This window comes from Micromonospora sp. NPDC007220 (genome assembly GCF_040634035.1).
GTDB lineage: Bacteria > Actinomycetota > Actinomycetes > Mycobacteriales > Micromonosporaceae > Micromonospora > Micromonospora reichwaldensis.
Genome location: NZ_JBEYEU010000008.1, coordinates 113,790 through 171,460, shown reverse-complemented (window position 1 = coordinate 171,460; position 57,671 = coordinate 113,790). Strand labels below are relative to the sequence as shown.

The following is a 57,671-nucleotide window of genomic DNA, read 5'->3' as shown; positions in this document are numbered from 1 at the left end:
GGTACCGGCCCCGAATGCCCGTCACCGGGGCGGTCATGCCTCGCCGGCGCCCCGGGGCCGCGGTGCCGGCGGGTGGGGACGCGCGCAGCGGCGCCCCGCCGCCGAGGAGTCGGCGGGACGCCGTCCGGCGGCACGTCGGTCAGCAGCGGCCGGACTTCGCCATCCGCTTCTGCCTGGCCCCGCCCATCGCCATGAGCGCGCCCATCCCCTTCGGGGCGTTCCGCATGCCGCCGACGCGCCCGAACATCCCCCGGAACACCTCGCCGGGCTTCTGCTGCTCGCCCATGTACGCGGTCATCACGATGAGCGCCCCGGTCATCGCCGGGACAGCCCACTGGAGCATCCGCATCTGCCGCTGGCACGACGCCACGTTCGACGGCGTGTGCGAGTTCGGCTCGGTGACCCCCTCGACCGCCGGCCCGCCCGCCTTCTCCAGCTTCATGCCGAGCAGTCGGCTGTAGCCGGTCACCGCCAGCGCGCCGACCGTCAACGCCGTCTTCAGCGTGCTGGCCCGGGCCACCCCCGACTGGGCGGCCACCCGGGGGCTCTCCGTCACCAGTTCCCCGACGGCCCCCGCCAGGTGGGCGCCGATCGCCGCGGCGTTCACCGGGGTCCACCGGGCCCAGCCGGCCGAGGCCATCGGCAACCGCTGGGTCGAGTCGTTCATCTGTGCCGCCGCGCCGTTGACGCCGAACGCTCCCATCAGGGAGCCCCCGAACCAGGCCGCCAGGCCCAGGTCGTGCATCGAGCGCAGTGCGGTGTGCCGTTCGGACATCTGATCCCCTTCCACCGTGTCGGGCGGTGCGGCATACCCGCCGCCCGGCCGGCTAATCCCGCCCGTGACCTGCCGATATGCCGCGGCGGCACAGATACCGGACCCGGGGCGTCGTCGCCGGGGACGGGCCGGGAGGAGTCGTCGGGGCCGGCGCGGGTAGTTCGTCGGACGACCCGAGCGAGAGGGGAAGCGGATGTCGCAGCCCGAGGAGAGCCGGGAGAAGACCGCGTCGACCGACGCGGTGCTGATGCACCCGGACAACGATCCGCGCAGGACCACGGCGCAGGTGCCGCCGCCCGCCGAGCGCGGCGAGACCCGCGTGGAGCGGGACGGCGAGATGGTGCCCGTCGACACCGACGAGTGAGCGTCTCCGTCCCGGGCGGTGGTCGCGCCGCCCGGGACGCGTGCCGCAGCAGCCCGGCGCCGGTGTCACGTGACCGGGGGAGCGGCCCCGACGGGTCGCCCCGCTCGGTGCCGCGTCCCGCCCCGGGTCAGCGGGCCGGCAGGTCGGCGGCGAAGCGGGCCACCCGGGCCGCCAGCGGGCCGCTCGCGCGTACCCAGGTGAAGTGGTCCATCGGGGCGCCGGCCTGCGCCGGCGTGTAGCGCTCGCGCGCGACGGGCGCCGCGGCCAGCTTCGCGCACAGGTGGTCGACGGTCTCGTGCGGGGTGTACTGGTCGTCGTCGACGCTGACCGCGAGGACGGGGGTCCGCAGCGCCCGCACGGCCGCCTCGGCGTCCACCCCGTCCAGCTGCGGGAAGCGCCCGGTCCGCGCGGTGTACGCCCAGTCCCGGATGACCCCGCGCGCCTGCCGGCCGCCGAAGCCCCAGCCCGGCCAGACGCCGAGCAGCCGGGCGGTCGCCGCGATCCCCTGGGTGTACGGCAGGACGCCGTACCCGCGCAGGCCCGGGTAGCTGCGCCACCACGGTACGCCGACGGCGACCAGCGCCAGCCCGTCGACGTCGTGCTCGCCGTGCAGGGCGAGGTGCAGCAGCGCCGCCTGCCCGCCGAGGGAGTGCCCGAGCAGCAGCGTCCTGCGCCCGTCCCGCCGGGACTTGAGCGCCGCCAGCGCGGCGCCCACGTCGGCGGCCAGTTCCGGGTAGCCGTACCGGCAGGCGCGGCTCGGCTTCGGGGTGCTCTCCCCGGTGCCGCGCAGGTCGGCCACCGCCACGGCCAGGCCGGCGGCGCGCAGCGCGGCGGCGAACGGCCGGTAGTAGCGCGCCCGGACGCCCATCGCGGGCGTGATCAGCACCAGCGGGGCGTCGGCGACGCCCTCCGGATCCGGATACACCTGTAGCCCGATGCGGGCCCCGTCGACCTCGACGAACTCCTGCCGGTATTCCCCCGTCGCGTTCACCGGCCCAGGCTACGGCCCGAGGCTACCGACGGGTAACCGTGGGGTGGTGGGCGTCACGTCCCGGGCGACGACCGGGGGCCGCCCACCACCACCCTGCGCTACGCCACCGCCGGAGCGGGCCGGGCGACCGTGCTGACCGTGGCGTAGACCGTGCTCAGCTGCTCGGCGCAGCGCTTCCACGAGTACCGGTTGCGGATCCGGTCCAGCGCCGCCGTCGCGTACGCGAAGCGACGGACCTTGTCGGCGAGCAGCCGGCGGACCGCGGTGCCGAGGGCCCGGGGGTCCCGCGGCGGCACGAGGTCGCCGGTCAGGCCGTCTACCACGGTGTCGGCGATCCCGCCGACGTTCGTGCCGACGACCGGTACGCCGCACGCCATGCCCTCCAGCGGGGTGAGCCCGAACGGCTCGTACCAGGGGGCGGCCACCAGCAGGTCCGCCGAGCGGTACCACGGGGCCAGCTCCTCCCGGGGCAGCCCGCCCAGCAGCTTCACCCGGTCGGCGACCCCGCAGGACTCGGCGAGCGCGCGGAGCCGGCGGGCGAAGCCGTCCGCGGGGAGCAACTCCGCCGGCGGGCCGCCGACCACCACGCACTCGGCGTCCGGCACGGCCGGCAGCGCCCGGATGACGTCCTGGATGCCCTTGCGCTCCACCAGCCGGCCGACGGTGATGATCCGGGGGCGGGCCGGGTCGCGCGGGGCGACGGGCCCGTCGGGACGGAACAGCTCCTGGTCGACCCCGGCGGGGACCAGCGTCATCCGGGACCGGGGCACGCCGAGGCGGACCAGCTCGCCGACCTCGTCCTGGCACTGCACGATGATCCGGTCGGCGGCCCGGCCCAGGGCCCGCTCGTAGCCCACCCGGCCCGGTGGGCTGGTGTCCCGGGCGCCCTGCAACCGCCGCTTCACCGAGCCGAGGCTGTGGTACGTCAGCACCACCGGCACCCCGGTGCGCCGGCCAGCGTGCAGGGTGGCCAGCCCGCTCGTCCAGAAGTGGGCGTGCGCCACGTCCGGCGCCCAGCCGCCGTCGCGCCACTGACCCGCCAGCCAGCGCCCGAACTCGCCCAGGTGCGGCAGCAGCTCGTCCCTCGGCACCCGCAGCGCCGGGCCGGCCGGCACCTGGCACACCCGGTAGCCGTCCGGGGTGACGACGGAGTCGGGCGGGACGGTGGAGTCCCGGCGGGTGTAGACGCGCACGTCGTGCCCCTCGCCGGCCAGCGCGGCGGCGAGCTCCGCCACGTGCGTGTGCTGACCGCCGGATTCCTCCACCCCTCCGACGGCGAGCGGACTGGCGTGCTCCGAGATCATCGCGATACGCATGTGCTTCCTCCATCGGCCGGCCCGTCGGCGGGGACCCGGTCGAGCCCCGGGGCGTCTCCTCGCCGCCTGGCGGACCCCGCCGCAGGAGTCCCTACCCCCGACCTTCCCTCCTAACCGCCGCCTGCCCGGCTCGTCCTGACGGAGTGTCCGTCGGGTGTGGAGCGGCCGGCGGGCGGCGGGGCGAACCACCCCACCGCCCGTGACCGCCCGGTCGCAGCCGGTCAGGACCGTTCGTCGTGGAGCATGCCCGGCCCGAAGACCTCGTAGGCGATGCGCTCCACCGGCACTCCCCGGCGCAGCAGGCCGCCCCGGACGGTGTTCATGAACGGCAGCGGCCCGCAGAGGTGCACGTGGGCGTCGGGGGAGAGGGGGATCAGCGCCGGGTCGACCCGGCCCGCGATGACCTCGGCGGTCACCCCGGCCAGTTCGCCGTCGGTGAGGTCCTCGTACCAGAGGGCGGTGCGCAGGTTGGGCAGCGCGGCGTGCAGGCGCGGCAGTTCACCGCGGAACGCGTGGGCCGCGCCGGCCCGGTCGGCGTGCACCAGCACCACCGGACGCTCCGGTTCGGTGGCGGCCAGGTGCTCCAGGGCGGCCATCGCCGGGGTCAGGCCGATGCCCGCGCTGACCAGCAGCAGCGGGCCCTCCCCGGCCACCGCGCTGACCTCGCCGAACGCGGGGCTGAGCCGGAGGACGTCGTCGACACCCACGCGCTCGTGCAGGAAGGTGGAGACCATGCCGTCGGGGGCGTCACCGCCACCACGTACGCGCTTGACGGTGATCCGCCAGTGGTCGGCGCCGGGACGGCCGGAGAGGCTGTACTGGCGGATCTGCTGACCGCGCCCGCCGTCCAGGTCGACGGCGACCGAGGTGTACTGGCCCGGGACGAAGCCGGGCACCGGCCCGCCGTCGGCCGGGACCAGGGTGAACGACACGACATCCAGCGCCTCGGTGGTCCGGGCGACGACCCGCCAGTCCCGCCACACGGGCTCGCCCTCGGCCAGCCCGGCCACGGTGTAGAGGCGGGCCTCCCGGGCGATCAGCTCGCAGGCGAGCAGCCAGTAGACCTCGTCCCAGGCCGCCGCGACCTCGTCGGTGACGGCGTCGCCGAGCACCTCGCCGACGGCGGCGAGCAGGTGCCGGCCGACGATCGTGTACTGGGTGGCGGTGATGCCGAGCGAGGCGTGCTTGTGCGCGATGCGGTCCAGGATCGGCCCCCACGGTGCATGGCTGCCGCCGGTCAGGTGCTCCGCGTACGCGACCACGGCGGCGGCGAGGGCGGCCTTCTGGGTGCCGGTGGCCTGGTTGCTGCGGTTGAAGATGTTCAGCAGTTCAGGGTGCGCGTCGAACATCCGCTGGTAGAACCGGCCGGTGATCGCCTCGCCGTGCGCCTGCACGGCGGGCAGGGTCGCCGTCACCACTGCTGCTGAGGACTCCGAGAGCACGACTGTCTCCTTCTGGGCTGAACCGCTCGGGCCCCGACAGCAAAACAGGTATTCGAAATACCTCTTCAGGGCCGAAGGTCCCGGGTCGAGGGTCGTCCGGATCACACCCGGGGCCGGTCGGCCGTGGTGGGCGGTCGACCGCGCTGGCTAGGGTCGAGGCGTGAAGCTCAACCGGTCCACCGACATGGCGCTGCGCATCGCCATGCTCGCCGCCGCGAACCCGCGACGGATGACCGTGGACGAGCTGTCCGACCAGCTCGACCTGCCCCGCAACCACGTCGCCAAGGTGGTGCAGCGGTTGCAGCGGCTCGGGGTGCTGGTCACCATCCGGGGCCGTTCCGGCGGGGTGGCCTTCGCCGAGGACGGCGGGAGGACCACCGTCGGGCACGTGGTCCGGGCCTTCGAGGGCGACGACGAGGTGGTGTCCTGCGACGAGCCGGCCTGCTCGCTGCGCGCGGCCTGCCGGCTGCGGGGCGAACTGCGCCGTGCCCGGGACGCCTTCCTCGCCGTGCTGGACGACGTGACCCTCGGCGAGCTCGTCGCCGGGCCGACCGGCCCGGCGCTGCTCGCCCTCGGCCTGCCCCGCCCCCGGCCGGCGCCGTCCGGGGGGTCGCCGGCGCCCGACGCGCCGCCGTCCGGGGGGCCGCCGGGGCGCGACGTGTCGCCCTCAGCGACCGTGCCGCGTCCGCCGGAGCCCCACGCGCCGCCGTCGCCTGTCGGGCCCTCCGGAGCCCGGCCGGCCGTACCCGGTCCGGTCTGAGGAGTGACGATGCCCGCCAACAAGGTCTCCCACCCGGTCTTCGCCCGGGCGTTCCAGCGGGCGAGCGTGGCGATGGACCGCGCCGGCGCGGCCGCTCACCGGCGGCGCCTCGTCGCCGGCCTCGCGGGCCGGGTGGTCGAGGTCGGCGCCGGCAACGGCCGCACCTTCGCGCACTACCCGGGCACCGTCGAGCGGGTGCTGGCGGTGGAGCCGGAGCCCCGGCTCCGGGCGGCGGCGCGGGAGGCGGCGGGCACCGCTCCCGTACCCGTCGAGGTGGCCGACGGCCTCGCCGAGGCGCTGCCGGCGCCCGACGGCGACGCCGACGCGGTGGTGTTCTCCCTGGTCCTCTGCTCGGTGGCCGACCAGGCCGCCGCGCTGCGCGAGGCCCGCCGGGTGCTGCGGCCCGGTGGGCAGGTGCGCTTCTTCGAGCACGTACGCGCGCAGAGCCCCGGCCTGCGCCGCGTGCAGCGGTTGGCCGACGCGACCGTCTGGCCGTTGCTCTGCGGCGGCTGCCACACGGGCCGCGACACGGTGGCCGCGATCCGGGCGGCGGGCTTCACCGTCACCGAGCTGGACGCGTTCCGCTTCCCCGACAGTCGACTCCCGGCCCCCGCCACCCCGCACGTGCTCGGCGTGGCCACCCGCGACTGATCCACCCTCGCCCGTGGCCGCGCCGGTGGTCGGTGGCCGCGCCGGTCGTCCGTGACCGCGCCGGTCGTCCATGACCGAGCCGGCTGTCCGTGGCCGTCGGACCGGTGCCACTCACCGTTGCCGCGCCGGTCCGTTCCGGGCCCGGACGTGGCGGAACCCCGCGCCAGGCGGCACGGGGTTCCGGGACGCGGTCGCGGTCAGGAGACCGTGATCGAGCCGTCCCCGGCGCGGACGCAGGCCACGGAACGCGCACCGGTGGTGGCTGCGCCCGTCAGGCACTGCCCGAGCACCTGGTGGCCGGCGGCGTTCGGGTGCCACGACTCCTGGCAGGTCTGGAAGTAGCTCACGCAGGTGTTCGCGATCCGCTGGATGGCGATCTTGTCCTTGCCCGAGAGGCTGGTGACGAAGACGCCGTTGGGCGGGCTGTCCTGCAGCCGGATCGGGGTGGCCAGGGTGCCGGCCGGGCTGGTTCCCGACTCGCAGAGCCGGGCGCCGTCGAAGGCCCGCTGCACGTTGAGGTAGACCAGGTCCGCGCTGGGGAACTCGGCGGCCAGGGTGTCCCGGGTGGACTTCACCAGGGTGCCCAGCCCCTGCGAGAAGCGGTGCCCCGGCAGCAGGCTGGCCCGGTGGATCGGGCAGCCGGCCGCGTACCGCTCGGCGCCGAGCGCGCGGAACTTGTCCCGGGTGTCGTCCCGGCTGTCCTCCTCGTGGAACCCGGGGGCGAGGTCGAGCGGCAGCGGGTTGGTGTAGTCCTGGAAGACGATCCGGTGCTGGCCGTCGGCGTCGATCTCGCGCAGCGTGGCGAGGAGCTGGCGTACGGCCGAGGTGGTCTCCGCGGTCGCGGCGCTCCACTGGGCGGCGGTGGCCAGGTCGGCGTCGGAGCAGGGCTTCTGCTCGACGGGGCCGTTCAGGTAGGCCCAGAACTCCCACCAGCCGGTCCAGGCGTCGGCGATGAACCGGTTGGCGCACTTCTCCGCGACGTTGCCGAAGGTGAACGAGCTGTTGTTGGAGCCGAGCCCGAGCAGCACCAGGTCGATGTCGTGGGTCCGGCCGACCGCCCGGAGCTGGTCGAGCTGGGCGGCCACCTGGCGGCCGTTGGCCCGGGCCGAGGAGGCGGCGGCGATGTCGTGCGGCTGCCCGCCGGAGCAGGCGAGGTTGAACCGGTCCTGGATGCCCGGCAGATTGGCCCGGTGCAGTGAGGCGTTCGCCGAGCGGTGGCAGAAGAACGCGTTGTTGTTCGCTGCGGTCCAGCCCGGGAAGCCCTGGGCGACCCCGTTGGCGTCGGCCACCGGGGTGTACGCCCCGGCGCCCTCGCCGCTGATGAAGCTGTCGCCGAGCGCCACCGCGGCGGTGGGCGGGGCTGCCGAGGCCGGGGCGCTCAGCCCGACGGCGGTCGACAGGGTGGCGGTGGCGACGGCGAGCGCCGCCGCGAGTGCGGTACGACGGAACCTGGACATGCGTCCCCTAACTGTCCATCGAAACGTGAAAGATCCTCCGAGGGCGCGATCAGATCACTCCGGCACGACGGGCGTCAATGGCCTGTAACAAGATCTTTCCGAGAGGGACACAGTCGCCCCGGCCGCGACCCCGGGGGCGTCGGCGGTCGGAGCGCAGGTCCGGGGCGTCGGCGGTGGAGTGTCGGCGGCCGGTGACGCCGGCCACCCGGCCCCCGGGGGTCCGGCGTCCCGGCGACCGGAGAACCCGGCGTTGCGGTGCCCGGGGACCCTGCGTCAGTGGCGGCGTCAGCCGCGTGGGGGAAGGCTGGCCACGGCATCGTTGTTGTCCGGGTGGAACCGCCCGCCGGCCGGCGCCATCGCAAACCGGTCACGGTGGCTTCGATGCGCCGGAACCGGACGGAACGCGCTACCCTGCCGCCCGGGCCCGACCCACGACGAGGCGCGTGCCTCGCTGCGGGGCGCCGTCGTCCTGTCGCATCTCCCGGTTAGGCTCGCTGCGGCGCGCGGGCCGGCCGGCGACGTCGGACGCGGCACCACATCGCCGAGACCTGGGAGTACGACCAGTTGACCGCAGAGCCTGAGACCCTGTACGGGGCCGACGACCTCACGCACCTCGAGGGGCTGGACGCCGTCCGCAAGCGGCCCGGCATGTACATCGGCTCCACCGACAGCCGTGGCGTGGGTCACCTCGTCAACGAGATCCTCGACAACTCGACGGACGAGGGCGTCGCCGGCCACGCCACGAAGGTGGAGGTGACGCTGCACGCCGACGGCTCGGTCCAGGTCGACGACGACGGTCGGGGCATCCCCACCGACGTGCACGCCAAGTCCGGCATCTCCGGCGTCGAGCTGGTGCTCACCCGGCTGCACGCGGGCGGCAAGTTCGGCGGCTCCGGCTACAAGACCTCCGGCGGTCTGCACGGCGTGGGCGCCTCGGCGGTCAACGCGCTGTCCCGCCGGTTCGACGTCACCGTCCGCCGGGGCGGCAAGGTCCACGCGATGTCGTTCCGGCACGGCGTGCCGGGGGTCTTCGACGATGCCGGCCCCGACGCGGCGTTCACCCCGGGTCCCGGCCTCCAGATCGTCGGCGCGATGAAGCGCGGCCAGCGCACCGGCACCTCGATCCGCTGGTGGCACGACGCGCGCTACTTCGAGACCGGCGCCCGCCTGGACGCCGAGGCCGTGCGGATGAAGCTGCGCAACACGGCGTTCCTGGTGCCGGGCGTGAGCTACACGCTGCGCGACCACACCGGCGAGGAGCCGACCGAGGAGAGCTTCCACTACCCCAACGGCCTGACGGACATGGTGGAGTTCCTCGCCCCGGCCGGCGACCGGCCCGTCTCCGGCATGCTGATGGTCACCGGCGAGGGCACCTACCGGGAGAACGCCGCCGACGCCAACGGGGTCATGCAGTCCAACGTGCAGCGTCGGGCCGAGGTCGAGGTGGCCTTCCGCTGGGGCACGGGCTACGAGCGCACCGTCGAGTGCTTCACCAACACCATCCGCAACGCGCACGGCGGCACCCACCGCAAGGGCTTCGAGCGGGGCCTGGCGCGTACCCTTGCCGACGCCGTCCGCAACACCCGTGGCCTGCTCAAGGCCAAGGAGGACCCGCCCACCCTGGACGACGTCCTGGAGGGCATGACAGCGGTCGTGCACGTCCGGATCCCGGAGCCCCAGTTCACCTCGCAGACCAAGGACGAGCTCTCCACCGCCGGCATCACCAAGGTGATCCAGGGGCTGGTCGAGCAGCACCTGAAGGCGTGGCTGGAGGATCGCCGGACCAAGGCCGAGGCGCGTACGGTCCTCCAGAAGATCGTCGACGCGGCGCGCGTACGGCTGACGCAGAAGCAGCAGAAGGACGCCGCCCGGCGCAAGACCGCCCTGGAGGGCGCGTCGATGCCGCCGAAGCTGGTCGACTGCCGCGCGGCGGGCATCGACCGTAGTGAGCTGTTCATCGTGGAAGGGGACAGCGCACTCGGGACAGGGCGACTTGCCCGATCTGCCGAATATCAGGCACTTCTTCCGATTCGAGGCAAGATCCTCAACGTGCAGAAGGCCAACCTCCAGCAGGTGCTGGACAACGCCGAGTGCGCCGCGATCGTGCAGGTGCTCGGCGCCGGCTCCGGCCGCACGTTCGACCTGTCCGCCATGCGCTACGGCCGAGTGCTGATCATGGCGGACGCCGATGTGGACGGCGCGCACATCCGCACCCTGCTGATCACGCTCTTCGCCCGCTACATGCGACCGCTGATCGAGGCCGGCCGGCTCTACGCGGCGATGCCGCCCCTGCACAAGATCACCACCAGGGGGCGCAACCCGCAGACGATCTACACCTACACCCAGGCGGAGATGGAGGCCACGGTCCGCAAGCTGGAGAAGGCCGGCAAGCAGATCGTCACCCCGATCCCGCGATTCAAGGGTCTCGGCGAGATGGACGCCGACGAGCTGTGGGAGACCACGATGAACCCGGCTACCCGGGCCGTCCGCCGGATCACCCTCGACGACGTCGACGCCGCCGAGCGGATCCTCGAACTGCTGATGGGGGAGAAGGTCGAGCCGCGCCGCAACTGGCTGATCGACTCCGCCGACCGGGTCGACCGCGAGGCGATCGACGCATGAGCACCACCCGCCGAGAGGGAAGCTGAACGATGGCACGCCGCAAGGACGACCGCGCCAAGGTGGACCTGTCCGCCTTCGACCAGGCCGGCGCGCGGGTCTTCGACAACCCGCTGGTCACCGAGGTCTCCGACTCCTACCTGGAGTACGCCTTCTCGGTGATCCACTCCCGGGCCCTGCCCGACGCCCGCGACGGCCTCAAGCCGGTGCACCGGCGCATCCTCTGGTCCATGTACGAGCAGGGCCACCGCCCCGACCGGGGGCACGTGAAGTCCGCCCGCATCGTCGGGGACGTGATGGGCAAGTACCATCCGCACGGCGACACGGCCATCTACGACGCGATGGTGCGCCTGGCGCAGGACTTCTCGCTGAACGCGCCACTCATCGACGGGCACGGGAACTTCGGCAGCCCGGACGACGGGCCGGCGGCCTCGAGATACACCGAGGCCCGGATGTCGCGGGAGGCGATGCTGCTCGTCGGCGAGTTGGGCGAGGACACGGTCGACGTCGAGCCCAACTACGACGGCTCGCTGACCCAGCCCACCGTGCTGCCCGCCGCGTTCCCCAACCTGCTGGTCAACGGCGCCTCGGGGATCGCGGTCGGCATGGCGACCAACATGATCCCGCACAACCTCGGCGAGGTGGTCTCCGCCGCCCGCTGGCTGATCAACCACCCGGACGCCACGCTGGACCGGCTCATGGAGTTCGTGCCCGGTCCCGACCTGCCCACCGGCGGCCTGCTGCTCGGGCTCGACGAGGTGCGCCGGGCCTACGAGACCGGGCGCGGGGTGGTCCGGATGCGGGGCAAGGTCGAGATCGGCCCGCTGGAGGGCAGCCGGGGCCGGCAGGCGATCACTGTCGTGGAGCTGCCCTACGGCGTCGGTGCCGAGAAGGTCATCGCGGCCATCACCAACGAGGTCAACAAGACCAAGCGGCTCACCGGCATCGCCGACGTCAAGGACCTCACCGACCGGGAGAGCGGCACCCGCCTGGTCGTCGAGTGCAAGGTGGGGGTCAACCCGCAGGCGCTGCTCGCCGACCTCTACCGGCTCACCCCGCTGGAACAGTCGTTCGGCGTCAACAACCTGGTGCTGGTCGACGGGCAACCGCAGACCCTCGGGCTGAAGGCGCTGCTGGAGGTCTTCCTGGCCCACCGCTACGAGGTGGTGACCCGGCGCAGCTCGTACCGCCGGCGCAAGCGCCAGGAGCGGCTGCACCTGGTCGACGGCCTGCTGATCGCCCTGCTCGACATCGACAAGGTGGTCAAGCTCATCCGGGCCAGCGAGGACGCGCAGGCCGCCAAGGACGGCCTGATGCAGAAGTTCAGACTCTCCGAGATCCAGGCCACCTACATCCTGGACACCCCGCTGCGCCGGTTGACCAAGTACGACCGGATCGAGCTGGAGGCCGAGCAGGAGAAGCTCCGCAAGGAGATCGCCGAGCTCTCCACGATCCTCGACGACCCGAAGGTGCTGAAGAAGGTCGTCTCCGACGAGCTGGCGGCGGTGGTGAAGCAGTTCGGGGCGCCGCGTCGCACCACGCTCGTCGACGGGGACCTCAAGGAGGTGCTGGCCGCGTCCGCGCCGGCCGGCCCGCTGGAGGTCGCCGACGACCCCTGCCAGGTGATCCTCTCCGCGACCGGGCTGGTCGCCAGGACGGCGGCGGAGTCGGAGGAGGCGTCCGAGGGCCGCCGGCGGCACGGCCGGACCAAGCACGATGCCGTACGCGCCGTCGTGCACTCCACCGCCCGGGGGAAGGTGCTGCTGGTGACCAGCGCCGGCCGGGCGTTCAAGGTCGACGTGCTGCCGCTGCCGGTCCTGCCCGAGCAGGCGGGGACGGTGTCGCTGCGCGGCGGGATGGCCGCCGCCGAGCTGGTGCCGCTGGAATCGGGGGAGACCGTGGTCGGGCTGGCACCGCTCGGGCCGACGGCCGAGGGCTCCCCGGGCCTCGCCCTGGGCACCCGGCAGGGCGTGGTCAAGGTCTGCGCACCGGAGTGGCCCGTCCGCTCGGACGAGTTCGAGGTGATCGGCCTGCGGGAGGGCGACGAGGTGGTCGGGGCGACCTGGCTCACCGACGGCGCGGAGACGCTCACCTTCGTCACCTCGGAGGCGTCGCTGCTGCGGTTCGCCGCCGGACTGGTCCGGCCGCAGGGGACCAAGGGCGGCGGCATGTCGGGCATCAACCTGCCCGCCGGCGCCCGGGTGGTGTTCTTCGGGGCGATCCGCACCGACGACCCGGGCCACGGTGAGCCGATGGTGGTCACCTCCACGGGCGCCACGGTGAAGGTCACGCCGTTCCAGGCGTACCCGGCGAAGGGGCGGGCGACCGGCGGTGTGCGCGCCCACCGCTTCCTCAAGGGTGAGACCGACGTGGCCGTCGCCTGGGTCGGGTCGCGTCCGGCGGCCGCCACCGCCACCGGCGAGCCGGTGGAGCTGCCGGCGGCGGACCCGCGCCGCGACGGCTCCGGCTTCGCCGTGATGCTGGGCCCCACCGTGGTCGGCCACCAGATCGAACGCGACTGACCCTACCGGCCGGGGGCCGGCCGCTGACCCAACCGGCCCCCGCACGCCCACCCACCCACCCCCACTCCCACCCCCACCCCTGCTCCCCGCGCCCGGCTCAGCGCGTTGATCATGAAGTTGTTGTCACCCCGCCCGGCGTGTCACGACAACAACTTCATGATCAACGGGGCGGAGCGGGGGGCTGGGTGGGGGTGGGATCCGGGGTGGGGGTTCGTAGGTGGGTTACCAGGCGCATGCCGTGGTAGACGGTCAGGGCGGCGGCGGTGCCCAGGGCGATGCCGTTGAACGAGAGGTCGCCGGCGGTGAGGGTGTAGTTGGCCGCGCCGACGATCACCGCGACGGCGGCGGTCATCAGGTTCACCGGGTCGTGGAAGTCCACCCGGCTCTCGATCCAGATCCGCGCGCCGAGGATGGCGATCAGGCCGTACAGGGCGGTGGTGGCGCCGCCGAGGACACCGGCCGGCACGGTGAGGATCAGCGCGCCGAACTTCGGGCTGAGCCCGAGCAGCACCGCCGTCAGGCCGGCCACCCAGTACGCGGCGGTGGAGTAGACCCGGGTCGCCGCCATCACGCCGATGTTCTCCGCGTAGGTGGTCGTGCCGGAGCCGCCGCCGGAGCCGGCGAGCATCGTGGCCAACCCGTCGCCCATGAACGCCCGGCCCATGTCCCGGTCCAGGTTCCGGCCGGTCATCGCGGCGACCGCCTTGACGTGCCCGGCGTTCTCGGCGATCAGCACCAGGATCACCGGGATGACCAGCACGACCGCCCGCAGGCTGAAGCTCGGCGCGTGGAACTCGGGCAGGCCGACCCAGGCGGCGTCCCGCAGGCCGTCGACCGCCTTCGGGTCCAGGTCGCCGAGCACGGCGGCGAGGACCCAGCCGACCACCACCCCCAGCAGGATGGACAGGCGGGCCAGGAAGCCCCGGAAGGCCACCGTGGCGAGCAGGATGGCGGCCAGCGTCACCACCGCGATCAGCGGCTGCGCCTTCACGCCGGTGCCGCTCCCGTCGCCGTCCCAGGCGACCGGGGCGAGGTTCAGGCCGATCAGCGCGACGATCGCCCCGGTGACCACGGGCGGCATCAGCGCGTCGATCCAGCGCGACCCGGCGAGCTGGACGACCAGCCCGACGGCGGCCAGCGCCACGCCGGCGACGACGATGCCGCCGAGCGCCGGGCCGATGTCGCCGCCGGCCTTGGCAGCCAGCACCGGCGCGATGAAGGCGAAGGACGAGCCGAGGTACGAGGGCAGCCGGTTGCCGGTGATCAGCAGGAACAGCAGCGTGCCGAGCCCGGAGAAGAAGAGCGTGGTGGCGGGCGGGAAGCCGGTGATGAGCGGCACCGTGAAGGTGGCGCCGAACATCGCGACGACGTGCTGCACGCCGACGCCGAGGGTGCGCGGCCAGGAGAGGCGTTCGTCGGGGTGGACCACGTCGCCGGGGCGGATGGACCGGCCGTCGCCGTGGACCGCCCACGCGGACCAACGGGAGCGCGGCTCGGTGGAGGACTGGGTCATGGAACGCCCTTCGCGTCTGGAGAGGTGACGGGGGCGCAGGTGAAACCCAGGAGTCGTTTCTAGCAGAGGCCCGGCTCGGCCCGGCCGGTGGCCCGGCAGGGGTTCGGCTGGTGGCATGGGCGGGCCGTCCGGGCCCGCGAACCGTTGCCGCCCGTCGGGCGGGTCAGGCGACGCCGGCGGGGCGGAACTGGACGCTGACGCGGGGCCCGACGGGGCGGGTGGTCTTGGGCACGGCGTGCTCCCAGGTGCGCTGGCAGGAGCCGCCCATCACCACGAGGTCGCCGTGGCCGAGTGGGAAGCGCAGGCTGTCGCCGCCACCACGGGGCCGCAGCAGCAGTGCGCGCGGCGAGCCGAACGAGACGATGGCGACCATGGTGTCGGTGTGCGCGGAGCGGCCCTGGGTGTCGCCGTGCCAGGCGACGCTGTCCCGGCCGGAGCGGTAGAGGCACATGCCGGCGGTGACGAAGGGCTCGCCGAGCTCGGGGGCGTAGTGCCGGGTGAGGGCGGCGCGCGCCTCGGTGAGCAGCGGGTGCGGCAGCGGGCGGTGCCCGGCGTACCAGCAGAGCAGCCGGGGCACGTCGACCTCGGCGTCGTACATCGTGCGGCGCTCGGCCCGCCAGGGGACGTCCCGCAGCAGGACGTCGAAGACCTGGTCGGAGCCGGTGACCCAGCCGGGGAGATGGTCGACCCACGCGCCGTGGGTGAGCGGGTGCCGGCGCAGCCGGTCGGCCAGCGGGCTCAGCGACGGTCCGGCGGCGGTGAGGTCGAACATCGACGGCTGGTAGGCGGCCCCGGTCATCCGCCCAGCGTACCCGCCATGTTGGTACAGGTGTACGGACGCGTCGCCCGCCCGCCGGTCGCCGGTGAGGGGCGGCCGGACGGGCGGTGCGAACCCCGCCTCAGCGGCTCAGCATCCGGCGCACCCGGCCACCGATCACCTGCTTGACCCGGGCCTGCAGGCGCTGCCCGCGCAGCGTCTCCGTCTCCTTGCGCAGCTCGACGTTGCGGTCGCGCAGCCACTGGATCCGCTCCAGCAGCGCGTCGGGGGCGGTCGCGGCGGCCGGGCGTACGGCGGGCGGGAAGGCGGTGGAGCGCACCTGCGCGTCGAACCGGGCCGCGCTGTCGCCGTCGGCGAAGGCGTGGCCCAGGTCGTGCTTGGCGAGGAAGGCCAGCATCGTCTCGTAGCGCGACCTGTGGCCGGCGTTGAGCGCCGTGTAGTCCGCCTCCGCGTAGAGCTGGGCGGCGTCGACGTCGACCGGCACGTCCTTCATGACCCGGTGCGGGATCTCGAAGTACCGGGCGAGTTCCAGGGTGCGCGAGTCGTGCGCGAAGAGGTAGCCGGGCGTGCCGGCGATCAGCGCGGTGATGGTGCCGTGGATGCGGGTGCCGAACGCGAACTCGAACCCGGAGAGGTAGTCCATCCAGGTCCAGGGGTCGACGAACATCCGCACCTTGTCCTCGGTGAACAGCGGGTGCGAGGTGTGGATCGGGATCTTGCTGGTCCTGCCCCGGTCCCCGGGGGCGTCGCCGTAGAGGAGCGTGCCGAGCGTCTTGAGGTCCTGCGGCAGGTAGCGCAGGTTCGGGTACCGCTCGTGGTGCCGGGCGATGATCTCCGCCATCGACGTGACGTACGGGGAGACGGTGAGCGCGAGCCTGTCGTCGGGCGACAGGGACGCCTTCCTCTTCTCCACCCGCAGGCTGTCGCCGTGCAGGAACATCGACGGGCAGCCGATCACGTCGACGGCCGAGAAGCCCAGGGTGCGCAGGTAGTCACGGGTGATCTCGCCGCGCACGCCGATGCTGTGCGAGCGGTCGAGGACCGCCCGTACGAACCGGGTCACGACGTCGTCGATCGGGCGGAGGTACTCCCGGTCGCCGTTGATGTCGGTCTGTACGCCCACCCCGAGCACCACCACCGGGATCTTCAGCTGCTCGATGAGCTTCGTCATGGCCTCGACGCGGTGGGCGTAGCTGCGGCGGAAGGCGTTGGCGAGCGGTACGACGTAGACGTCGTACCGCTCGTTGATCATGTCGGCGTCGCGCGGGTCGATCCTGAACTCGGTCGAGGTGATCTCGGCGGTGGCGGTGCGCAGGAGCTTGTGGGCGGCGTGGCTGAAGACGAGGTTGCCGTTGTTGTCGCCGATCCAGTTCCGCTCGTGCGTCTCCTCCGGCGAGTAGACGTCGAACGGGCCCTTCTTCGCCCGCATCAGGATTCGCTGGTGCATTCGCCCGCCTCTCGTCACCTCCGGGTCTGGGAATACTAGCCACCCGATCGGCCGGAACCCGGATGCCCGCCACCGCCGTCACGGATGGGGACGCAACGGTCACGGAGGGACGGGAGGAACGGGACTCCCCCACGGGACAGAACGGGCACTCGCGGACGGGACGGAACAGAGCCTCAGGCCCGGCGGGTAGGGTGCCCGGCGGGGCGGCGCCGACCGGCGGACCGCCACGGGCCCCTCGGGGGCGCCTGAGGACGGGGTCGAGGAGGAGACGTACGTGCTGGTGACCCTGCGGATCGTCGGGATGCCGGCATGAACGACGCCGCGACCGTCGCGCCCGCCGCCCGGCCCGCGTCCCCGGCCAGCCGCCTGCCGTCGCTGACCGGGCTGCGCTGGGTCGCCGCCCTGCTCGTCTTCGGGTTCCACGTCGCGACGATGGGCATCATCGCCGAGCCCGGCCAGAAGGCCGTCGTGGACTGGGCCTTCGCACTCGGGCTGTCGGGCGTGCAGTTCTTCTTCATCCTCAGCGGCTTCGTGCTGGTCTGGTCGGCCCGACCCACCGACACCCGTCGGGCGTTCTGGCGGCGCCGGGTGGCCAAGATCTGGCCGAGCCACGTGGTGCTGTGGGTGGCGGCCCTGGCGGTCGCGGCCTGGTTCGCCGACCCCGTGGACCGGTTCGTCGCGGTGGAGAACCTGTTCCTCCTCCAGGCGTGGGACCCGCGGCCGGGCCACTTCTACAGCATCAACACGGTCAGCTGGTCGCTGTCCTGCGAGTTCTTCTTCTACCTCTGCCTGCCGTTGGCGCTGCCGCTGATCCGCCGGGCCCGACCGTGGGCCCTGTGGGCCGTCGTGGTCGCGGTGCCGCTGCTCATCCTGGCGCTCTGGCCGGCCCAGGCGCTGGTGCCCGAGGAGAGCCGCTGGTGGTTCACCCAGATCTTCCCGCCGGTGCGGTCGCTGGAGTTCTGGATGGGCGTCGCCGCCGCCGAGCTGATGCGGCGTGGCCGGTGGCGCGGGCCGGGCCTGCCGCTGGCCAGCCTGCTCTTCGTGGCGACCTGGGTGGTCGCCGCGCAGTGGGTCCGCGCCGAACTGTGGGCGGCGCTGCTCTCGGTGGCGTACATCCTGGTCATCGCCGCGGCGGCGGACGCGGACGTGCGCGGGCGGCGCTCGCCGTGGCGGTCCCGGCCGATGATCTGGCTGGGCGAGGTCTCCTTCGCCTTCTATCTGGTGCACGTCCTCGTGATGATCACCGTCCTGCGGCTCACCGGCGACTGGGGCGTCGGCTTCACCGGCTGGTGGGGGCTGGCGGTGGTGCTCGGCTTCCTGCTGGTCAACCTGGCCCTGGCCGGCCTGTTGCACCGTCTCGTCGAGACGCCGATGATGCGGCTGCTCACCCCGCGCAGGCCGGTCCGGGCGCCGCGGGACGGGGACGGCGCCGGGAAGGACCCCGGCGGCCCCGGGGCGACGCCGGGGGATCGGGGCAACGCCGTGCCGCGCCCCCGGGCCGCCGACCCGCAGGACGACCACCGACCGACGTACGCCGACTCGCGCTGAGCGCCCCGGCGGCCGGAGTGTCCGCCGAGGAAGTCCCGACCGTTTCGGTGACGCCGGTCACCACTTCGGCGAACCGGTCATCGGGCGCGTACCGGTCGAATCCTGCCGGGGTTTCGGCGCCGATGTCCGCCACTTGTCCCGTTGTCGCCCGGAGGTGCGCGCAGAAACGGTCGTCCCATTGAGTCGCGTCAGTGGCGAAGTGCCCGCAAAAATTGTCTGCCGATCAAGGTTTAGGCAGGTGGGACGGGGTTGGCAGGGCGCGGACCGGCCAGTAATGTCGGCGCGTCCGGTGCGGTACCCGATCGCCAGAGGCGACGCCGCGCCGACCCGCCTAATCGTGAACGACGAACCGGGGACCCAGTGCTCGTTGGGGTGAATCCGTGGGCCGTGGGCCCGTGGTAGGGCGTTCTTCCCGCCCGAATCCGTCAGCTAACCCGGTCGGCGGTGTCGGAAGGAGTTCCATCTTCATGCCACACCCGTACACCCCTCGGCTGTGCCGCCGTCTCCACGGCGCCGCGGTGACCGCGCTCGTCCGCCCGCAGGTCATGAGCTGACCCACCGGTCACCGTCCGTCGCCCGGCGTCCCGGGCGCACCCCTGAGTGGCCCACCACCCGCCCGGACGCCCGTCCGCGCGGTCGGTCCGCCCTGCCCTCGGCGCGGACCGACGGCCGCTCACCCCGAGCCCGTGGAGGAAACCGTGAAGCACCACCTCAAGCGACAGCTGCGTCGCCTCACGTCCGAGCGTCCGTACCAGTTGGCCGCCGCGTCCGCCGCGGCGCTCGTGCTGGCGTCGGGCACGGGCGCGCTGCTGGCCGGAGCCGACGAGGCCCCCGCCGCCGCGCAGGCCCCGGTGGCCGCGACCGAACTGCGGGACGACGCGTCGGCCTCGCGCAGCCAGGCCCGGGTCGCGCCCGCCCCGTCCAGCGCCGCCCCGGCCGCGTCCAGCGCCGCCCCGTCGGCCAGCGCGTCCAGCGCCGCCCCGGACCCGGACCTGACCCGCAAGCCGGAGCCGCCGAAGCCTCCGGCCGCCAAGAGCCTGGACTACGACTACCAGGCCCAGACCACCTTCTACAACTGTGGTCCGGCGGCCGTCCGGCACGCCCTCAGCGCCGCCGGCATCGCGCGCAGCCAGGACGCCCTCGGTGCCCAGTTGGGCACCGACCAGATGGGCACCGACTCGGCCCAGGACACCACCCGCGTGCTGAACGCGACGGTGAAGGGCGACCCGTACCGGACCCGGATGATCCCCGGTGGCGCCGCCACCCCGGCCCAGATGGACCGGCTCCAGGCCGACGTCGTCGCGGCCATCACCGACGGGCGGGGCGTCGTGGTCAACGTCGCCGGCAGCGCCACGGACACCGACGGCGGCTGGCACTCCTTCCCCGGCGGCCACTACATCGCGGTGGTCGGCTACCAGGACGAGGGGCGGCTGGTGAAGATCGCCGACTCGGCGAACCCGGCGACCGCGTCGTACTGGATCAGCACCATCGCCCTGGCGAACTGGGCCGCCACCCGCGGCTACTCCGCCTGAGCGACGCCGTCGGGCGTCGGCTCCCCACCCGGGGGGTCGGCGCCCGATGTCGTGTCCGGGTCACGGCCCTCGCCCGCGGCGTCCGACGGGTGGCACACTGCGCCCATGGTCGATGAGTCGGGTGAGCGGGACGGCCGGCGGGTGCTTCTGCTGCTGCACGGCATGGGCGCGACCGGCGACGTGTGGCTGCCCTGGGCGCCGCTGCTGGAGCGTCGGTGGGTGGGGCGGTGGCTGGCGCCCGACCTCGCCGGCCACGGCTGGTCGCCGCCGTTGCCGGAGTACTCCTTCCCGGGGCTGGCCGCGCGGATCGGCGCGGGGCTCGCGGCGGGGGACCGGCTCGTCGTGCTGGGGCACTCCCTCGGCGGGGTGGTCGGGCTGGCGCTGGCCGCCCGGGGCGCCGGGCTGCCCGTCGACGCCGTCGTCGGGCTCGGCATCAAGGCCGTCTGGTCGCCGGCGGAGCTGGCCAAGGCGGGTGAGCTGGCGGCCCGGCCGGTGACCTGGTTCGCCAGCCGGGACGAGGCGGCCCGCCGCTACCTGCGGGTGGCCGGCCTGACCGGGCTCTTCGCCCCGGAGCACCCCGTCGTGGAGGCGGGGCTGCGGCAGGTCGACGGCCGCTGGCGGCTGGCGATGGACCCGGCCGCGTTCGGCGTGGGCGCGCCGGACCTGCCCGCCCTGCTGGCGGCGACCGACGTGCCCGTGCTGCTGGCCCGCGGCGAGCACGACCCCATGGTCACCGACGCCCAGCTCACGGAGCTGGGGGTGCCGGTCGCCACCCTGCCCGGCCTCGGGCACAACGCCCACGTCGAGGCCCCCGAAGCGGTCCTGGACCTCGTCGAGCCGTACCGCTGACGGTGCCCCGCGAACGGCCCGACCCGGAGATCCGCCGTCGCGACCGGTGTGCCTCCCGAACGGTGCGTCAGGTGGCGGGGGAGAGGGTCGCCTCGTCCGGGTCGAGCGGCAGGCCGGTCGCGCCGCCCGTGCGCGGGGCGGGCGTCTTCCAGCCCTCGTCGAGCTGGCGCCGTGCGGCCTCCAGGAACGCCTCGGCGTACGACTCGGCGGGGAAGTCGCCCAGGTAGCGGCTCCGGGTGACCCACCGCGCCGAGGCCAGCGGATCGGTGTCCAGCAGCGCGGTCAGCACCTCGTCCACGTTCGCCATGTCGCGCCGCAGCACGTAGCCCGACCCGGCGAGCGGGAACTGCTCGGGGAACCGGTCGCCGGAGTCCACCATGTCGGTCACCGCGTACGGCTTGCCGGAGTAGAGGTAGTCGGAGATCACCCCGGACACGTCGGAGACCAGCGCGTCCGAGCGGTTCACGCACTCGGTCAGGGTCAGCTCCCGGCTGGCGGCGGCCCCGAAGACGTGCTGCCGGCCGCTGCGGGCCCGGTCCGCGGCCAGCAGTTCGGTGAGCCGGCCCAGCTGCCGGGCGGAGGCCGGGTTCTGCGAGGTGTACGGGTGGGCCCGCAGGATCACCGTCGCGCCCCGGTCGAGCAGCCGGCGCAGCAGCGTCTCGGCCACCGGCAGGGAGCAGTAGTTCGCGTCCGCGTTGTGCCCCGTCCAGGTCGGCGTGTAGAGCACGGTCGGGTTGGCCCGCCCGTGCGCCGGCTCCGGGCGTACCTCGATCGACTCGACCTGCGGGCGGCCGACGACGACGAACTTCTCCGCCGGGATGTCCACCCCGGCGCGGGCGTACCGGTCGATGGCGGCCTGGCCGGCGACGAAGATCCGGTCGAAGATCGCCGAGACCGGGTTGGCGCTGGGGGCCTTGTCGCTGTCGCCGTGGTGCAGCTGGACGTGGGTCAGCTGGGTGTAGCGGATGCAGTGGCTGTTCTTCGCGCCGTGGTTGACGTAGAACGCCACCCGCAGACTCGGCACCAGCGCCTCGTCCATGGCCCTGGTGGTGGGGCAGTAGACCACGGGCGCGCTGGTGGCCGCGGCGACCAGGGGCAGGAACTCCGGCTCGCGCACCATCACCAGGAACGGCCGGCCGATCCGCTCCAGGTACGGCAGCCACATGGTGACCTGGTACTCCGAGCCGGGCGGCGCGGAGAAGTGGAGCAGGAACTCGGGCTGGTGCCGGCGCAGCGCGCGGGACACCGCCGAGCCGCCGGCCCCCGGCCGGAACTTGCGCCGGGCGAGGTCCAGCCCGACCGCCGCGGCACCGGCGGCGACCAGGGCGACGGCCGTCAGCGCGACACCGGCGGGCAGGCCCGCGACGGCCGCCAGCGCCAGCAGGGCGAGCAGCACCGCCAGCGCGTCGCCGAGGCGGGCGGCGACCAGCGGCGTCCACGAGCGCACCGGCAGGTTCGCGGCGCGCACCTCCAGGCCGCCGGCGTCGCGGAGCGGGTTGACCAGCAGCACCAGCCCCAGCAGGGCCAGCGCGGTCACGGCCAGCGCGGGGTCGAAACCGGCGTCGAGGCGGCGGGCGTAGCCGACCAGGATCGCCGCCGCGACCAGCGTGGTCTCGGCGGCGTTGTCGGCGCCCGGGCGCACCCGCCGCTCCCAGGTGGCCGCCGCGAGGGCGGCCACCGCCAGCCCCAGCCCCCAGCCGGTCGCGCCGGTCAGCGCGACGACGAGGAACGCCAGCACCGCCAGGCCGGTGGCCAGCGCGCGGGCGAGCAGCTTCCGAACCAGGTCACCACGCATGTCGGCTCCGTTTCCCGCCGTGGCCCGAAATCCGCGTCAGCCGGCGTCGGCCGGGCTGGCGTCCCGCTCGGCCCGCGCCGGCCCCGGCTGGGCCGGCACCTCGCCGGGCGCGCGACGCACGTCGATGACCTGGCCGGTCAGGTCCGAGATCAGCACGTCCAGCGACGCCTGGGCCACGGTCTCGGCGGCGAGCAGGGTGTGCTCCGGCTCCTCGCCGAACGCCTTGGTGCGCATCGGCGTCGCGGTCCGCTCGGGGTTGACGCAGTTGACCCGTACGCCGAACTCCGCCCACTCGTCGGAGAGCGCCTGGGTGAGGTTGACCAGGGCCGCCTTGGTGGAGGAGTAGAGCGCGTAGTCGGCGCGGCCCCGGGTGTAGGAGCTGGAGGTGTAGAGCAGCAGCTGGCCCTTGGTCTGCTGGAGGTAGGGCAGCGACTGACGGGCCACGATGACCGGCCCCACGAAGTTGACCTGGAGCACCCGGTCCATGGTCTCCTGGTCCATCTCGGACAGGGGACCCTTCTCCAGGATGCCGGCGGTGACCACCACGTGGTCGATCCGGCCGGTGGCCTCGAAGGCGGTCTTCAGCGCCGCCTCGACGTCCTCGGCGCGCTCGACGTGGGTGCCGGTGCTGGAGCGGCTGAACGGGAAGACCTGCGCGCCGTAGCGGCGGGCCAGCACGGCGAGGTCGTGGCCGATGCCGTAGCTGCCGCCGAAGATGACGATGGTCCGGCCGGTCAGCTCCTCGGTGTAGCTGCGCTCGTCGGTCACCCGGGGTGCCTGCGCGGCGGCGAGCTGGAACAGCTTGTCCGCCAGGTGCACGTCGACCGGGTGGGTGACTTTGATGTTCTCGTCGGAGCCGTCGATGACCTTGATCGGCGTGCCGGGCAGGTAGCGCAGCACCACCCCGCAGTCGTCGGTGGCGGCGAAGTGCGGGTCGTCCTCGGCGAGCCGGTAGGCCGCGCGGATGGTGCCCGAGCGGAACGCCTGCGGGGTCTGGCCCCGGCGCAGCGAGGAGCGCACGGGGATGTCGGTGATGCAGTCGTCCTCGTCGACCTGGACGATCGTGTCGGCCGACGGGATGGCCACGTCGACCGCCGAGTACGTCCAGAGCGCGTTCACGCACTCCCGCACGATCCGGCCGCTGACCAGGGGCCGCACCGCGTCGTGGAAGAGGATGTTGCAGTCGCCCTCGCCGACGGCGTCGAGCGCGATGCGGGTGGTGGCGTTGCGGGTGTCGCCGCCCTCGATCACCTTGGTGACCTTGCGGAAGCCGGCCTTGTCGACGATCTGCTGCGCGTCGGCGACGTGGCCGGTGGCCATCAGCACGACGATCTCGTCGATCTCGGGCGCCGCCTCGAAGACCGCCAAGGTGTGCTCGATGATCGGCTTACCGGCGATCTTCAGCAGCTGCTTCGGGATGCCGAGGCCCAGCCGGGTCCCGGTGCCGCCGGCCAGCACCACCGCCACCGTCCGCGAGGGCCGCCATGGCGCCGGGTCCTCCGGTGCGGCGTCCGGGCCGGTGGTGTGGTCCTGCGTCATTGCCGAAGCCTCACTCTCAGGGTGCGTGAACAGAAGGTTCCGCCCGCGCGGCGACCGGATGAACCTTAACGCGCGGACCGCGCCGCCCCCACGGGGCGACGCGGTCGGCCGGCACCGGGCGGATGCCGTACGTGCGCCGGGGCGCTACTTGCCGCTGAACGCCTCGTACTCCCGGACGACCTCGTCGGTCGGGCCGTCCATGCGCAGGACGCCCGATTCCAGCCAGATCGTCCGTTCGCAGGTGTCCCGGATCGAGGAGAGCTGGTGGCTGACGAGGAACACCGTGCCGGCGCCCTCCCGCAGCTCCCGCACCCGCCGCTCGCTGCGCTTGCGGAAGATCTTGTCGCCGGTGGCGAGGGCCTCGTCGATGAGCAGCACGTCGTGCTTCTTGGCCGCGGCGATGGAGAAGCGCAGCCGGGCCCCCATGCCGGAGGAGTAGGTGCGCATCGGCAGCGAGGCGAAGTCGCCCCGCTGGTTGATGCCGGAGAAGTCGATGATCTCCGGGGTCTGCCGCTGCACCTCCTCGGGCGACATGCCCATGGCCAGGCAACCCAGCACGACGTTGCGCTCGCCGGAGAGGTCGTTGAGCAGGGCCGCGTTGACCCCGAGCAACGACGGCTGCCCCTGCGTGTAGACCGCGCCGCGGTTGACCGGCAGCAGGCCGGCGATGGCGCGCAGCATGGTCGACTTGCCGGAGCCGTTGCTGCCGATCAGCCCGACCGCCTCGCCCCGGTACGCGGTGAAGCTGACCCCCTTGACCGCGTGCACCTCCTGGATGTTCGGCGCCGAGGTGCGGCTCATGATCCGCTTGAGCGCGCCGACCGGGCCGCCGCCCCCACCGGCGCCCTTGTGGATCCGGTAGATGACGTGGGCGTCGTCCACCACCACGGTGGGGATGCGCTCCTGCACCTTGGGCAGCGTCACCGTCACGTCGTTGGACGACTCGAAGTGATCAACCACGGCCGTACTCCTGTTCGCCTCGCCAGAAGTAGATGAAACCTCCGACGCCCATCACGATCGCCCAGCCCAGCGCCGTCACCCAGAGCTGGGGCAGGGAGGAGCTGAGCGTCGGCGTGTTCTCCAGCAGCGAGACCCGGGCCAGCTCGATGTAGACGAGCGCGGGGTTGAGCTCGACCAGCCTGGAGGCCCAGGAGGGCAGCTGCTCCTCGAAGAGCGCCACGCTGTAGAGCACCCCGGAGCCGTACATCCAGGCGCGCATGACGAAGGGCATGACCTGCTTGAGGTCCGCCAGCTTCGAGCCCATCCGGGCCATCGCCATGGTCAGCCCGGCGTTGAAGATCGTCTGGAGCAGGATCGCCGGCGGCAGCATCAGCCAGGCCAGGGTGATCGGCTCACCGGTCACCAGCACGATGAGGACGAGCACCACCATCGAGCCGAGCAGCTGCTGGAACTGGGTGATCGTCACGGCCAGCGGCAGGCAGGCCCGGGGGAAGTGCAGGGCCCGGATCAGGCCCAGGTTGCTGGTGATCGACTGCGTGCCGTTCTGCACCGCGGTCTGGGTGAAGTTGAAGATGAACAGGCCGGTGCAGAGGTAGGCGATGAAGTTCGGGGTCCTGTTCTGCTCCAGCACCACACCGAAGATCAGGTAGTAGACCGCCGCGTTGGTCAGCGGGGTGAGCACCTGCCAGAGCTGCCCCAGCCGGGCGTTGCTGAACGACGCCACCAGCTTGGCGTTGGCGTACGCGGCGATGAAGTGCCGGTAGCGCCAGAGCTGCCCCGCGTATTCGCCCAGGGACGGCCGTTCGCCGGCGAACCGGAGACCGTAGCGCTGGGCGAGCTGGGCCCCGGTGAGCCCGGAATCCGGGTCTGCCACCGTGGTGTTGGCCATGGTTAGGCGCTCCGATCTCTTTCGTGCCAACGGGTTGCGCGCGACGACGGGAGAGCGTGGCCAGTGCGGAGCGCCGCCTCGTCGCCGGGCGAACCGTAGTGGAAAACACGTCGGGACGCAACCGTACCGTCGCTGCGCTACATTGTTGCACGTGAAGACCGATAAGAGGCGGGTGCCGGCCGGTGCGGCGGTGCTCCGTGACGACATCACCACGGCCATCCGCCGCGCGGTCACGCAGGAGCTGGCGGAGGTCGGCTACGGACGGTTGTCGATAGAGGCGGTGGCCCGGCGGGCCGGGGTCAGCAAGACGGCGATCTACCGCCGGTGGCGCTCCAAGCTCGAGCTGGTGCTGGACATGGTCTCCGCGGTCGCCGGGCGCAAGCTGCCGATGGTGGACGCCGGCAGCCTGCACGGGGACGTGGAGCTGCTGCTGCTCGTGGCCGCCGGTGCGCTACGTCACCCGCTGGCCTCGCAGATCATTCCGGACCTGCTCGCCGAGGCGGCGCGCAACCCGCAGATCGCCGAGACCCTCCAGCAGGCGCTGACCGGCTACCAGGACCGGGTCGGCGAGCTCGTCATCGGCCGGGCGGTCGAGCGGGGTGAGCTGCCGGCGGGCGCCGACCGACGCGGCGCGGCGGATCTGATCGTCGGGCCGGTCTACTGGCGGCTGGCGATTTCGCGGACACCTCTTGACACGCCGGAGATCACGCGCATGGCCGCCGCGATCGTCGCGGCCCTGCGGGTAGCATGTACCGGTCCGTCCCTCGACGAGCCAGCGGTGTGGGACACCCGGTCCCTGACCACTTCTGAACCCCATCGGGCCGGTGCGTGAACGTTGACCTCGTCGGTCTCGGCCTGATTCGCAACGGGCTAGTATCGCACCCCGAACCCCCACCCGAGCACCATCTGACACAGGAGGATGCCCCATGGCTGGGCCGCACCCAGAGTTCATTCCCCCAGCGCGGCCGATCATCGGCGACGCCGAGATCGAAGCGGCTGTCCGGGTGCTCCGCAGCGGCCGGGTGGTGCAGGGTCCCGAGGTCGCGGCCTTCGAGGAGGAGTTCGGCGAGCTGGTCGCCGGGCGGCACTGCGTCGCGGTGAACTCGGGCACCTCCGCCCTGCAGCTCACCCTCATGGCCCTGGGCTTCGGCCCGGGTGACGAGGTCATCGTGCCGTCGTTCTCCTTCGCGGCCAGCGCGAACGCCGTCCGGCTGGTCGGCGCCGAGCCGGTCTTCGTGGACATCGAGGCGGGCAGCTTCTGCCTCGACCCGGAGGCGGTCGCCGCCGCGGTCACCCCGCGCACCGTGGCGATCATGCCGGTCCACCTCTACGGCCACCCCGCCGCCATGGACCGGATCATGGCGATCGCGGAGCGGCACGGCCTGGCCGTCGTCGAGGACGCCGCCCAGGCGCACGGCGCCGCGCTGCACGGCACCCCGGTCGGCGCGTTCGGCACCGCCGGCTGCTTCAGCTTCTACCCCACCAAGAACATGCACGCCCTGGAGGGCGGCATGGTCAGCACCGGCGACGCCGAGCTGGCCCGCACCCTGCGGCTGCTGCGCAACCAGGGCATGGAGCAGCGGTACGCCAACGAGATCGTCGGCGCGAACATGCGGATGACCGACGTCGCCGCGGCCATCGGCCGGGTCCAGCTGGGCCAGCTCGGCGAGTGGACCGAGCAGCGCCGGGCGAACGCCAAGTTCCTCGACTCGAAGATCACCGGCATGGTCACCCCGCCGGTCGCCGACGCCGCCCGGCACGTCTACCACCAGTACACGGTGCGGGTGCAGGGCGACCGGGACGCCGCCCAGCAGCGCCTGACCGAGCTGGGCATCGGCAACGCCGTCTACTACCCGACCCCGATCCACCGGCTCAAGCCCTACCTGACCGAGGACGGCAAGCCCGGCCCCTGGGACCTGCCGGAGACCGAGCGGGCCGCCGCCGAGGTCGTCTCCCTGCCGGTGCACCCCTCGCTCACCGAGGCCGAGCTGGAGCGCATCGCCGAGGGCGCGAACCTGGCCGGGGGTGCCCGGTGAGCGCCGGCCGCAAGCTGCGCGCCGGCCTGATCGGCCTCGGCGCGATGGGCCGCAACCACGCCCGCATCCTCGCCGGTCTGGACGGCGTCGAGCTGGTCGGCATCGTCGACCCGGCCGGCGACACCACCGGCACGCTGCGGGCGCCGGTCGTGCCCGAGCTCGGCGACCTCCTCGCCCTCGGCGTCGACTACGCGGTGGTGGCCTGCCCGACGGCGCTGCACGAGCAGGTCGGCCTGGAGCTGGCCGCCAACGGCGTCAGCGCCCTGATCGAGAAGCCCCTCGCGCAGAGCGTGGACGCGGCGGTGCGGCTCGTGGAGGCCTTCGAGGCCGCCGGCCTGGTGGCCGGCGTCGGGCACATCGAGCGCTACAACCCCGCCCTGCAGAACCTGCGCACCCGGCTGGAGGCGGGCGAGCTGGGCGAGGTCTACCAGGTCGTCACCCGCCGGCAGGGTCCCTTCCCGCACCGCATCGCCGACGTCGGCGTGGTGATGGACCTGGCCACCCACGACATCGACCTGACCAGCTGGGTGACCGGCCAGGAATACACCTCGGTGTCGGCCCGGACGGTGTCGCGCAGCGGCCGGCTGCACGAGGACATGGTCGCCGTGGTGGGGCAGCTCGCCGACGGCACCATGGTCAACCACCTGGTCAACTGGCTGAGCCCGCTCAAGGAGCGGTCCACGGTGATCACCGGTGACCGGGGCTGCTTCGTCGCCGACACCCTCACCGCCGACCTCACCTTCTACGCCAACGGCGCCATCGACACCGAGTGGGAGGCGCTGCGCGCGTTCCGCGGCGTCGCCGAGGGCGACATGGTGCGCTACGCGATCCCGAAGCGGGAGCCGCTGCTGGTCGAGCACGAGCGCTTCCGTGACGCGGTCGAGGGCAAGGAGAGCGACATCGTGACCCTGCGCCAGGGCCTGCGTACGGTCGAGGTGGCCGGCGCCGTCCTGCGCTCCGCGACCGACGGCAGCACGATCACCGTGGGGGCGGGCACCGCGTCCCCGGCGGGGGACACCGTTCCCACCCGCTGACGATGGGCGACCGCGGTCCGCGTCCGGCGGGCCGCGGTCCGGCACCTCGCACCGCCAGCCCTCCTCCCACCTAAGGACAGCGCATGTCAACGCCCCGCCGAGCGCCGCGGCTCGTCGTACTGGTCGCCAACGGCATCACCGGCGACTCCCGCGTACAGAAGACCGCCATCGCCGCCGCCCGGGACGGGTGGGACGTGGTCCTGGTGGGCCGGAGCAGCCGCAAGAAGGGCGAGCCGGAGCGCTCCGCCATGGGGCCGATCCAGGTCATCCGGGTGCCGGTGCCGCAGACCCTGTCCCGCCGGCCGGCCCGCGAGCACCGGATCCGCCGCACGGTGACGCAGTTCGGCATCCCGGACAAGTCCGCCCTGGCCCGCTACCGCGCCTCGCACCAGGCCTGGCTCCGGACGCAGACGGCGAAGCGCAACCCTCCGCCGCGCGCCTGGCTGCGGGCGCACGAGGCGGTGCACCAGTTCCGGCTGCGGGCCTGGGGCTGGGAACAGTTCCACAGCACCCAGCCGCTGCCGCCGACCGGCGACTGGCGGACCGACTGGCCGACGCTTGTCGACATCGACCTGGCGTTCGGGCCGGTGCTGGAGGAGTTGGAGCCGGACGTCATCCACGCCAACGACATCAACACCATCCCGACGGCGGCGATGAGCGCCGCGCGGCTGCGGGCGCGCGGGCGCGGCTGCGTCTGGCTCTACGACGCCCACGAGTACGTGCGGGGCGTCGCCTGGCCCAAGCCGCAGCAGGCCAGCGGCGTGCGGGCCGCCGAGCGGGAGTTCATCGGCCGGGCCGACGCGGTGGTCACCGTCTCCGAGCAGATCGCGGAGAAGCTCCAGACCGAGTACGGGCTGCCGAAGACCCCGATGGTGGTGGGAAACTCGCCGGTGCGCGACGGCATCCGCAGCGGCGCCGTGACCGCCTCCGTGCGGGAGCGCGCCGGCGTCGCCGAGGGCGTGCCGCTGATGGTGTACGCGGGATGGATCGGCAAGGAACGCGGGCTGGACACCGTCATCGCGGCGCTGCCGCAGTTGCCGGAGCACCACCTGGCCCTGGTCAGCGGCCGGATGACCCCGCTGCTGGAGGACCTGCTCGCCCGCGCCGAGGCGACCGGCACGCGGGACCGGGTGCACGTGGTCCCCTACGTCGCGCCGTACGAGGTCGCCGACTACCTCAGCTCCGCAGACCTCGGCCTGATCCCGTTCCAGCGGACCCCGAACTGCGAGCTGTCCCTGCCGACGAAGGTCTCCGAGTACCTGCACGCCGGCCTTCCCCTGGTCACGAGCGACGTGCAGGTGGTCCGGGCGTTCGTCGAGGGGCACGACATCGGGGAGACCTTCACCTCCGGCGACGTGGCGGGCTTCGTGGAGGCGACGCGGCGGGCCACCGCCCGCCGGGCCGAGCTGGCCGCGCACATCAGCGAGCCGATCCTCGACGAGCTGTCCTGGGAGCGGCAGAGCAGCAAGCTGCTCCAGCTCTACCGGGACCTCTCCGGCGTCGCGCCGGCCGGCCCGCGCGAGGTGCCCTGGACGGTGCAGGAGCGTCCGGTCACCGCACCGTCGACGGGCACGGCCGAGCCGCGGCCCCTGGGCGGCTGGCGCGAGCTCGGTGACACGCCGATCCGCCTCGGCCTCGGCCCGGCCAACTACGCCGGTCAGGCCGCCGCCTTCGCCAGGGCCATCTGCCGGGACAACGCCGACGTGTCGGTGCAGGTGGTGATGAACAAGCTGCCCGGCTCGTTCGACTACCCGGCGGACGTCTACCTCGACTCGCTGCGCCAGCCGGAGCTCGACTTCCAGCTGGAGCAGGTCAACCGGGTGCTGAGCCAGTACACCCACGTGCTGGTGGACGCGTTCATGCCGCTGTTCGGCCAGCTCAACGGCGACAACATCGAGGGTGACCTGCCGGCGTTGCGCAAGGCCGGGATCAAGGTCGCGCTGCTGGCGCACGGCAGCGAGATCCGGCATCCGGACCGGCACCAGCAGCGGCACGAGTTCTCCCTGTTCAGCGACGCGCCCGACGGCATCGCGGCGAAGCTGCGGAAGAAGGCCGAGCGCAACCGGCGGGTGGCCGAGGAGTGCGGGCTGCCGGCCTTCGTGACCACGCCGGACCTGCTCGAGGACCTGCCCTGGGCGACGTGGGCCCCGCTGGTGGTGGACGTCGACGCGTGGGCCTGCGACCGGCCGGTGATGCAGCGGTCCCGCCCGCTGGTGCTGCACGCCCCCTCCAAGCGGTGGACCAAGGGCACCGACCGGATCCTGCCGGCGATGCAGGCCCTGCACGACCGGGGCGTCATCGAGCTGCGGCTGGCCGAGGGGGTCGCCTGGGCGGAGATGCGCGAGCTGGTCCGCGACTGCGACCTGGTGCTCGACCAGTTCACCACCGGCAGCTTCGGCACCTTCGCCGTGGAGGCGATGGCCGCCGGCAAGCCGGTGGTGGCCTACCTCAGCGAGCAGGTCACCAAGACCGTCGGCGGCGACCTGCCGATCGTCAACGCCACCCCGACCGACCTCACCACGGTCGTCGAGTCCCTGCTCGACGACCGGGAGGCGACCGCCAAGATCGGCCTCGCCTCCGCCGAGTACGCCCGCACCTACCACGACGGCACCTGGACGGCCCGCCAGCTCACCTCGTTCCTCGGCTGAGGCCACGCCGGTCCGACGGCCGCCCGTCCCCCGCTGCCTGCGGGAGGCGGGCGGCCGTCGGCGTGGCGGCCCACCTCCGACAGGCGGCGGCCCGGACGATCGCAATCGTCCGGGCCGCCGTCGTCGCTGCCGGCCGACCGCCGGTGGTGTCGGTCAGAAGACCGCCCGCACGTACGGGATCTTCGACGCCAGCATGGAGACGGCGAAGGAGATCACCAGCACGGCCGGGTAGGTCAGCCCGATGACCACCAGCGACCGCCCGGCCTCCACGTCGGGGACGAGCTGCCGGAAGACCTCGAAGACCAGCAGGTGGATCAGGAACACCCCGAACGAGGCGTCGGAGAGGCGGGTCACCAGGCGGCCCACGGCGGGGCGCCAGGTGACCCGGGACCCGATGCTCACCGAGGCCATGAAGATCAGCAGGGTGGCGGCGGCGACCAGGGTGCCGGTCGCCATCACCGGGAAGGTGACCTGGAGCAGGCGGTGCTGGGGCGCCACCCCGAACTGCCAGATCGCCTCGGCCAGCAGCAGGCCGGCGCCGAGCAGGGCGAGCGTCGTCCAGAGCCGGTTGAGCACCACCCGGCGCAGGGCCCAGCCGGCGATGAAGAAGCCGACGTACGGCCACCACCGGTTCCAGCTGGTCAGGATGTTCGGCCGGGAGTCGCCCAGCATCAGGGCGATGCCCGGGATCATGTACGCCACCATGGTCCAGCCCAGCGCCACCCCGGCGGTGACCAGCGCGCGGTGCCGCCCGCCGGCGTGCAGGAACGGCGCGAGGACGGGCGCGAGCACGTAGAGCCCGGCGATCAGCCAGAGGAAGTACAGCGCGGTGAAGACCTTGCCGTCGATCAGCAGCCGGGTGAGCAGGGTGAGGCTCACCTCCTCCCCCCGCATCGCCATCCGCACCACGACCACGTACACCACGTGCCAGACGATCATGGCGGGGAGGATCCGGGCGAACCGCTTGCGGTAGAACGCGGCCGGGCCGGCCCGGTGCGCCCGCGGATCGAGCACGAACGCCCCACTGATCATGATGAACGCGGGCACGGTCCAGATCGCCCCGATGTCGATGGCGGTCGCGACCCACCAGCCGAGGTTGCCGCGTAGGTCGTCCTGGCCGACGATGACGCCGAAGACGTGGATCGCCACCACGCCGCAGATCGCCACGACCCGCAGCGCGTCCAGCCCGTACTCGCGAGGTGGTGGTCCGCCGGCCCGGCCCTCCGGGCCCGCGGTGGCGACGGCGCCGTCCGACCGGTGCGGGGCCGGCGGCGGTGCGGGGTCGGCCCCGACGGCCGGCGCGACGTTGACAGGGTGGGAGGCGGTCACCGGGCCATGCTAGTGCCCCGGGCGGTGGTGTCCGCCGACGCCGCCGCAGCCGTTGGGTCGACCGCCGCGCGACGGCCGTCGACCGCCCCGGCGCACCGGGAGCGTGGCGTCCGGGCGGCTGCCGCTGCCGTACACTCGCCGGGGCCCGACGGGCCCGCACGGACGGAGGAGACACCCATGACCGACGGCGCCGCCGGACCGGCCACCCCCGCCACCCGGGGTCGGGTGGTCATGCTCGTGGACAACGCCGTCGAGGGCGACTCCCGGGTGCAGAAGACCGCCGCCTCGGCCGCCGAGGCCGGCTGGGACGTGGTCCTGCTGGGCCGCTCGGCCACCGGCAAGGTCAAGACCTGGCAGCTCGGCGGGGCCGAGGTCCGGCTGCTGCCGATGACCACCTCGCTCGCCCGGGCGCCGCACGAGTTCCGCCGCCACTGGGTGCGCGGCCCGCTGGCGTACCCGCCCACCGGCATCGCCGCCCGGCGCGAGCAGGAGGTGCGCGCCCGCCGCGCCGACCTGGAGGCGCGGCTCGGTGCGCTGAGCCAGGCCCGGGAGGAGGGGCGATCCTCCGCCGGGCTGACGCTGAGCCGGCAGCTGCTGCGGGGTGAGCTGCTGGCGACGAAGGTGTCGCGCCGCTGGGTGTCGCTGCGTCGACGCCAGCTCAGTCGGGCCCAGGAGGCACGCAAGGACCTGGCCACCCCGGTCGACCAGCTCTACACCAAGTTCTGGCAGACGGTGGCCGGCGACCGCGCCTGGCGCCGGCTCGACCCGGCGCTGTGGGACTTCGAGCTGGCGTACGGGCCGGTGGTCGACAAGCTGCGGCCGGACCTGATCCACGCCAACGACTTCCGCATGCTCGGGGTCGGCGCCCGGGCCAAGCTGCGGGCCGCCGCCAAGGGCCGGCGCGTCGCGCTGGTCTGGGACGCCCACGAGTTCCTGCCCGGCATCCGGCGCTGGAACGACAGCCCCCGGTGGCTGCCGGCCAACACGGCCCACGAGCGGGAGTACGCCCCGTACGCCGACGCGGTGCTCACCGTCTCCGACGGGCTGGCGGACCTGCTGCGCGAGCGGCACCACCTGCCCGAGCAGCCCACCGTCGTGCTCAACACCCCGAGCAGCGCGGACGCGGCGGGCGGCGGCGACGGGGTGCCCGACATCCGCCAGCTCTGCGGGATCGGGCCGGACGTGCCGCTGCTGGTCTACAGCGGTGCCGCCGCGGAACAGCGGGGCCTCGGCATCATGGTCGAGGCGCTCACCGAGCTGCCCGGCGCGCACGTGGCGCTGGTGGTGCCCCGCCCCGCCGCCCCGTACGTGAAGGGGTTGGTGGTGCGGGCGGGTGAGTTGGGGGTGGCTGAGCGGGTGCACGTGTTGTCGTACGTGCCGCATCATCAGGTGGTGCCGTTCTTGTCGGGGGCTTCGGTGGGGGTCATTCCGATTCATCATTGGCCGAATCATGAGATCGCGTTGATCACGAAGTTCTTCGAGTATTCGCATGCGCGGTTGCCGTTGGTGGTCAGTGATGTGCGGACGATGGCGGAGGCGGTGCGGTCGACGGGGCAGGGTGAGGTGTTCCGGGCGGAGGATGTGGGGGACTTCGTGCGGGTGGTGCGGGGTGTGTTGGGGGATCCGGGGCGTTATCGGGAGGCGTACGAGCGTCCGGGTTTGTTGGAGTCGTGGACGTGGGAGGCGCAGGCGCGGGTGCTCGACGGTGTCTACTCCCGACTGCTGCCCGACCACCCGCCCGCTCCGGCGCACCGCCCGGCGGCCGGGTCCGCGCCCGACTCGCCCCGGCAGGTGGGGGTCTGATCGCACGGCCCCGCCCTTGAGCGGCCCCGGCAGGTCGGGGGTCTGACCGCATGCCCGGCCGTCGGCGGCGACGGGGCGCGGTGGGCGGCGATGCGGCCGGAGCGGAGGCACCGTGGAGCGTGTCCCCATGAGTAGGATCGGGCACCGTGACCGCAGCGCATCCCCCGGCGACAGACCTCTCCACCGACGCCGCCGAGGAGCGCGCGCCGGCTGATCCGCCCCGGGAGTCCCGCCGGCGCCGGCCGGACCTCGTCGCCGTGTTCGTCCTTCTCGCCGGCGCGCTCTGGGTGACCGCCCGGGGCTGGCGCGACGTGCACGGCCGGGTGCTTGGCGCGCAGCCGGCGGACCAGGACTTCAACGAGTGGATGCTGGCCCACGCGGCGCACGCGGTGGCCAACCTGGAGAACCCGTTCTTCACGACGTTGCAGAACGCGCCGGACGGCGTGAACCTGATGACCAACGTGGGCATCCAGTTGCCCGGCATCCTGCTCGCGCCGGTCACCCTGCTCGGCGGCGCCTCGCTGTCCTACCTGGTGCTGATGACCCTCAACCTCGCCGGCACCGGCTTCGCCTGGTACTGGGTGCTCTCCCGGCACGTGGTCGGCAACCGCGCGGCGGCGCTGGTCGGCGCCGCCTGCTGCGCCTTCGCGCCGGCCCTCATCTCGCACAGCAACGGTCACCCGCACATCACCGCGCAGTGGCTGGTCCCGCTCATCGTGTGGCGGGTGGCCCGACTCACCCGCGGCGGGCGCCCGCTGCGCGACGGGCTCATCCTCGGCGCGCTGGTCTCCGCGCAGTTCTTCGTCAGCGTCGAGATCCTCTTCATCCTCGCCCTGGCCTGCGTGATGGCGCTGCTGGGCCACGTGCTGTTCCGGCCCCGGGCGGCGCTGGCCGCGGCCCCCCGGGCGCTGGCCGTGCTGGGTGTCGCCGGCGCACTGACCCTGCTGGTGACGGCGTACCCGCTCTGGATGCAGTTCCTCGGCCCGCAGCACCGCAGCGGACACCCCACCGACCCCGACAAGTACGCCCTGCGGCTCGCCTCCTACTTCAGCTACGCGACCGAGTCGCTCGGCGGCGGCCCGCAGGGTGACCGCCGGCTGGCCGCCAACGTGACCGAGGAGGCCAGCTTCTACGGCTGGCCGCTGGTGCTGGTGGCGGTCGCCGCGATGGCCTGGCTGCGCCGGGAGCACCTGGTCCGGGTGCTGGGCTTCACCGCGGTGCTGGCGGCGCTCTTCTCGCTGGGCAACACGATCAACTGGGCGGTCCGCGGGCCCGGGGTCCCCGGGCCGTTCCGGCTGTTGAACGGCCTGCCGGTGGTCGACGCGATGGTGGTGGCCCGCTTCGCCCTGATCACCACGGCCGCCCTCGGGGTGCTCGTGGCGATCGTGGTGGACCGGTTGCTCTCCGGCCGGGTCCCGGCCCGGGTGGGCGTCGTGCCGGTCCGGCCGCTGGTCGCGGTGGCGCTGGCCGTCGCCTTGGTGCCGCTGCTGCCGACCCCGCTGCCGGCCGTGGGTCGCCCGGAGGTGCCCGACTTCGTCACCGCCGGCGGGTGGCGGGACCACGTCGCGCCCGGGCGGACGCTCGTGCCGGTGCCGGTGGAGAACATGACCTCGGTGCGCTGGGGCGCCGCCGCAGGTGCCGGCTTCGCCGTGCCACAGGGCTACTTCCTCGGACCGACCTCGCCCACCGACGACACCGGCCGGTGGGGGGTGGATCCCCGGCCCACCGCGGTCCTGCTGACCCAGGTGGCCACCGGGGAACGCCCGGCGCCGGTCACCGTCACCCCCGCGGAACGCGCGCAGGCGGAGCTGGACGTGCGGCACTGGCGGGCGGACGCCGTGGCGCTGCCCCGGCATCCCCGCGCCGAGGCGCTCCGCGCGGTGCTGGACGCGTGCTTCGGTCCGGGCCGCCGCGTCGACGACGTCTGGCTCTGGGACGTCCGCCCGCTGACCCGCTGACCGTCCGGGCGGTTCCTACTCCGGGGGCTGCTGCCCCGGTCCGACCGCGGTGTCCGGGGCGGGCGCCGGGGCGGGCCGGGCGGGTCTGCCCAGCAGCATGGCGAGGCCGACCACCACCGGCAGCCAGATGACCAGGACCAGCCGGTCCGCCTCGGACTCCTTGGGGTGGGCCACCAGCGTGAGCAGTCCGGTCGCCCCGGCCGTGGCGAAGAGCAGCGCGGCTCGGCCGGGCAGCGCCCGGAACAGGGCGGCGAAGCCGACCAGCAGCAGGGCCAGGAACGGCGAGGCGGCCAGCGGCGCGCCCCCGTTCCACCAGGCGTTGAGCTGGGCGGGCCAGAATTCCCGGTTCAGCTCCACCAGGCGGGGCCACGGGTCGGGCACGTCCGGCCGGGTGAAGTGCACGGTGAACTTGTCCTGGAGCGTCTCCGCCGCGCCGGGGATGTCCAGCGCGGCGCTGAGGCCGAGCCAGACCGCCGTGGCCACGCCGCAGGCGGCGGTGAGCACGACCAGCCCCGGCTCCCAGCCGGCCCGGCGGCGGCGGGCCAGGGTCAGCGCGCCGAGCACCGCCGTCAGCGCGCCCGACAGCAGCAGGCCGGTCGCCGGCCGGGTGACGGTCGAGCCGAGCAGCGCGGCCAGCACCGCGCCGCCGAGCAGCAGCCGGCCGCGCGTCGAGCCGCCCGGCCGCAGCAGGGGTATGGCGGCGCAGAGCGCGGCCAACGCGAACGCCGTCGCGCCGGCCTCGGCCAGCAGCCGGCTCAGCCAGAACCCGGTGGGCAGGAGGAAGAGCAGCGCGGTGGCCGCGAGCGAGCTGACCAGGCCGCCACCGAGTAGCCGGACCGCCAGGGCCGCCAACACGCCGGCCAGCACGGCGAGCGCGGCGGTGGCCAGCACCATTCCCCGCTCCCCGAAGGCCAGCACGAACGGTGCCACGGTCAGCGAGTACCCGGGCCGGGTGGTGAAGATCCGCTGGTAGCGCGGGGGCATGCTGGCGGCCCACTGCCGGGTGCCGGCGACGCAGGAGACACCCGGGCGCGGGCTCGGCATGCCCTGGCGGCAGACCAGCCGGGCGGCGAATCGGTCCGCCTCGGCGGACGGCGTGCCGGTCGCGGTGACCGCCTGCCGGGCGTACCAGTAGGTGTCCGGGTAGGCGTGCTGCGGCGCGGTCTCCCAGCGGCCCACCCACAGCAGGCTGCCGAGCGCGGCGGCGGCGAGCAGGCCGAGCACCAGCCGGAGGCGGGCCCGGCGGGCGTCCGGCGCGGCCACCGGCGCGCCACCGAGGTTTTGGCTACTCGACATCTCGCCCTACTTCCGGCGGAAGGTATCCGGCTGACAGTTTCCTCGCGCGGAGCGCGCATCGACGCGGTCGGCGCCGGGACGGACAGCGGGGAGGGTACGCTCCGGGGCGCGCGGAGGCGAAGTCGACCCGCGCTTTCCCACATCCAGGGTGCGAGGGCGCCGGCCGGCGGTCTCGTACAATCGCTCGGGATCCGGGCCGGGTGACCCGGCCGGACAGCACCGGGCAGAGGCGGAGTAGCAGACGATGGGGCTGAACGGCGGCGCCGGCGCCCGGGGGCGTGTTGTCATGCTGGTCGACAACGGGGTCAACGGTGACTCCCGGGTACAGAAGGCCGCCCGTTCGGCCGCCGACGCCGGCTGGGAGGTCGTCCTGCTCGGCCGCACAGCCGCCGGGCGCGAACAGAGCTGGCACCTCGGCAACGCCGAGGTGCGCCTGCTGCCGATGCCCGAGCCGCTGGCCAAGCGCCGGCATGAGTTCCGCCGTGGCTGGCTGCGCTGGCCGCTGGCGTACCCGCCCACCGGGATCGCCGCGCACCGCAGCCAGGCGATGAAGGCCTGGCGTGCGGACCTGACCTTCCGGCGGGCCGCCCTGACGGTGGCCGCGCGCGCCGGTGGCGCCGGCCGCCCGTCACCCCTGCGGTGGCACGCGCTGCGCGCGGAGGAGTTGGTCGCCGGGGCGACCCGCCGCTGGGTCTCGTTCCGCCACTGGCAGCTCACCCGGTCCCGGCGCGGCCGGAAGAAGCTGGACGGGCCGCTGGACCGGGCGTACACCAGGTTCTGGCAGGCCGTGCAGGGCGACGGCGCCTGGCGGCGGCTGGAGCCGGGGCTGTGGGACTACGAGCTGGCCTACGGCCCGACGGTCGACGAACTGCGGCCGGACCTGATCCACGCCAACGACTTCCGCATGCTCGGGGTGGCCGCCCGGGCCAAGCTGCGGGCCGCCGCCAAGGGCCGGCGGGTCGCGGTCGTCTGGGACGCCCACGAGTACCTCCCCGGCGTGCAGGCGTGGCGCGACAACGTCCGGTGGCTGCCCGGCAACATGGCGCACGAGCGGGAGTTCGTGCCGTACGCGGACGCGGCGACGACCGTCTCCGGCGGGCTGGCCGACCTGTTGCAGCAGGAGCACGGCCTGGCCGAACGGCCGGAGGTCGTGCTCAACGCCCCCTCGCTGGCCGAGCTGCCCGGCCCGGGCGACGAGCCCGCGCCGGACATCCGCCAGCTCTGCGGGATCGGGCCGGACGTGCCGCTGCTGGTCTACAGCGGCGTCGCCGCCGCGCGGCGGGGCCTCGACGTCATGGTCGAGGCGCTGCCGCAACTGCCCGGGGCGCACGCCGCCTTCGTGGTCAACAAGCCCGACTCCGCGTACGTGAAGGGGTTGGTGGTGCGGGCGGGTGAGTTGGGGGTGGCCGAGCGGGTGCACGTGTTGTCGTACGTGCCGCATCATCAGGTGGTGCCGTTCTTGTCGGGGGCTTCGGTGGGGGTCATTCCGATTCATCATTGGCCGAATCATGAGATCGCGTTGATTACGAAGTTCTTCGAGTATTCGCATGCGCGGTTGCCGTTGGTGGTCAGTGATGTGCGGACGATGGCGGAGACGGTGCGGTCGACGGGGCAGGGTGAGGTGTTCCGGGCGGAGGATGTGGGGGACTTCGTGCGGGTGGTGCGTGCGGTGTTGGGGGATCCGGGGCGTTATCGGGAGGCGTACGAGCGTCCGGGTTTGTTGGAGTCGTGGACGTGGGAGGCGCAGGCGCGGGTGCTCGACGGCGTCTACTCCCGACTGCTGCCCGCCGGCCGCGGTGCCGGCGGTGACGACACCACCCCGGGCGCCGAGCCGCCAGCCCTGCGGGTCGGCGCGTGACCACGCCCGACGTGACGGTGGTGACGGCCGTCTACAACACGATGCCGGACCTGACCCGGTGCCTGACCTCCCTGGTGGAGCAGACCATCGGGCTGGACCGGCTGGAGGTCGTCGCGGTCGACGACGGCTCCACCGACGGCAGCGGCGCCGAGCTGGACCGCTTCGCGGCGGCGTACCCGGGCACCGTGAAGGTGCTGCACCAGGCGAACTCGGGCGGCCCCGCCGCCCCCAGCAACCGTGCGCTGGAGCACGCCACCGGCCGCTACGTCCTGTTCATCGGCGCCGACGACCACCTCGGGCCGGAGGCGCTGGCCCGGATGGTCGCCGCGGCCGACGAGTGGGGCTCCGACGTGCTGCTCGGCCGGATGGTCGGGGTCAACGAACGCTACGTCCACCAGGCGATCTTCGAGAGCACCCGGGCCGAGGTGGACCTCTTCGCCTCCGCGCTGCCGTTCGCCCTGTCCAACACCAAGCTGTTCCGGCGCGACCTGATCGAGAAGTACGCGCTGCGCTACCCGGAGGACATGCCGGTCGGCAGCGACCAGCCGTTCACCCTGGAGGCGTGCCTGCGGGCCGGGCGCATCTCGGTGCTCGCCGACTACGACTACTACTACGCGGTCAAGCGGCTCAACGCCGGCAACATCACCTACCGCAGCAACCACCTCGCCCGGCTGCGCGGCGTCGAGCGCGTCGTCGAGGTGGTGGCGGAGCTGATCGAGCCCGGCGAGCGGCGCGACGCGGTGCTGTACCGGCACTTCACCTGGGAGATCGCCAAGCTGCTCCAGGACGACTTCCTGACGCTGGAGCCCGACGTCCAGGAACAGGTCCGCGCGGGCGTGGCCAACCTGGCCCGCAAGCACCTCACGGATCCCATCCGGGACCGGCTGGGCGTCACCGCCCGGGTGCGCATCGGCGCCGCCTGGCTCGGGTCGCTCGCCGACCTGCGGGCGGTGATCAGGCAGGACGTCGAGGAGGGGCTGCCGCCCACGGTGGTGCAGGACGAGCGCTGGTACGCCCTGTACCCTGGCTTCGGCGACCCCCGTTCCGCCCTGTCCGAGGAGTGGTTCGAGGTCAGCCGGTCCGACCCCAAGTGGCTCGCCCGGCTGGAGGCGGTCTCCGCGACCTGGTCCCCCGACCGGGGCGGGGAGAGGACGCTGACGGTCGCCGCGCGCAGCCCCTGGCCGGAGCTCGCCGAGCTCGCCGACGGCGGGCTCACCTTCAAGGTGGGTTCGGCCGCCGGCACGGTCACCGGCCTGACGGAGGACCCGCTGGGGACCACCGTCCGGGTCACGTTCCGGGCCGTCGACCTGCTCGCCGGCCTCCCGCCCGGAGGGCGGACCCGGACCGTCCGGGTCACCGCCGTGGCGGCCGGGGAGAGCGGTTCCACCCCGCTGCGCGGGCCACGTCCGCCGGTCCGGCAGCGGGTGCTCCACCGACACGGCGGACAGCTGTACGTGTTCACCACGACCACGAACCACAAGGGCCACCTGGTGATCGCCGTCTCGCCGGTGACGCTGCGCCGGGTGGTGGCCCGCCTGCGGCGCAGGCTTCCACTAGGAGGAAAGTAGTTCCATGAACATCTGCGTCGTCGCGCTGGGGAAGATCGGTCTGCCGCTCGCCGTGCAGTTCGCCACGAAGGGCCACCGGGTGATCGGTGCCGACGTCTCCGAGCGGGTCGTCGGGCTGGTCAACGACGGGGCGGTGCCCTTCCCGGGCGAGACCGACCTGGACGTCAAGCTCAAGGAGACCGTCGCCGCCGGGCTGCTGACCGCCACCACCGACACCGCCGCCGCGGTCGCCGAGTCCGAGGCGGTCGTGGTGGTCGTGCCGCTCTTCGTGGACGCCGAGGGCGTGCCGGACTTCGGCTGGATGGACGACGCGACCCGCGCCATCGCCGCTGGCCTCAAGCCGGGCACCCTGGTCAGCTACGAGACCACCCTGCCGGTCGGCACCACGCGCAACCGCTGGGCGCCGATGCTCGAGGAGGGCTCGGGGCTGACCGCGGGCAAGGACTTCCACCTGGTCTTCAGCCCCGAGCGGGTGCTCACCGGCCGGGTCTTCGCCGACCTGCGCCGCTACCCGAAGCTGGTCGGCGGCGTCGACGAGGCGTCGGCGGAGCACGGCGTGCGCTTCTACGAGGCGGTGCTGGACTTCGACGAGCGGCCCGACCTGGCGCAGCCCAACGGCGTCTGGGACCTCGGCTCCGCCGAGGCGTCCGAGCTGGCCAAGCTGGCCGAGACGACCTACCGGGACGTCAACATCGGGCTGGCCAACCAGTTCGCCCGGTTCGCCGACACCGTCGGCGTGGACGTCACCAAGGTCATCGCGGCGTGCAACACCCAGCCGTACAGCCACATCCACCAGCCGGGCATCGCGGTCGGCGGGCACTGCATCCCGATCTACCCCCGGATGTACCTGTGGAACGACCCGGCGGCCACCGTCGTCCGCTCCGCCCGCGAGGCCAACGCGGCCATGCCGGAGTACGCGGTGGACCTGCTCGCCGCCGCCTACGGCGACCTGACCGACGTCGGGGTGCTGGTGCTGGGCGCCGCCTACCGGGGCGGCGTCAAGGAGACCGCCTTCTCCGGTGTCTTCCCGACCGTGGACGCGCTGCGGCGGCGCGGTGCCCGGCCGTACGTCTCGGACCCGATGTACACCGCCGAGGAACTCACCGCGCACGGCCTGCCGCCGTACGACGGTGAGCCGCTCGGCGCGGCCGTCGTGCAGGCGGACCACGCGGAGTACCGCACCCTCAGCCCGGCCGACCTGCCCGGCGTGACCGTCCTGGTCGACGGCCGCCGGGTCACCGACGCGGCCCGCTGGGCCGGCGTGCGGCGGGTGGTCATCGGCGGCTGATCCGCCGTCGCGTCACGGGGCCCCGGTCGACAACGGCCGGGGCCCCGTCGCGTCGAGCGGGGTGCCGCCGTGGCCCGCTGGTGGGCTGCGCGACACCCCGGCAATACTCGAAGGACATGCCACGTTAAGGTCGCACCTGCCCGGATTCGCCGGTGATCGATAGGGGAGTGTGTCTTTGTTCAGCAAACTGCGCAGGCAGCCGGACGCCGGCCTCATCGGCGCGCTACTGCTGTCGTACGCCGTCATGGTGCTGGCCGGGGCCCTCGGCTGGATGATCCCCTTCGCGGTCGCCGGCCTGGCCGTGGCCGCCGGTGAACTCACCCTGCTGCGCCGCCCGGCCGGCGGGGTACTGCTGGACAAGGCCGGGATCGGGAGCCTGTACCGGCACCTGGCCCGGGACCTGGCGGTCGTCCTGCTGATCGTGACGACGGTCCGCCCCGGCCCGACGGCGCTGGTCCTGGTGCTGCTGCTGCCCGCGGCGCTGCTGGCGCTCGCCCTCGGCACGGGGGTGCTGGCGCGCCTCGGCGAGCGGGGCGCCGCCGCCGTCGCCTTCGTCCGCAACATCGAGGTCGGGCGGTCCTCCGGGGCGCCCCGACCGCCGGCCTGGGCCGTCGCCCTCGAGGGCGACCGGCTGCCCCTGCTCAACCTGCTACTGGTGCCGGCGGCCGTGGTCGCGGTGCTGGCCGACGACGTGGCGCCGGTGGTGCTCACCGCGGCGGTCACCCTGGTGGCGGGGGCGCTGGTCGCCGCCGTGCTCGCGCTGACCTGGCTGCGCGGGCGCGGCCGGGCCACCTCGGCGCTGCCGGCGGTGCAGAGCTGGCTCGCCCGCGAGCAGCCGGACCTGGCGCTCTACTTCGCCGGCCCGGTCAAGGACGTCTACCAGGCCAACATGTGGCTCGCCCCGGTCGAGGCGACCGGCCGGCGGGCGGTGGTGCTGATGCGCCAGGAGGAGGCGTTCCGTGCGCTCGCCGACACCCGCCTGCCGGTGGTCTGCGTACCCGCCGGCACCGACTTCATGAACCTCGAACTGGGCAGCCTCCGCGCCGCCCTCTACGTGGCGAACGTCGGCGCCAACATCCACCTGCTGCGCGAGCCGGGCGTGAAGCACGTCTTCGTCGGCCACGGCGACAGCGACAAGCAGGCCAGCGTCAACCCCTACAGCAAGGTGTACGACGAGGTCTGGGTGGCCGGTCCGGCGGGGCGGGAACGCTACGCCCTCAGCGGCGTCGGCGTGCTCGACCGCGACATCGTCGAGATCGGCCGGCCGCAGCTGGCCGGCGTGCACACCTTCGGCTCGACGGCCACGGAGCGACCGTTCACCGTGCTCTACGCCCCGACCTGGGAGGGCTGGCTGGAGGAGGAGGTCTACCACACCTCCGTGGTGCTGATGGGCGAGCGGATCGTCGCCGGCCTGCTGGCGACCCCCGGGGTGCGGGTGATCTACAAGCCGCACCCGCTCACCGGCAGCCGGTCGGCGAAGGCCCGGTCGGCCAACGACCGGATCATCCGTCGGATCCGGGCCGCCGGCGGGCAGAGCGACGCGACCTCGCTGGCCGGCGACGCGCACCTCGTGGTCAACGGCCGGGCCCCGGGGCTGTTCGACTGCTTCAACCAGACCGACCTGCTGGTCAGCGACATCTCCAGCGTCGTCTCGGACTTCATGCAGAGCCAGCGGCCGTACGTCGTGGCGAACCCGGCCGGGGTGCCCGAGGACGAGTTCCGCCGCCGGTACCCCACCGCGCGGGCCGCGTACCTGCTCGGTGCGGACTGCGGTGAGCTGCCGAAGATCGTCGCGGTGACCCGGGCCGGTGACGACCCGATGACCGAGGCGCGTCGGGAGCTGAAGACGTACCTGCTGGGCCCGGACGAGCCGAACGCGATGGACCGGTTCCGGGCGGAGGTCGACCGGCTCTGCGGCTGACGCGTCGACGCGGGGGCGGTGTCCGGTGGTGCCGGTCACCGCCCCCGCGTCGTCCGTTCAGCCCCGCTGCGGCGGGTTCTCCACGTCCCGCGAGACGACCTCGCCGCGCTCGTCGACCCAGCCCTTCGGGCGCGCCGGGTTGCCGGCGACCAGCTGGTACGGCGCCACGTCCCGGGTCACCACGGAGCCGGCCGCGATCATCGCGTACTCGCCGACCTCGATGCCGCAGACGAGAGTGGCGTTGGCGCCGATCGAGGCGCCCCGGCGGACCAGGGTCGGCGTGATCGTCCAGTCCGGATTCTGCGCCCGGGGCCGGAAGTCGTTGGTGAAGACCGCGCACGGGCCGACGAAGACCTCGTCCTCGATGGTGACGCCCTGGTACACCGAGACGTTGTTCTGGATCTTGACCAGGTCGCCGACCGTCACGCCGGCGTCGACGTACACGTTGCGGCCGATGACGCAGCCGGCGCCGACCTGCGCCGAGGACCGGATGTGGGCAAGGTGCCAGACCTTCGTGCCGTCGCCGACGCGGGCACCCTCCTCGACGTCGGCCGTCGGGTGGACGAAGACGGAGGGGGGCAGGGAACTGCTGTCAGTCATCCTTCAACTCGCATGGCTCGGGGCGCGGCGTCGCGCCGTCGGTGATCCGCGTCGGCGTACGCCGGGCGGGCGTCGATCGCGCGGATCGGTTCTGCCACACCCGCCCCGGGGCGCGCGGGCGAGGCCGGGGGAGCGGACTCGGCGTAGCATAGCGACCCGTCAGGCGAGCAGCGCCGCCACCGCGTCGGCGACCGGCAGGTCCGCCGGCAGCGCGTCGGCGGCCACCACGGCGGGCACCGGCAGCGGGCCGTACAGGTGCGGGAAGAGCGCCCCGTCGCGCGACGGCTCCCAGCGCAGCGCGTCGCCCAGCCGGTCCGGGTCCACCGTCAGCAGGGTCAGCCCGGTGGCGCCCGCGAAGTACCGCCGGGCCGTACCGACCACCTGGTCGGCGCCGGAGAGGTGGATGAACCCGGACTGCCGGTCCAGCGCCGTACCGTCGAGGTGGCCGGCGGCCAGCGCGTCGTCCCACTCGGTGGTGGTGAGGAGCTTGTAGATCACCCCGGCAGCCTACGCGCGGCCGGTCCCGCCGGCGGCCGTCCCGGTTTCCCGGTACCGCCCCGGTGCCCGCCGCCGCCCGGCATGCTCGGGGCAGCGGGCCGCGGAGGGATGGCGATGGAGAGCTACGACGAGGACTGGACCGACAGCCAGCGGGCGCTGTACGACGAGTGCCACCGGGCGGGCGGCGAGTGGGCCGGCGACCCGGACACCCCGACCGAGGACGTGCAGCACGTGATCAACCTCGGCCAGGCGGACGACGACACCCTCCCGGACGCCGAGATCGACTATCCACCCCTGGTCGACGCGGTCACCCAGGCCACCGGCGAGATCGTCACCAGCGTGCCCGCCAGCCACCACGACCCCGGCTTCCGGGGCTTCGTCGACGGGGTCCGCGACGCGACGGCCGACGAGGTCTTCGGTCTCTGATCCGGCCGGCCTGCCCCGCCGGCGGCGGGCCGCACCTCCGACCGGGGAGCGGCCGGCGTGGGACCGGCCCTCCCGCCGCGAGCGGGTTTCTGCCACCATTCGGGTCGACAAGCCGACGAATGGGGGCCCCGGGTGCGCATCCTGCTGGTCGAGGACGACCGCCGGGTGGCCGCCGCGCTCTCCTCCGCCCTCACCCGCCGGGGGTACGAGGTGGAGCACGCCGCGACCGTCGCCGCGGCCCTCTGTGCCGCCCCCTGCGACCTGGTGCTGCTGGACCTGACCCTGCCCGACGGCGACGGCACCGACCTGTGCCGGGAGCTGCGGCGGCGCAGCAGCCAGCTCGGCATCATCGCGGTGACCGCCCGGGGCGAGGAACGGGACCGGGTGCTCGGCCTGCGGCTCGGCGCGGACGACTACGTGGTCAAGCCCTTCTCCATGACCGAACTCCAGGCGCGCATCGAGGCGGTGCTGCGCCGCGCGGCGCACGCCGTGCCGGAGCGCAACCTGATCGAGGTGGGGCCCGTACGCGTCGACGTGGCCGCCCGGACGGTCACCGTCGGGGGCCGGCCGGTGGCGCTGACCCGCAAGGAGTTCGACGTCCTGCTCTCCCTGGCCCGGCAGCCCGGCGTGGCGGTGGCCCGGGAACGGATCCTGCTCGACGCCTGGGGCTCGACCTGGGGCGACGGGCACACGGTCGAGGTGCACGTCGGCTCGCTGCGTGGCAAGCTGGGCGACCCCGGCCTGGTGGAGACCGTACGCGGGGTCGGCTACCGCCTGCGCGGCGAGTGAGGGGACGCCGTGCGACGTCGGCTGGTGATCAGCTATCTGCTGTTGATGGTGCTGGTGCTGATCGCGTTGGAGACCCCGCTGGCGATCACCCTGGCGAACCGGGAGACCGACCGGGTACGCGCCGACCGGCTCGCCGACGCCACCCGGTTCGCCTCGCTGGCTGGTCCGGCGCTGCGCGGCGGCACCCCCGGCCCGCTCGCCAACGAGCTGCGCAGCTACGACGCCCTGTACGACATCGGTGCGGCGGTGGTCGACCGGGAGCGTCGGACGGTGGCGGCCTCCGGGAGCTGGCGGATGGCCCCGGGTTCCCGCGAGGCGTTGGACATGGCGCTCTCCGGCCAGCAGGCCAGCGGGCCGGACTCGGTCTGGCCGTGGGTCGACGGGCCGATCGTCGTGGCGGTGCCGATCAACGACGGCGGCGAGGTGCTCGGGGCGGTGGTCATCACCACCCCCGCCGATCCGGTCCGGCGGGCCGTGACCGTCTGGTGGCTGGCGCTGGCCGGAACGGGGCTGCTCGCCGTGCTGGCCTGCGTGCTGACCGCGTTCGGGCTGGCCGGCTGGGTGTTGCGCCCGGTCACCGAGCTGGACGCGGTCACCCATGAGATCGCCGAGGGGGACCGTGGCGCGCGGGTGCAACACCGGCTCGGCCCGCCGGAACTGCGTCGCCTGGCGACCAGCTTCAACCACATGGCCGACGTCGTCTCCGACGTGATGGACCGGCAGCGGGCCTTCGTCGCGCACGCCAGCCACCAACTGCGCAACCCGTTGACCGCGCTGCGGCTGCGCGTGGAGGAGCTGGGACCGAGCCTCACCGACGCGGACGGGCGTGCCGAGCACCAACTGGCACTGGAGGAGACCGACCGGCTGGCCCTCGTGCTGGACGCGCTGCTGACCCTGGCCCGCGCGGAGCGGCGGGAGAACCAGCGGGTCACCGTCGACGCGGCGGCCGTCGCCGCGTCCCGGGTGGCCGCCTGGGAGCCGCTCGCCCGGCACCACCGCATCACCCTCCGGCTGGTGGCCGGGGACGCCCCGGCGTACGCGCGGACCGTGCCGACCGCCATCGACCAGGCCCTGGACGCGCTGATCGACAACGGGGTCAAGTTCAGCGACGCCGGTGGCGAGGTGACGGTGACCGTCCGGCACGACGGCGATGGCACCGCGCTGGAGGTCCGCGACACCGGGCCGGGCATGACGGCGAGCCAGCTCGGGCAGGCGACCGAGCGGTTCTGGCGGGCCCCGGAGGTGCAGAACATCGACGGGGCCGGGCTGGGCCTCACCATCGTCGCCGTGCTGGTCGACGCCTCGGACGGGCGGCTCACCATGCGCGGGGGCGAGCCGCGCGGCCTGGTCGCCGGCCTCTGGTTCCCCGCCCCCGCCGACGCCGCTCCCGCCGCGTCGAGCCGCGACGGCGCTCCCGCGTCGCCCCGCGCCACCGGGCAGCTCGACAGCGGCGTCGGGGTGTAGCGGCGGCGGGTCAGGGCTTGGCGGCGCGGTACCAGTCGGCGGCGCCGGGGTGCAGCGGCAGGGGGGCGGTGGCGATGGCCGAGCGGGGGCTCATCCGGCCGGCGGCCGGATGAGCGGCGGCCAACTCCTGGCGGCGTTCCATCAGCAGCCGGGTCACCTCCCGGATCAGGGGCGTCGGCAGGTCGGCCCGGACGATCAGGAAGTTCGGGTTGGCCACCGTGGTCACCGGGTCGGTGCCGTACACCGAGCGGGGGATGTCGCGGGAGACGTAGACCTCCGGGTTGCTCTCGCGGAGCGGCCCGGTCCACTCGCCGAGGTCGACGATCCGGGTCGCGCTGTCGTCCGTGAGCTGCTCCAGCGCCCTGACCGGCAGCCCGCCGGAGAAGAAGAACGCGTCGATCGTGCCGGCCCGCAGCGCCGCGACCGAGTCGTCGAGGCCGAGGTGCTCCTGGCGTACCCGGTCACCACCGAGGCGGGCCACCTCCAGCAGCCGGACGGCGGTGATCTCGGTGCCGGAGCCGGGCGCGCCCACGGACACCCGCCGCCCGCGCAGGTCGTTCAGGGTGCGGACGGGACCGCCGGCGGTGGTGACCAGGTGCAGCAGGTCGTCGTAGACCCGGGCGACCGCGACCACGGACGGGTGCGTCGCCGGCGCCGCCGGCAGCACGTCGGCCTGGGTGAAACCCAGCTCGGCCTCGCCGGAGCCGACCAGCCGGACGTTCTCCGCCGAGGCGGCGGTCACCACCACGCTGGCCCGGACGTCCGGCAGTTCCCGGTTGAGCACGGCGGCCAGGGACTGCCCGAAGGCGTGGTAGACCGCCGTCGGGCTGCCGGTCGCGATCCGGATCCGTACCGGTGGCTCGGGAGCGTCCTGGCAGCCGGCGACGCCGGGCAACGCCACCACCAGCAGCAGCGCCAGCAGCGCCGGCGGGTGGACACGGCGCGGGCGGACACGGCGGAACCCGGTGCGACTCACGCGCTGCACTCTGCGCCGTGCGGGCCGTCGCCGCAACCCGCCGCCCACCGACCGGGCTAGGAACCCGGCGGGTGTCGGTGACGATGGTCAGCTCGCTGCGGTACGCGACCGGTCCGCAGCGCTGCCGAACGTGCTCACCCGGCAATCACGACCGCTCGCGCAGGTGGGCGGGATCCAGCGCGGTGCTGTGCAGGATCCGCTGGCGGTCCGGGCCGTCGGCGACGCAGACCAGGTAACAGCCGGTGCCGGGGCGCAGCAGCGCCGGAACGTCCAGCAGGGCGGCCCCGCGTACCAGGATGGCGGCCAGTTCCCGGTCGGTGATCCGGACGCCGAGGATGTGCCGGCGGACGTGCCGCCCACCGGCGAGCAGGGCGGCCCGCCAGGCGGCGGCGGCCAGCCGGGGCCGCCACGCCCGCCGTACGGTCGACGCGCCCGGGACCGGCCCGCCCAGCAGCTCGCGCCGGCCCTGCCGCCAGCCGGCCTCCAGCGTCCTCGCGTACGCCGGCCGGTGCTGGTGCGGCACGGAGAGCCGGTGCAGCTCGAAGCGGCGGCGCAGGCCGCCCACGGTCACCTCGTGCTCGATGGGGACGTCCAGCCGGTGGAGGAGCTGACGCATGCGGTGCGCCGCCTCCTCCCGGTTGAACTCCACCGACGGGGGGCGGTGCTCCGCCGCCGGCCGGCGGGTGCCGACGACGGCCGGCGGGGGCGTGCAGCGCAGCAGGCAGGCGGCCTCGAACGCGTCCGCCAGGGTGGACCAGTCCAACGGCGGCGGCGTCGCGGGCAGGCGCGGCCGATCGAGCAGGATCTGTTCGGGAGCCAACTTGGGCACTCCTTGTCGGCGTCGGGGTCCCTCTACCGTGGTCGCTCGACGCCGCCGGGGAAACCGATCGGCCCCAGCCTTGAGGAAATCTTGCGGCTGTCCTACAGCTCCGTGACGATCACGTCGACCTGGCGTGGCCGACCGGGCGGGGCGGGCTGCTCCAGCACCGGATACTTCAGGTCGCGCAGCGCGGTCAGCAGCCCGCCGACGGTACGCGGCCGGATGCCCGCCGTCAGCAGGTCGCGGACCAGCCGGCCCTTGGTCGCCTTGTTGAAGTGGCTCACCACCGACCGGACGGGCACGCCGTCGACCTCGCGTTCGTGCAGCACCCGGACGGTCACGGTGCGGTCGGCCACCTCGCCGCGCGGCGCCCAGGTGGCCGCGTACGCGCCGGAGCGCAGGTCGAGCACCGGCCCGTCGCCGGCCGCCGCGGCCATCGCCGGCGCGAGCGCCCGCCGCCAGTACGCCGACAGCGCGCCGAGCCCCGGCAGCCGCGCCCCGATCGGGCACCGGTAGGGCGGGATCCGGTCGGTGAGGCGTACCGCGCCCCAGAGCCCCGAGCTGATCAGCACCGACCGGCGGGCGGCCCGCTGCGCGGTCGCCGGCAGCGAGGCGAGATCGAGCGCCTCGTAGAGCACCCCGGTGTAGACGCGGCCGGCGGGCGCGGTGGCCGCCGCCCGCAGCCGGGCGTTGCGGCGCAACTCGCCGCGCTGGCCCTCGCTGATCCCCAGCGCCGCCAGGGCCGCCCCCTCGTCGCCGTCGGCGCTGAGCGCGACCAGCGCCGTCAGCACCTCCTCCCGGGCGCCGGTCAGCTCCGGCAGGGAGAGCCCGGCGAGGTCGAGCCGCCGGCCGGTGCCGGCGTCGGCCTTCCCCTCGGAGGGCGGCAGCAGGATGAGCATCGGTGACTCCTCGGCTTGGCGCGGCGTCCGCGCGCCGGTCCGGCCAGCGTACGGGCCGGCCCTACCGCCACGGCCGCACCGGCGTCTGGGGGTGGTACACGCGATACCCGCCCACGTCGGCGACCAGCGCGGCGTCGGCCTGGTCGCCCAGCAGCCGGCGCAGCCGCCGTTCCGCCGCCGAGTCGGCCGCCAGCACGTACCCGGGCCGGTCGGCCCGCCCCACCTGCCGCCAGTACGCGGGATAGCGGTTCTGCCCGGGGGTGAGGTCGCCGTCGAGCACCGCGCACACCACCGCCTCGGCCGTGTTGAAGATCAGCCGGTTGCAGGTCCAGTAGTCCCCGTACACCTCGCGGGGGCCGCCCGTGCGGAGCGTGTCGGCCAGTTCGCGGGCCTGCCGCTCCTCGATCCGGGACGCCCCGGTGCCGGTGGCCGCGAACAGCACGGTGACCACCAGCGTGGTCGCGGCCAGCGCGGCGAGCACGGCGGTGGCCAGCGCGCCGGCCAGGCGGCCGAGCGCGCCGACCGTGCCCCGCCAGCAGGCGACCGCCGCCACCCAGAGCGGCCACAGCACCGCCGGCAGGGAGAGCTGGAGCACCGACAGGTAGCGGGCGTTGTCCAGCGGGCTGGTGGCCGCGAGAGGGCTGCGCACGTACGACAGCAGGGTCAACGCCGCGCCGACGACCAGCGAGAGGTGCACCACCGGGCCGACCCGCTCGCCGCGCGGGGCGCCCGCGGCCCGGCGGTACGCGAGGACGGCGAGCGCGGCGGCGACCACCAGCAGCACGGGGTAGAGCAGCCCGAACCAGCCCTGCCAACGAGCGCAGCCGTCGATCGGGCAGAGGCCGGCGGCGAGCGGCACCCCCTCCAACAGTCCGCCGTCGAGGCGCCGCGACCACGGCGGCGTCGGCCCGGCCTTGGTGCTGATCTCGCGGAACACCGACAGCGAGTCCTCGCCGGGCGGGGCGAGCAGGTTGTCCCGGATCATCGGCGCGATCCCGACGGCGAACCCGGCCAGCAGCAGCACCCCGGCCCAACCGAGCAGCTCCCGGCGGGCCACCCACGCCAGCACCAGCGCGGCCACCGCCAGGTAGGGCAGGATCAGCCAGTCCGACCAGACGGACACCCCGGCGAGCAGGCCGAAGAGCCCGACGGCCAGCCGGCGGTGCCGCACCGTTCCCCGGGCGAGGCCCACCGCGATCAGCAGCATCGCCAGCACCGCGACCTTGACCTCCGGGCGGCCGCCGACCACGGTCAGCTGGTCCCGGACGACCCGTTCCCCGCCGAGCGCCAGCAGGCCGACGATCCCGGTGGCGAACCAGGGCGAGCCGATCCGCCGGGTCAGCCGGTGGATCAGCCAGAGGAAGAGGGCGTAGAGCAGCAGCAGCGGCAGGCGCAGCAGCGGCCAGCCCGGCCCCGCCACCGCGATCAGCGGCGCGGCCAGGTACGACTCCAGCACCCCCATGTAGCGCTGCCCGTAGAGGAAGACCGGCAGCTCGCGGCCCTGCGCGATGTGCAGCGCGGCCAGCCCGAACGTCGCCTCGTCGCTGTTGGAGACGGGCACCGTGTGCAGGGTCAGGACCAGCCGGTAGCCGACCCCGGCGAGCCCGAGCAGCAGCGCCACGAGCGCCGGCCGGTCTAGCTGCGGGCGCCACCGCCCACGCTTGCGCACTGGTTGCGACACGACCAACGCCCCCGTCGTCGTCCCGACCGGAGTGTTTCACGCCGTCGGGGCCGGCCGGGGCGGATCGGCGCAGCGCGGACGATCCGCCGGACCACGGCGGGCATGACGTCGGGCTTCCCGACGGCCGGGGAAGATCGCCTCGCGTGGCCGAGGTGGCCGGGTTGTGGCAGGGTTGCTGGCGTGCCACCCACTGCCGCCGGCCAGTTGGCCGTACCGAACCTGCACCGGGCCGCGCGGATCGAGGACGCCGTGCACTCGCTGGTCGAGCGCCGGCTGCGGCGCACCGGCTGGCGGACGAACGTCATCGCGTACACCGGCTACGGCGCGCCCGGCTGGGTGCGGGTGATGTGCCGGGTGCTGCTGGGTCGGCCGGACACCCGCCAGCGCGGCCGGCTGGAGAAGGTGCGCGGGTGGCGCAGCTTCACCACGCTGCCAGCCAAGCACGTCACGGTCACCATCGAGGCCGGCGGGGAACGGCACGAGGCGCGGGCCGACCGCAGCGGGTTCGTCGACGCCGTGGTCGAGGCGGACCTGCCGCCCGGCTGGGGCTCGGTGCGGATCAGCCTGCCGGACGCCGAGCCGGTCGAGGCGCCGGTGCGCATCCTCGACCCGGAGGTGCGCTTCGGCATCCTCTCCGACATCGACGACACGGTCATGGTCACCGCGCTGCCCCGGCCGCTGCTCGCCGCCTGGAACACGTTCGTCCTCGACGAGCACGCCCGCAACGCCGTGCCCGGCATGGCGGTGCTCTACGAGCGGCTGGTCACCGCGCACCCGGGCGCTCCGGTCTTCTACCTCTCCACGGGCGCCTGGAACGTGGCGCCGACGCTGACCCGGTTCCTGTCCCGGCACCTCTACCCGGCCGGCCCGCTGCTGCTGACCGACTGGGGACCGACCGCCGACCGCTGGTTTCGCAGCGGGCGGGAGCACAAGCGGGTCACCCTGGCCCGGCTGGCCAAGGAGTTCCCGGACGTGAAGTGGCTGCTGGTCGGCGACGACGGGCAGCACGACCCGGAGATCTACCGCGAGTTCGCCGCCGCCCACCCGGAGAACGTGGCCGGCGTGGGTATCCGCCGGCTTTCGCCCACGCAGGCGGTGCTGGCCGGTAGCCTGCCCACCCCGGCCGGCGAGTCGTCGGCGGGGCCGGTGGGGCAGAAGTGGCTCTCCGCGCCCGACGGCGCAGGGCTCTGGAAGCTGCTGCGCGACGCCGGCCTGGTCTGACGGACCGCCGACCGGCAGCCCTCCGAGCCTGTTTCTGACCGGGCCCCGCCGGGGCCGCACGGCATCGAGCCTGCCCCGCGGGCAGGTACCGCTCGCATCGCACTCATGGCCCCGCCGACTGCAACTACTTGGCAACGCATAATAGTCGAGGTAGTGTGTGCCGCATGATAGCGGCCGGCTCCGGGGCCTCCGACGACGGCGACAGGCAGACGCAGTTGCTGCGTGGCGCCCTCGACATGTGCCTGTTGGCCCTGCTCGCCAGGCGGGCGACGCATGGCTACGAGCTGGTCGGCCGACTTGAGGCGATCGGCATCGAGGGCGTCGGCTACGGCACGATCTACCCGCTGCTGACCCGGATGCGTCGTCTCGGCCTCGTCGTCGACGAGGTGCAAGCCAGCCCGACAGGGCCGCCCCGCAAGGTCTACGCGGTCACCGACGCCGGCCAGGAGCGTCTGGACGCGTGGCGGCGGCAGTGGACGCGGTTCGTCCACACCGTGAACACCGCTCTGACCGACTCCACCTCCGACAACGCAAGGAGTTGATTGTGGACGCCATCGACGAGGCCATGGTGGCTGCTGAACGGGAATGGCGGGCATGCGGCATTCGTCGCCGGGACCGCGCGGTGCTCGCTGCCGATCTCCGGCTGGAGTTGCGCTCAGCCGCCGCCGACGGTGTCACGCCGGAGCAACTCCTGGGCTCCGACCTTCGGGGGTTCGCGCGACAGTTGGCCGACGAGGCCGGAGTGCAGCGCGTTCGACACGAGTACGCCCGCCTGACGCAGACCGCCCTGACCGGCGCCGTGCTCGGTGCCTGCGTCGGTGCGATCGCGCTTGTCCTCGTGTACCCGATCCTGGTCGCGTGGATCGACGTGCCGCGCGGGTTCCGGATGCCGACCGTGCTGGCGGTCCTGCTCTACTACGGCACCGCAGCCGCGCTCGCCGTCGGCGGCGCGGTCATCGCGGTACGGGCGCGGCTGGGGCATCTGCCACGGATCCGGCAGACCGCGAACGCCATGATCGTGCTGCTGCCGATCGGCGGCGCGATCGCCATGCCGGTCACCATGGGGTTCGCCAGGGCGGTCGGCTACAGCACCCACCCGCTCATCATGGCCATCGAGGCCGCGCTCGTCGCTGCCGCCGTCACGGGTGCCACCCTTGTGGCCCGCAAGTGGTCGCTGCGTGACGGTGGCGGGTACGAAAGGGCGGTAGCGGCGTGAGGCCGGCTCAACGCATTCACGCAGCCTGCTGCGACGTGGTCGTGGGTGTCCTTCTCCTGCTAAGAAGCGGATGAGGAACAGGACGAACTGGGCAGGTGGCCTGACGCTGTGGCTGCTGTTCGGGATTCATGATGATCATGTTCAGCCTGAACCCCGTTGTCCCCTTGGGGGTGCGGCTTTTGTAGCACCTTGGGCCGTGGTCGGGCAGTTCGACGGTGGCCTGCTGCGGGGCCACCTCGGCCAGCCGGGCGGGGCGCCCGGGGCGGCACCGGGGTCGATCTCCAGCATCAGCAGAAACCTCCACTGGTTCGAGGTGGTCGCCAGTTGACGGCAGTGCAGAAGGTCCGGCGCGACTCTCGCGGCGTCAACGCTCTGCTCATGGCAGGGGTCTGCTTGATCGCGAGCGTCCTTCTCGGTGCCTGCGGGCAGACGGAGCCACCGCCGATCAAGGCCGATGACGTGCCGGGGACCTGGTGTTCCGGAAGCGGAGACCTGTTGACGGTGAAGAAGGAAGGTGAATTCGTTCTCACGAAGTTGTCGCATGACTTCTTCACCGTTCTTCACGATGATGACGAGTTCGCCGAAGGGTATGTGCTGGATCGGGATTTCGGTGGCAGGCGGCCTGCGGGCGGACATGGCCGTTGGTCCTATGATGATGCTGCCCGATCGCCCAGCCTCGATCTGGAATTCGAGGTGCTCGGCTCGTCGGCGAATGCAAGGTCTGCCGAGCTCAAAGTTCGCACAGTTGACGGCGATATCGGGCTTTTTGGCTACGACGGTGATCCTGACCAGGGTTATACCGTCCGATTCCTCCGCTGTGAGTAGGGGGCCCACTCCGCCGCTCGATGCCGCTCGATCGGCGGCAGGGTGGTCGGGGGCCAACGGCCTGCGATCGCCCACAGGCTGGGCCGGCAGCCTCACCGTCGGGTGCCGACGTGACCCCGGTCGGTGAAAATCGTGAAGGATACTTGCAAAGCGCCGCGGCAACGCTGAATATCTTTTCGTGCGTAGAGATTATGGTCGATACCTGTCCGGGCTGGCGCTGGTGGCGGCGCTGGCCCTCGGCGCGGCCGTCCCCACGGGCGCCCCCGCCTCCCGTCCCGCCACGCCGGAGACCGTGCCCGTCGCCGCCCAGGCGGCCTGCGTGACCGACCCGGCCACCCCGAAGCGGCAGCTGCGCGGCATGTGGATCGCCAGCGTGGCCAACATCGACTGGCCCAGCCGCACGGGGCTCACGCCCGCCGCCCAGCAGGCGGAGTACCGGGGCTGGCTCGACCTGGCCAAGCAGCGTCGGATGAACGCCGTCGTCGTGCAGATCCGCCCGGCCGCCGACGCGTTCTGGCCGTCGACGTACGAGCCGTGGTCGCAGTGGCTGACCGGCACCCAGGGCGGCAACCCCGGCTACGACCCGCTGGCCTTCATGGTGGCCGAGGCGCACGCCCGCAACCTGGAGTTCCACGCCTGGTTCAACCCGTACCGGGTGGCGAACCACACCGACCTGACCAAGCTGGCGGCCAGCCACCCGGCCCGCAAAAACCCGGGCTGGACCGTCACCTACGGCGGGCACATCTACTACAACCCCGGCATTCCCGCCGTCCGCGCCTTCGTGCAGGACGCGATGATGGACGCCGTCAAGCGCTACGACATCGACGCGGTGCACTGGGACGACTACTTCTACCCGTACCCGGTCAGCGGGGTGGCGTTCCCCGACCAGGCCACCTACGCCCAGTACGGCGCCGGTTTCAGCACCATCGGCGACTGGCGGCGCAACAACGTCAACCTGCTGGTCCGGGAGATGCGTGACAAGATCCGGGCGGCCAAGCCGTGGGTGAAGCTGGGCGTCAGCCCGTTCGGCATCTGGCGCAACGCCGGCACCGACCCGCTCGGTTCGCGCACCACGGGCCTCCAGTCGTACGACGCGATCTACGCCGACACCCGGCGCTGGGTGCGGCAGGGGTGGGTCGACTACATCGCCCCGCAGATCTACTGGCACATCGGCCACCCGGCGGCCGACTACGCGGAGCTGGTCCGCTGGTGGTCCGAGACCGTGGCCGGCACCGACGTGCAGTTGCTCGTGGGGCAGGCCACCTACCGCGCGGGCGCGTCCGGGCAGGACGCCGCCTGGCAGGACCCGGCCGAGCTGACCGACCACCTCACGCTGAACCGCAGCTACCCGAGGATCGTCGGCGACATCCACTTCAGCGCCAAGGATGTCCGCGCGGACCGCATCGGCGCCGTCTCCCGGACGGCGACCGACCACTACCGCCGGCCCGCGCTGGCGCCGGCCGGGGTGGGCGGCGCCGCGCCCGCCGCCCCGAACCTCACCTCGGCGGTACGCGGCACCGGCGGCGTGACCCTGAACTGGCAGCGCGGCGCCACCGGCAGCACCGCCGCGTACGCGGTGTACCGGCTGCCCGGCGACGGTGCGGTCGACGCCTGCGACCTGGCCGACGCCCGCAACCTGCTCGGCACGGTCCGCGCCTCGGGCGGCACCGGGACGTTCACCGACGCCACCGCCGCGGCCGGCTCGACGTACCGCTACCTGGTGACGGCGCTGGACCGGCTGCACCACGAGAGCGCCGCGAGCAACGCGCG

The 57,671-nt window shown here is 73.7% G+C and carries 47 protein-coding genes and 1 riboswitch (1 of these 48 only partly in view); of the genes, 27 read left to right on the top strand and 20 right to left on the bottom strand.

The window, feature by feature from the left end:
• Positions 1-139: 139 nt before the first annotated feature.
• Positions 140-775: a hypothetical protein gene (locus ABZ573_RS17750; protein WP_327031055.1), complete on the bottom strand. Its 636-nt coding sequence runs from the start codon at positions 773-775 to the stop codon at positions 140-142.
• A gap of 193 nt (positions 776-968) precedes the next feature.
• Here ABZ573_RS17750 and ABZ573_RS17745 point away from each other — a divergent pair, with 193 nt between their 5' ends.
• Positions 969-1,139 carry a hypothetical protein gene (locus ABZ573_RS17745; RefSeq protein ID WP_165947796.1) on the top strand — a complete coding sequence of 57 codons (171 nt, stop codon included), beginning with the start codon at positions 969-971 and terminating at the stop codon, positions 1,137-1,139.
• A gap of 127 nt (positions 1,140-1,266) precedes the next feature.
• Here ABZ573_RS17745 and ABZ573_RS17740 read toward each other — a convergent pair whose 3' ends face one another.
• The 3 genes from ABZ573_RS17740 to ABZ573_RS17730 form a co-directional block, all read right to left on the bottom strand.
• Positions 1,267-2,130 carry an alpha/beta fold hydrolase gene (locus ABZ573_RS17740; RefSeq protein ID WP_151455860.1) on the bottom strand — a complete coding sequence of 288 codons (864 nt, stop codon included), beginning with the start codon at positions 2,128-2,130 and terminating at the stop codon, positions 1,267-1,269.
• 98 nt (positions 2,131-2,228) lie between these two features.
• Entirely contained in the window at positions 2,229-3,446 is a 1,218-nt protein-coding gene (locus ABZ573_RS17735; protein ID WP_358119089.1) for a glycosyltransferase, read from the bottom strand.
• Between the two features lie 221 nt (positions 3,447-3,667).
• Positions 3,668-4,888: a globin domain-containing protein gene (locus tag ABZ573_RS17730; protein ID WP_358119087.1), complete on the bottom strand. Its 1,221-nt coding sequence runs from the start codon at positions 4,886-4,888 to the stop codon at positions 3,668-3,670.
• Positions 4,889-5,048: 160 nt separating this feature from the next.
• Here ABZ573_RS17730 and ABZ573_RS17725 point away from each other — a divergent pair, with 160 nt between their 5' ends.
• Complete coding sequence (locus ABZ573_RS17725; protein ID WP_358119085.1) at positions 5,049-5,648, top strand: Rrf2 family transcriptional regulator; 600 nt, start codon at positions 5,049-5,051, stop codon at positions 5,646-5,648.
• A 9-nt stretch (positions 5,649-5,657) separates the two neighbouring features.
• On the top strand, positions 5,658-6,299 hold the full coding sequence (locus tag ABZ573_RS17720; protein ID WP_358119083.1) for a class I SAM-dependent methyltransferase: 642 nt from the start codon (positions 5,658-5,660) through the stop codon (positions 6,297-6,299).
• A gap of 197 nt (positions 6,300-6,496) precedes the next feature.
• Here the strand turns inward: ABZ573_RS17720 and ABZ573_RS17715 are convergent, their stop codons facing one another.
• Positions 6,497-7,756, bottom strand: coding sequence for a hypothetical protein (locus tag ABZ573_RS17715; protein WP_151455855.1), 1,260 nt, complete (start codon positions 7,754-7,756; stop codon positions 6,497-6,499).
• Between the two features lie 564 nt (positions 7,757-8,320).
• Between ABZ573_RS17715 and ABZ573_RS17710 the strand changes: the two genes are divergently transcribed.
• On the top strand, positions 8,321-10,378 hold the full coding sequence (locus ABZ573_RS17710) for a DNA topoisomerase IV subunit B (RefSeq protein WP_151455854.1): 2,058 nt from the start codon (positions 8,321-8,323) through the stop codon (positions 10,376-10,378).
• Positions 10,379-10,407: 29 nt separating this feature from the next.
• Positions 10,408-12,897 (top strand): DNA topoisomerase IV subunit A, encoded by a 2,490-nt coding sequence (locus ABZ573_RS17705; protein WP_151455853.1) that lies wholly within the window; start codon positions 10,408-10,410, stop codon positions 12,895-12,897.
• Positions 12,898-13,057: 160 nt separating this feature from the next.
• Here the strand turns inward: ABZ573_RS17705 and ABZ573_RS17700 are convergent, their stop codons facing one another.
• The 3 genes from ABZ573_RS17700 to ABZ573_RS17690 all read right to left on the bottom strand — a co-directional run bounded on the left by ABZ573_RS17700 (position 13,058) and on the right by ABZ573_RS17690 (position 16,635).
• Complete coding sequence (locus tag ABZ573_RS17700; protein ID WP_358119080.1) at positions 13,058-14,410, bottom strand: solute carrier family 23 protein; 1,353 nt, start codon at positions 14,408-14,410, stop codon at positions 13,058-13,060.
• 163 nt (positions 14,411-14,573) lie between these two features.
• A complete protein-coding gene (locus ABZ573_RS17695) occupies positions 14,574-15,209 on the bottom strand; it encodes an alpha-ketoglutarate-dependent dioxygenase AlkB (RefSeq protein WP_151454994.1) in 636 nt (211 codons plus the stop codon).
• 100 nt (positions 15,210-15,309) lie between these two features.
• Positions 15,310-16,635, bottom strand: coding sequence for a polysaccharide pyruvyl transferase family protein (locus tag ABZ573_RS17690; protein WP_358119077.1), 1,326 nt, complete (start codon positions 16,633-16,635; stop codon positions 15,310-15,312).
• A 309-nt stretch (positions 16,636-16,944) separates the two neighbouring features.
• Here ABZ573_RS17690 and ABZ573_RS17685 point away from each other — a divergent pair, with 309 nt between their 5' ends.
• The 3 genes from ABZ573_RS17685 to ABZ573_RS17675 all read left to right on the top strand — a co-directional run bounded on the left by ABZ573_RS17685 (position 16,945) and on the right by ABZ573_RS17675 (position 20,564).
• A complete protein-coding gene (locus ABZ573_RS17685) occupies positions 16,945-18,183 on the top strand; it encodes an acyltransferase (RefSeq protein WP_358119075.1) in 1,239 nt (412 codons plus the stop codon).
• 318 nt (positions 18,184-18,501) lie between these two features.
• Positions 18,502-18,642: riboswitch (cyclic di-AMP (ydaO/yuaA leader) on the top strand.
• A gap of 227 nt (positions 18,643-18,869) precedes the next feature.
• Positions 18,870-19,715, top strand: coding sequence for a C39 family peptidase (locus ABZ573_RS17680; protein WP_358119073.1), 846 nt, complete (start codon positions 18,870-18,872; stop codon positions 19,713-19,715).
• A 105-nt stretch (positions 19,716-19,820) separates the two neighbouring features.
• Positions 19,821-20,564 (top strand): alpha/beta fold hydrolase, encoded by a 744-nt coding sequence (locus tag ABZ573_RS17675; RefSeq protein WP_358119071.1) that lies wholly within the window; start codon positions 19,821-19,823, stop codon positions 20,562-20,564.
• Between the two features lie 67 nt (positions 20,565-20,631).
• Here the strand turns inward: ABZ573_RS17675 and ABZ573_RS17670 are convergent, their stop codons facing one another.
• The 4 genes from ABZ573_RS17670 to ABZ573_RS17655 all read right to left on the bottom strand — a co-directional run bounded on the left by ABZ573_RS17670 (position 20,632) and on the right by ABZ573_RS17655 (position 25,747).
• Entirely contained in the window at positions 20,632-22,359 is a 1,728-nt protein-coding gene (locus tag ABZ573_RS17670; protein WP_151454989.1) for a CDP-glycerol glycerophosphotransferase family protein, read from the bottom strand.
• Positions 22,360-22,395: 36 nt separating this feature from the next.
• Positions 22,396-23,898 (bottom strand): bifunctional cytidylyltransferase/SDR family oxidoreductase, encoded by a 1,503-nt coding sequence (locus ABZ573_RS17665; protein WP_151454988.1) that lies wholly within the window; start codon positions 23,896-23,898, stop codon positions 22,396-22,398.
• Between the two features lie 144 nt (positions 23,899-24,042).
• Positions 24,043-24,858 (bottom strand): ABC transporter ATP-binding protein, encoded by an 816-nt coding sequence (locus tag ABZ573_RS17660; RefSeq protein ID WP_151454987.1) that lies wholly within the window; start codon positions 24,856-24,858, stop codon positions 24,043-24,045.
• Positions 24,851-25,747 (bottom strand): ABC transporter permease, encoded by an 897-nt coding sequence (locus ABZ573_RS17655; RefSeq protein ID WP_151454986.1) that lies wholly within the window; start codon positions 25,745-25,747, stop codon positions 24,851-24,853. Before ABZ573_RS17655 ends, ABZ573_RS17660 begins: the two co-directional genes overlap by 8 nt.
• A 151-nt stretch (positions 25,748-25,898) precedes the next feature.
• On the opposite strand from ABZ573_RS17655, the gene ABZ573_RS17650 reads away from it, so the two are divergent.
• The 4 genes from ABZ573_RS17650 to ABZ573_RS17635 all read left to right on the top strand — a co-directional run bounded on the left by ABZ573_RS17650 (position 25,899) and on the right by ABZ573_RS17635 (position 31,465).
• Positions 25,899-26,579: a TetR/AcrR family transcriptional regulator gene (locus tag ABZ573_RS17650; RefSeq protein ID WP_151454985.1), complete on the top strand. Its 681-nt coding sequence runs from the start codon at positions 25,899-25,901 to the stop codon at positions 26,577-26,579.
• A gap of 94 nt (positions 26,580-26,673) precedes the next feature.
• The gene (locus tag ABZ573_RS17645; RefSeq protein ID WP_151454984.1) at positions 26,674-27,783 is read left to right on the top strand and encodes a DegT/DnrJ/EryC1/StrS family aminotransferase; all 1,110 of its coding nucleotides are present in this window, start codon (positions 26,674-26,676) and stop codon (positions 27,781-27,783) included.
• Positions 27,780-28,817, top strand: coding sequence for a Gfo/Idh/MocA family oxidoreductase (locus ABZ573_RS17640; protein WP_151454983.1), 1,038 nt, complete (start codon positions 27,780-27,782; stop codon positions 28,815-28,817). The genes ABZ573_RS17645 and ABZ573_RS17640 overlap by 4 nt, the downstream gene beginning before the upstream one ends.
• A gap of 83 nt (positions 28,818-28,900) precedes the next feature.
• Positions 28,901-31,465, top strand: coding sequence for a glycosyltransferase (locus tag ABZ573_RS17635; protein WP_358119066.1), 2,565 nt, complete (start codon positions 28,901-28,903; stop codon positions 31,463-31,465).
• A 153-nt stretch (positions 31,466-31,618) separates the two neighbouring features.
• Here ABZ573_RS17635 and ABZ573_RS17630 read toward each other — a convergent pair whose 3' ends face one another.
• The gene (locus tag ABZ573_RS17630; protein ID WP_358119064.1) at positions 31,619-32,794 is read right to left on the bottom strand and encodes an acyltransferase; all 1,176 of its coding nucleotides are present in this window, start codon (positions 32,792-32,794) and stop codon (positions 31,619-31,621) included.
• A gap of 231 nt (positions 32,795-33,025) precedes the next feature.
• Between ABZ573_RS17630 and ABZ573_RS17625 the strand changes: the two genes are divergently transcribed.
• On the top strand, positions 33,026-34,597 hold the full coding sequence (locus ABZ573_RS17625) for a glycosyltransferase family 4 protein (protein ID WP_358119168.1): 1,572 nt from the start codon (positions 33,026-33,028) through the stop codon (positions 34,595-34,597).
• A 146-nt stretch (positions 34,598-34,743) separates the two neighbouring features.
• Complete coding sequence (locus tag ABZ573_RS17620) at positions 34,744-36,555, top strand: hypothetical protein (protein ID WP_358119062.1); 1,812 nt, start codon at positions 34,744-34,746, stop codon at positions 36,553-36,555.
• Between the two features lie 15 nt (positions 36,556-36,570).
• Here ABZ573_RS17620 and ABZ573_RS17615 read toward each other — a convergent pair whose 3' ends face one another.
• A complete protein-coding gene (locus ABZ573_RS17615; protein WP_358119060.1) occupies positions 36,571-37,851 on the bottom strand; it encodes a hypothetical protein in 1,281 nt (426 codons plus the stop codon).
• 286 nt (positions 37,852-38,137) lie between these two features.
• Between ABZ573_RS17615 and ABZ573_RS17610 the strand changes: the two genes are divergently transcribed.
• From ABZ573_RS17610 to ABZ573_RS17595, 4 genes are all read left to right on the top strand, one after another.
• Positions 38,138-39,709: a glycosyltransferase family 4 protein gene (locus ABZ573_RS17610; protein ID WP_358119165.1), complete on the top strand. Its 1,572-nt coding sequence runs from the start codon at positions 38,138-38,140 to the stop codon at positions 39,707-39,709.
• Positions 39,706-41,277, top strand: a complete 1,572-nt coding sequence (locus ABZ573_RS17605) for a glycosyltransferase family 2 protein (protein WP_151454368.1) — start codon at positions 39,706-39,708, stop codon at positions 41,275-41,277. The genes ABZ573_RS17610 and ABZ573_RS17605 overlap by 4 nt, the downstream gene beginning before the upstream one ends.
• 4 nt (positions 41,278-41,281) lie before the next feature.
• A complete protein-coding gene (locus ABZ573_RS17600; protein ID WP_151454369.1) occupies positions 41,282-42,565 on the top strand; it encodes a nucleotide sugar dehydrogenase in 1,284 nt (427 codons plus the stop codon).
• 175 nt (positions 42,566-42,740) lie between these two features.
• Positions 42,741-44,486, top strand: a complete 1,746-nt coding sequence (locus ABZ573_RS17595) for a CDP-glycerol glycerophosphotransferase family protein (protein ID WP_358119057.1) — start codon at positions 42,741-42,743, stop codon at positions 44,484-44,486.
• Positions 44,487-44,543: 57 nt separating this feature from the next.
• Here the strand turns inward: ABZ573_RS17595 and ABZ573_RS17590 are convergent, their stop codons facing one another.
• Both ABZ573_RS17590 and ABZ573_RS17585 read right to left on the bottom strand, forming a co-directional pair.
• On the bottom strand, positions 44,544-45,086 hold the full coding sequence (locus ABZ573_RS17590) for an acyltransferase (protein ID WP_151454371.1): 543 nt from the start codon (positions 45,084-45,086) through the stop codon (positions 44,544-44,546).
• A gap of 159 nt (positions 45,087-45,245) precedes the next feature.
• Positions 45,246-45,584, bottom strand: a complete 339-nt coding sequence (locus tag ABZ573_RS17585; protein ID WP_311412825.1) for a DUF952 domain-containing protein — start codon at positions 45,582-45,584, stop codon at positions 45,246-45,248.
• 114 nt (positions 45,585-45,698) lie between these two features.
• On the opposite strand from ABZ573_RS17585, the gene ABZ573_RS17580 reads away from it, so the two are divergent.
• From ABZ573_RS17580 to ABZ573_RS17570, 3 genes are all read left to right on the top strand, one after another.
• Positions 45,699-46,010: a hypothetical protein gene (locus ABZ573_RS17580; protein ID WP_151454373.1), complete on the top strand. Its 312-nt coding sequence runs from the start codon at positions 45,699-45,701 to the stop codon at positions 46,008-46,010.
• A 132-nt stretch (positions 46,011-46,142) separates the two neighbouring features.
• Complete coding sequence (locus ABZ573_RS17575; RefSeq protein WP_132235788.1) at positions 46,143-46,799, top strand: response regulator transcription factor; 657 nt, start codon at positions 46,143-46,145, stop codon at positions 46,797-46,799.
• A 9-nt stretch (positions 46,800-46,808) separates the two neighbouring features.
• Positions 46,809-48,263 carry an ATP-binding protein gene (locus ABZ573_RS17570; protein WP_358119053.1) on the top strand — a complete coding sequence of 485 codons (1,455 nt, stop codon included), beginning with the start codon at positions 46,809-46,811 and terminating at the stop codon, positions 48,261-48,263.
• Positions 48,264-48,273: 10 nt separating this feature from the next.
• On the opposite strand, the gene ABZ573_RS17565 is transcribed toward ABZ573_RS17570, so the two are convergent.
• The 4 genes from ABZ573_RS17565 to ABZ573_RS17550 all read right to left on the bottom strand — a co-directional run bounded on the left by ABZ573_RS17565 (position 48,274) and on the right by ABZ573_RS17550 (position 52,639).
• On the bottom strand, positions 48,274-49,239 hold the full coding sequence (locus tag ABZ573_RS17565) for a TAXI family TRAP transporter solute-binding subunit (protein WP_192581378.1): 966 nt from the start codon (positions 49,237-49,239) through the stop codon (positions 48,274-48,276).
• A gap of 145 nt (positions 49,240-49,384) precedes the next feature.
• On the bottom strand, positions 49,385-50,059 hold the full coding sequence (locus ABZ573_RS17560; protein WP_151454376.1) for a hypothetical protein: 675 nt from the start codon (positions 50,057-50,059) through the stop codon (positions 49,385-49,387).
• A gap of 101 nt (positions 50,060-50,160) precedes the next feature.
• Positions 50,161-50,958, bottom strand: a complete 798-nt coding sequence (gene yaaA, locus ABZ573_RS17555) for a peroxide stress protein YaaA (protein ID WP_151454377.1) — start codon at positions 50,956-50,958, stop codon at positions 50,161-50,163.
• A 61-nt stretch (positions 50,959-51,019) separates the two neighbouring features.
• The gene (locus ABZ573_RS17550) at positions 51,020-52,639 is read right to left on the bottom strand and encodes a hypothetical protein (RefSeq protein ID WP_327031077.1); all 1,620 of its coding nucleotides are present in this window, start codon (positions 52,637-52,639) and stop codon (positions 51,020-51,022) included.
• Positions 52,640-52,819: 180 nt separating this feature from the next.
• On the opposite strand from ABZ573_RS17550, the gene ABZ573_RS17545 reads away from it, so the two are divergent.
• The 6 genes from ABZ573_RS17545 to ABZ573_RS17520 form a co-directional block, all read left to right on the top strand.
• Positions 52,820-53,860 (top strand): phosphatase domain-containing protein, encoded by a 1,041-nt coding sequence (locus tag ABZ573_RS17545; protein ID WP_132235800.1) that lies wholly within the window; start codon positions 52,820-52,822, stop codon positions 53,858-53,860.
• Positions 53,861-54,024: 164 nt separating this feature from the next.
• The gene (locus tag ABZ573_RS17540) at positions 54,025-54,402 is read left to right on the top strand and encodes a PadR family transcriptional regulator (protein ID WP_151454379.1); all 378 of its coding nucleotides are present in this window, start codon (positions 54,025-54,027) and stop codon (positions 54,400-54,402) included.
• 2 nt (positions 54,403-54,404) lie between these two features.
• Entirely contained in the window at positions 54,405-55,076 is a 672-nt protein-coding gene (locus tag ABZ573_RS17535; protein ID WP_151454380.1) for a hypothetical protein, read from the top strand.
• 196 nt (positions 55,077-55,272) lie between these two features.
• The gene (locus ABZ573_RS17530) at positions 55,273-55,404 is read left to right on the top strand and encodes a hypothetical protein (protein ID WP_255474748.1); all 132 of its coding nucleotides are present in this window, start codon (positions 55,273-55,275) and stop codon (positions 55,402-55,404) included.
• A complete protein-coding gene (locus ABZ573_RS17525) occupies positions 55,401-55,901 on the top strand; it encodes a hypothetical protein (protein WP_151454381.1) in 501 nt (166 codons plus the stop codon). The genes ABZ573_RS17530 and ABZ573_RS17525 overlap by 4 nt, the downstream gene beginning before the upstream one ends.
• Before the next feature lie 178 nt (positions 55,902-56,079).
• Positions 56,080-57,671: the 5' portion of a family 10 glycosylhydrolase gene (locus ABZ573_RS17520; protein WP_358119048.1), read on the top strand. It continues 433 nt past the right edge of the window; only the first 1,592 of its 2,025 coding nucleotides appear in the window; it begins with the start codon at positions 56,080-56,082; its stop codon lies off the right edge, out of view.

Coding starts and splice junctions, on each gene's coding strand:
- ABZ573_RS17750 (WP_327031055.1), bottom strand. CDS start 775: ATGTCCGAACGGCACACCGCACTGCGCTCGATGCACGACCTGGGCCTG.
- ABZ573_RS17745 (WP_165947796.1), top strand. CDS start 969: ATGTCGCAGCCCGAGGAGAGCCGGGAGAAGACCGCGTCGACCGACGCG.
- ABZ573_RS17735 (WP_358119089.1), bottom strand. CDS start 3,446: ATGCGTATCGCGATGATCTCGGAGCACGCCAGTCCGCTCGCCGTCGGA.
- ABZ573_RS17720 (WP_358119083.1), top strand. CDS start 5,658: ATGCCCGCCAACAAGGTCTCCCACCCGGTCTTCGCCCGGGCGTTCCAG.
- ABZ573_RS17715 (WP_151455855.1), bottom strand. CDS start 7,756: ATGTCCAGGTTCCGTCGTACCGCACTCGCGGCGGCGCTCGCCGTCGCC.
- ABZ573_RS17705 (WP_151455853.1), top strand. CDS start 10,408: ATGGCACGCCGCAAGGACGACCGCGCCAAGGTGGACCTGTCCGCCTTC.
- ABZ573_RS17700 (WP_358119080.1), bottom strand. CDS start 14,410: ATGACCCAGTCCTCCACCGAGCCGCGCTCCCGTTGGTCCGCGTGGGCG.
- ABZ573_RS17695 (WP_151454994.1), bottom strand. CDS start 15,209: ATGACCGGGGCCGCCTACCAGCCGTCGATGTTCGACCTCACCGCCGCC.
- ABZ573_RS17690 (WP_358119077.1), bottom strand. CDS start 16,635: ATGCACCAGCGAATCCTGATGCGGGCGAAGAAGGGCCCGTTCGACGTC.
- ABZ573_RS17685 (WP_358119075.1), top strand. CDS start 16,945: ATGAACGACGCCGCGACCGTCGCGCCCGCCGCCCGGCCCGCGTCCCCG.
- ABZ573_RS17675 (WP_358119071.1), top strand. CDS start 19,821: ATGGTCGATGAGTCGGGTGAGCGGGACGGCCGGCGGGTGCTTCTGCTG.
- ABZ573_RS17670 (WP_151454989.1), bottom strand. CDS start 22,359: ATGCGTGGTGACCTGGTTCGGAAGCTGCTCGCCCGCGCGCTGGCCACC.
- ABZ573_RS17665 (WP_151454988.1), bottom strand. CDS start 23,898: ATGACGCAGGACCACACCACCGGCCCGGACGCCGCACCGGAGGACCCG.
- ABZ573_RS17655 (WP_151454986.1), bottom strand. CDS start 25,747: ATGGCCAACACCACGGTGGCAGACCCGGATTCCGGGCTCACCGGGGCC.
- ABZ573_RS17645 (WP_151454984.1), top strand. CDS start 26,674: ATGGCTGGGCCGCACCCAGAGTTCATTCCCCCAGCGCGGCCGATCATC.
- ABZ573_RS17635 (WP_358119066.1), top strand. CDS start 28,901: ATGTCAACGCCCCGCCGAGCGCCGCGGCTCGTCGTACTGGTCGCCAAC.
- ABZ573_RS17625 (WP_358119168.1), top strand. CDS start 33,026: ATGCTCGTGGACAACGCCGTCGAGGGCGACTCCCGGGTGCAGAAGACC.
- ABZ573_RS17615 (WP_358119060.1), bottom strand. CDS start 37,851: ATGTCGAGTAGCCAAAACCTCGGTGGCGCGCCGGTGGCCGCGCCGGAC.
- ABZ573_RS17610 (WP_358119165.1), top strand. CDS start 38,138: ATGCTGGTCGACAACGGGGTCAACGGTGACTCCCGGGTACAGAAGGCC.
- ABZ573_RS17600 (WP_151454369.1), top strand. CDS start 41,282: ATGAACATCTGCGTCGTCGCGCTGGGGAAGATCGGTCTGCCGCTCGCC.
- ABZ573_RS17590 (WP_151454371.1), bottom strand. CDS start 45,086: ATGACTGACAGCAGTTCCCTGCCCCCCTCCGTCTTCGTCCACCCGACG.
- ABZ573_RS17580 (WP_151454373.1), top strand. CDS start 45,699: ATGGAGAGCTACGACGAGGACTGGACCGACAGCCAGCGGGCGCTGTAC.
- yaaA (WP_151454377.1), bottom strand. CDS start 50,958: ATGCTCATCCTGCTGCCGCCCTCCGAGGGGAAGGCCGACGCCGGCACC.
- ABZ573_RS17540 (WP_151454379.1), top strand. CDS start 54,025: ATGATAGCGGCCGGCTCCGGGGCCTCCGACGACGGCGACAGGCAGACG.